Source organism: Furfurilactobacillus rossiae DSM 15814, from assembly GCF_000428925.1.
Taxonomy (GTDB): domain Bacteria; phylum Bacillota; class Bacilli; order Lactobacillales; family Lactobacillaceae; genus Furfurilactobacillus; species Furfurilactobacillus rossiae.
The window spans coordinates 1-47,975 of record NZ_AUAW01000020.1 but is presented as its reverse complement, the minus strand read 5'-3'; the positions used below and the strand labels follow the sequence as shown (position 1 = coordinate 47,975).

General features: G+C 45.2%; 47 protein-coding genes and 1 riboswitch. Of the genes, 21 read left to right on the top strand and 26 right to left on the bottom strand.

Going from position 1 to position 47,975, the window contains the following annotated elements:
* The 6 genes from G400_RS0111025 to G400_RS0111000 form a co-directional block, all read right to left on the bottom strand.
* Positions 1 to 258: hypothetical protein (locus G400_RS0111025; RefSeq protein ID WP_027827226.1), on the bottom strand; the 258-nt coding region annotated here is incomplete at its 3' end.
* A 142-nt stretch (positions 259 to 400) separates the two neighbouring features.
* Positions 401 to 1,378: a linear amide C-N hydrolase gene (locus G400_RS0111020; RefSeq protein ID WP_017261496.1), complete on the bottom strand. Its 978-nt coding sequence runs from the start codon at positions 1,376 to 1,378 to the stop codon at positions 401 to 403.
* A 6-nt stretch (positions 1,379 to 1,384) separates the two neighbouring features.
* Positions 1,385 to 2,014, bottom strand: a complete 630-nt coding sequence (locus G400_RS0111015; protein WP_017261497.1) for a TMEM175 family protein — start codon at positions 2,012 to 2,014, stop codon at positions 1,385 to 1,387.
* A 3-nt stretch (positions 2,015 to 2,017) separates the two neighbouring features.
* Positions 2,018 to 2,479 carry a MerR family transcriptional regulator gene (locus G400_RS0111010; protein WP_017261498.1) on the bottom strand — a complete coding sequence of 154 codons (462 nt, stop codon included), beginning with the start codon at positions 2,477 to 2,479 and terminating at the stop codon, positions 2,018 to 2,020.
* 66 nt (positions 2,480 to 2,545) lie between these two features.
* Positions 2,546 to 3,034, bottom strand: coding sequence for a GNAT family N-acetyltransferase (locus G400_RS0111005; RefSeq protein WP_017261499.1), 489 nt, complete (start codon positions 3,032 to 3,034; stop codon positions 2,546 to 2,548).
* Between the two features lie 343 nt (positions 3,035 to 3,377).
* A complete protein-coding gene (locus tag G400_RS0111000; RefSeq protein WP_017261500.1) occupies positions 3,378 to 4,037 on the bottom strand; it encodes a histidine phosphatase family protein in 660 nt (219 codons plus the stop codon).
* A 219-nt stretch (positions 4,038 to 4,256) separates the two neighbouring features.
* Between G400_RS0111000 and G400_RS0110995 the strand changes: the two genes are divergently transcribed.
* On the top strand, positions 4,257 to 6,344 hold the full coding sequence (locus tag G400_RS0110995) for an LTA synthase family protein (RefSeq protein ID WP_017261501.1): 2,088 nt from the start codon (positions 4,257 to 4,259) through the stop codon (positions 6,342 to 6,344).
* Between the two features lie 70 nt (positions 6,345 to 6,414).
* On the opposite strand, the gene G400_RS16565 is transcribed toward G400_RS0110995, so the two are convergent.
* From G400_RS16565 to G400_RS0110960, 8 genes are all read right to left on the bottom strand, one after another.
* Positions 6,415 to 6,549 (bottom strand): hypothetical protein, encoded by a 135-nt coding sequence (locus G400_RS16565; protein WP_263640342.1) that lies wholly within the window; start codon positions 6,547 to 6,549, stop codon positions 6,415 to 6,417.
* Between the two features lie 370 nt (positions 6,550 to 6,919).
* Positions 6,920 to 8,197 carry a CPBP family intramembrane glutamic endopeptidase gene (locus G400_RS0110990; protein ID WP_017261502.1) on the bottom strand — a complete coding sequence of 426 codons (1,278 nt, stop codon included), beginning with the start codon at positions 8,195 to 8,197 and terminating at the stop codon, positions 6,920 to 6,922.
* Between the two features lie 377 nt (positions 8,198 to 8,574).
* Positions 8,575 to 9,036 (bottom strand): MarR family winged helix-turn-helix transcriptional regulator, encoded by a 462-nt coding sequence (locus G400_RS0110985; protein ID WP_017261503.1) that lies wholly within the window; start codon positions 9,034 to 9,036, stop codon positions 8,575 to 8,577.
* 243 nt (positions 9,037 to 9,279) lie between these two features.
* A complete protein-coding gene (gene lepB / locus G400_RS0110980) occupies positions 9,280 to 9,873 on the bottom strand; it encodes a signal peptidase I (RefSeq protein ID WP_017261504.1) in 594 nt (197 codons plus the stop codon).
* 139 nt (positions 9,874 to 10,012) lie between these two features.
* A complete protein-coding gene (locus tag G400_RS0110975) occupies positions 10,013 to 11,008 on the bottom strand; it encodes an NAD(P)/FAD-dependent oxidoreductase (protein ID WP_017261505.1) in 996 nt (331 codons plus the stop codon).
* A gap of 12 nt (positions 11,009 to 11,020) precedes the next feature.
* Positions 11,021 to 12,484 carry an amidase gene (locus tag G400_RS0110970; protein WP_017261506.1) on the bottom strand — a complete coding sequence of 488 codons (1,464 nt, stop codon included), beginning with the start codon at positions 12,482 to 12,484 and terminating at the stop codon, positions 11,021 to 11,023.
* Between the two features lie 509 nt (positions 12,485 to 12,993).
* Positions 12,994 to 13,137 (bottom strand): hypothetical protein, encoded by a 144-nt coding sequence (locus G400_RS16400; RefSeq protein ID WP_017261507.1) that lies wholly within the window; start codon positions 13,135 to 13,137, stop codon positions 12,994 to 12,996.
* A 124-nt stretch (positions 13,138 to 13,261) separates the two neighbouring features.
* Positions 13,262 to 13,777, bottom strand: coding sequence for a GNAT family N-acetyltransferase (locus tag G400_RS0110960; RefSeq protein WP_017261508.1), 516 nt, complete (start codon positions 13,775 to 13,777; stop codon positions 13,262 to 13,264).
* 128 nt (positions 13,778 to 13,905) lie between these two features.
* Here G400_RS0110960 and G400_RS0110955 point away from each other — a divergent pair, with 128 nt between their 5' ends.
* Positions 13,906 to 14,562, top strand: coding sequence for a DUF805 domain-containing protein (locus G400_RS0110955; RefSeq protein ID WP_017261509.1), 657 nt, complete (start codon positions 13,906 to 13,908; stop codon positions 14,560 to 14,562).
* Positions 14,563 to 15,084: 522 nt separating this feature from the next.
* Here the strand turns inward: G400_RS0110955 and G400_RS0110950 are convergent.
* The 3 genes from G400_RS0110950 to G400_RS0110940 all read right to left on the bottom strand — a co-directional run bounded on the left by G400_RS0110950 (position 15,085) and on the right by G400_RS0110940 (position 18,910).
* Positions 15,085 to 15,768, bottom strand: a complete 684-nt coding sequence (locus tag G400_RS0110950) for a hypothetical protein (protein ID WP_017261510.1) — start codon at positions 15,766 to 15,768, stop codon at positions 15,085 to 15,087.
* Between the two features lie 483 nt (positions 15,769 to 16,251).
* Positions 16,252 to 18,294, bottom strand: coding sequence for a heavy metal translocating P-type ATPase (locus G400_RS0110945; RefSeq protein WP_017261511.1), 2,043 nt, complete (start codon positions 18,292 to 18,294; stop codon positions 16,252 to 16,254).
* Between the two features lie 169 nt (positions 18,295 to 18,463).
* Complete coding sequence (locus G400_RS0110940; protein ID WP_017261512.1) at positions 18,464 to 18,910, bottom strand: CopY/TcrY family copper transport repressor; 447 nt, start codon at positions 18,908 to 18,910, stop codon at positions 18,464 to 18,466.
* 215 nt (positions 18,911 to 19,125) lie between these two features.
* Here G400_RS0110940 and G400_RS0110935 point away from each other — a divergent pair, with 215 nt between their 5' ends.
* On the top strand, positions 19,126 to 20,328 hold the full coding sequence (locus G400_RS0110935; protein ID WP_017261513.1) for an aminotransferase-like domain-containing protein: 1,203 nt from the start codon (positions 19,126 to 19,128) through the stop codon (positions 20,326 to 20,328).
* Positions 20,329 to 20,992: 664 nt separating this feature from the next.
* Here the strand turns inward: G400_RS0110935 and G400_RS0110930 are convergent.
* Both G400_RS0110930 and G400_RS0110925 read right to left on the bottom strand, forming a co-directional pair.
* Positions 20,993 to 21,331: an iron chaperone gene (locus G400_RS0110930; RefSeq protein ID WP_017261514.1), complete on the bottom strand. Its 339-nt coding sequence runs from the start codon at positions 21,329 to 21,331 to the stop codon at positions 20,993 to 20,995.
* 19 nt (positions 21,332 to 21,350) lie between these two features.
* A complete protein-coding gene (locus G400_RS0110925) occupies positions 21,351 to 23,189 on the bottom strand; it encodes a heavy metal translocating P-type ATPase (protein WP_017261515.1) in 1,839 nt (612 codons plus the stop codon).
* A 474-nt stretch (positions 23,190 to 23,663) separates the two neighbouring features.
* Between G400_RS0110925 and G400_RS0110920 the strand changes: the two genes are divergently transcribed.
* Positions 23,664 to 24,314: a metal-dependent transcriptional regulator gene (locus G400_RS0110920; RefSeq protein ID WP_026017100.1), complete on the top strand. Its 651-nt coding sequence runs from the start codon at positions 23,664 to 23,666 to the stop codon at positions 24,312 to 24,314.
* A 68-nt stretch (positions 24,315 to 24,382) separates the two neighbouring features.
* On the opposite strand, the gene G400_RS0110915 is transcribed toward G400_RS0110920, so the two are convergent.
* The 3 genes from G400_RS0110915 to G400_RS15150 all read right to left on the bottom strand — a co-directional run bounded on the left by G400_RS0110915 (position 24,383) and on the right by G400_RS15150 (position 26,565).
* Positions 24,383 to 24,985 carry a cadmium resistance transporter gene (locus G400_RS0110915; RefSeq protein WP_162129498.1) on the bottom strand — a complete coding sequence of 201 codons (603 nt, stop codon included), beginning with the start codon at positions 24,983 to 24,985 and terminating at the stop codon, positions 24,383 to 24,385.
* A gap of 5 nt (positions 24,986 to 24,990) precedes the next feature.
* Positions 24,991 to 25,563: a hypothetical protein gene (locus G400_RS0110910; RefSeq protein WP_017261518.1), complete on the bottom strand. Its 573-nt coding sequence runs from the start codon at positions 25,561 to 25,563 to the stop codon at positions 24,991 to 24,993.
* A gap of 120 nt (positions 25,564 to 25,683) precedes the next feature.
* Positions 25,684 to 26,565 carry an alpha/beta fold hydrolase gene (locus tag G400_RS15150; protein ID WP_017261519.1) on the bottom strand — a complete coding sequence of 294 codons (882 nt, stop codon included), beginning with the start codon at positions 26,563 to 26,565 and terminating at the stop codon, positions 25,684 to 25,686.
* 168 nt (positions 26,566 to 26,733) lie between these two features.
* Between G400_RS15150 and G400_RS0110900 the strand changes: the two genes are divergently transcribed.
* From G400_RS0110900 to G400_RS0110865, 8 genes are all read left to right on the top strand, one after another.
* Positions 26,734 to 27,633: a LysR family transcriptional regulator gene (locus tag G400_RS0110900; protein ID WP_017261520.1), complete on the top strand. Its 900-nt coding sequence runs from the start codon at positions 26,734 to 26,736 to the stop codon at positions 27,631 to 27,633.
* A gap of 156 nt (positions 27,634 to 27,789) precedes the next feature.
* On the top strand, positions 27,790 to 28,761 hold the full coding sequence (locus tag G400_RS0110895) for a nucleoside hydrolase (RefSeq protein ID WP_017261521.1): 972 nt from the start codon (positions 27,790 to 27,792) through the stop codon (positions 28,759 to 28,761).
* Between the two features lie 592 nt (positions 28,762 to 29,353).
* A complete protein-coding gene (locus G400_RS0110890; RefSeq protein WP_017261522.1) occupies positions 29,354 to 29,671 on the top strand; it encodes a DUF4870 domain-containing protein in 318 nt (105 codons plus the stop codon).
* Between the two features lie 50 nt (positions 29,672 to 29,721).
* The gene (locus G400_RS0110885; RefSeq protein ID WP_017261523.1) at positions 29,722 to 30,330 is read left to right on the top strand and encodes an ECF transporter S component; all 609 of its coding nucleotides are present in this window, start codon (positions 29,722 to 29,724) and stop codon (positions 30,328 to 30,330) included.
* A 120-nt stretch (positions 30,331 to 30,450) separates the two neighbouring features.
* Positions 30,451 to 30,540: riboswitch (TPP riboswitch) on the top strand.
* Positions 30,541 to 30,674: 134 nt separating this feature from the next.
* The gene (locus G400_RS0110880) at positions 30,675 to 31,259 is read left to right on the top strand and encodes an ECF transporter S component (protein ID WP_017261524.1); all 585 of its coding nucleotides are present in this window, start codon (positions 30,675 to 30,677) and stop codon (positions 31,257 to 31,259) included.
* 38 nt (positions 31,260 to 31,297) lie between these two features.
* Positions 31,298 to 32,719, top strand: coding sequence for an ATP-binding cassette domain-containing protein (locus G400_RS0110875; RefSeq protein WP_017261525.1), 1,422 nt, complete (start codon positions 31,298 to 31,300; stop codon positions 32,717 to 32,719).
* Positions 32,716 to 33,372, top strand: coding sequence for an energy-coupling factor transporter transmembrane component T family protein (locus tag G400_RS0110870; RefSeq protein WP_017261526.1), 657 nt, complete (start codon positions 32,716 to 32,718; stop codon positions 33,370 to 33,372). Before G400_RS0110875 ends, G400_RS0110870 begins: the two co-directional genes overlap by 4 nt.
* Positions 33,373 to 33,425: 53 nt before the next feature.
* Positions 33,426 to 33,629, top strand: coding sequence for a hypothetical protein (locus G400_RS0110865; RefSeq protein WP_017261527.1), 204 nt, complete (start codon positions 33,426 to 33,428; stop codon positions 33,627 to 33,629).
* A gap of 137 nt (positions 33,630 to 33,766) precedes the next feature.
* Here the strand turns inward: G400_RS0110865 and G400_RS0110860 are convergent, their stop codons facing one another.
* On the bottom strand, positions 33,767 to 34,747 hold the full coding sequence (locus G400_RS0110860) for an alpha/beta hydrolase (RefSeq protein WP_017261528.1): 981 nt from the start codon (positions 34,745 to 34,747) through the stop codon (positions 33,767 to 33,769).
* Positions 34,748 to 34,866: 119 nt separating this feature from the next.
* Here G400_RS0110860 and G400_RS0110855 point away from each other — a divergent pair, with 119 nt between their 5' ends.
* From G400_RS0110855 to G400_RS0110825, 7 genes are all read left to right on the top strand, one after another.
* Positions 34,867 to 36,678 carry a M3 family oligoendopeptidase gene (locus G400_RS0110855; protein WP_017261529.1) on the top strand — a complete coding sequence of 604 codons (1,812 nt, stop codon included), beginning with the start codon at positions 34,867 to 34,869 and terminating at the stop codon, positions 36,676 to 36,678.
* A 509-nt stretch (positions 36,679 to 37,187) separates the two neighbouring features.
* Positions 37,188 to 38,123: an alpha/beta fold hydrolase gene (locus G400_RS15145; RefSeq protein WP_017261530.1), complete on the top strand. Its 936-nt coding sequence runs from the start codon at positions 37,188 to 37,190 to the stop codon at positions 38,121 to 38,123.
* A 4-nt stretch (positions 38,124 to 38,127) separates the two neighbouring features.
* Entirely contained in the window at positions 38,128 to 38,550 is a 423-nt protein-coding gene (locus G400_RS0110845; protein ID WP_017261531.1) for a helix-turn-helix domain-containing protein, read from the top strand.
* Between the two features lie 14 nt (positions 38,551 to 38,564).
* Positions 38,565 to 39,458 carry a hypothetical protein gene (locus tag G400_RS0110840; RefSeq protein WP_017261532.1) on the top strand — a complete coding sequence of 298 codons (894 nt, stop codon included), beginning with the start codon at positions 38,565 to 38,567 and terminating at the stop codon, positions 39,456 to 39,458.
* A 19-nt stretch (positions 39,459 to 39,477) separates the two neighbouring features.
* Positions 39,478 to 39,651, top strand: a complete 174-nt coding sequence (locus G400_RS16340) for a hypothetical protein (protein ID WP_017261533.1) — start codon at positions 39,478 to 39,480, stop codon at positions 39,649 to 39,651.
* A gap of 180 nt (positions 39,652 to 39,831) precedes the next feature.
* Positions 39,832 to 40,476, top strand: a complete 645-nt coding sequence (locus G400_RS0110830) for a hypothetical protein (protein ID WP_017261534.1) — start codon at positions 39,832 to 39,834, stop codon at positions 40,474 to 40,476.
* A gap of 26 nt (positions 40,477 to 40,502) precedes the next feature.
* Positions 40,503 to 40,727, top strand: coding sequence for a hypothetical protein (locus G400_RS0110825; RefSeq protein WP_017261535.1), 225 nt, complete (start codon positions 40,503 to 40,505; stop codon positions 40,725 to 40,727).
* Positions 40,728 to 40,874: 147 nt separating this feature from the next.
* Here G400_RS0110825 and G400_RS0110820 read toward each other — a convergent pair whose 3' ends face one another.
* Entirely contained in the window at positions 40,875 to 44,492 is a 3,618-nt protein-coding gene (locus G400_RS0110820) for a MucBP domain-containing protein (protein ID WP_017261536.1), read from the bottom strand.
* 148 nt (positions 44,493 to 44,640) lie between these two features.
* On the opposite strand from G400_RS0110820, the gene G400_RS0110815 reads away from it, so the two are divergent.
* On the top strand, positions 44,641 to 45,324 hold the full coding sequence (locus tag G400_RS0110815) for a hypothetical protein (RefSeq protein WP_017261537.1): 684 nt from the start codon (positions 44,641 to 44,643) through the stop codon (positions 45,322 to 45,324).
* Positions 45,325 to 45,451: 127 nt separating this feature from the next.
* On the opposite strand, the gene G400_RS0110810 is transcribed toward G400_RS0110815, so the two are convergent.
* Complete coding sequence (locus G400_RS0110810; protein ID WP_017261538.1) at positions 45,452 to 45,859, bottom strand: MarR family winged helix-turn-helix transcriptional regulator; 408 nt, start codon at positions 45,857 to 45,859, stop codon at positions 45,452 to 45,454.
* Between the two features lie 74 nt (positions 45,860 to 45,933).
* Between G400_RS0110810 and G400_RS0110805 the strand changes: the two genes are divergently transcribed.
* Positions 45,934 to 46,413 carry a GNAT family N-acetyltransferase gene (locus G400_RS0110805; protein WP_017261539.1) on the top strand — a complete coding sequence of 160 codons (480 nt, stop codon included), beginning with the start codon at positions 45,934 to 45,936 and terminating at the stop codon, positions 46,411 to 46,413.
* Here the strand turns inward: G400_RS0110805 and gloA2 are convergent.
* Positions 46,370 to 46,750 carry an SMU1112c/YaeR family gloxylase I-like metalloprotein gene (gene gloA2, locus G400_RS0110800; RefSeq protein WP_017261540.1) on the bottom strand — a complete coding sequence of 127 codons (381 nt, stop codon included), beginning with the start codon at positions 46,748 to 46,750 and terminating at the stop codon, positions 46,370 to 46,372. The genes G400_RS0110805 and gloA2 overlap by 44 nt on opposite strands.
* Positions 46,751 to 47,975: the final 1,225 nt, after the last annotated feature.

The window sequence follows — 47,975 nt, the reverse complement described above, 5'->3', positions numbered from 1 at the left end:
ATCTAGTTGAGACAGTCCATTGACTAAGCGATCATGAACTGCGGCATTCTTTGTATCTTGCGAATACCGTTTCCATTCATGACTTGGTTCAAGCGCTTTAAAATCTTCTAATTGTTCAAGGCCAAGCCACTTTTTAAGTGTTACAAATGCGATTCCAAAGTCCTTGGTGAACGCCCTCATGCTTTTGCCTGAGTGTTTGAACTGATAAAGAGTGTCTAGCTTTTGTTCAAGACTATACGAACGTCCTTGTTTTTCCATACAAAAATCCCCTTAGAAATAGATAGACGATTTATTATTTCGTCTGTCTACTCTAAGGGGACAATAACAGGATTACCAACATGAAGTCTTTTTTATAGTATCAAATTAATTATTTTTGAACGACAATCTACTTGCCGTCACATTATCGTACCGATGTCACTTGCAGTTCATCAGCCACATCGTAAAAGACTGGTTTCTGCCACGCCAACATGTCATCAGTTAGCTGCAGCTTTACAATGCTTTCTCGATTATATGGTTCAAAGTAGTACGTGCGACTCTCGCAAACTGCTGCTGCACGATAGACAGAATACGTTTGCTGATGGTCTGTGTTTCTCGGTACCGCGACACCATCCAATAAGTGCCAACTACTGATAATGGCATCGTCTTCATTAAATGGTTGATTGGCTCGTTCCTTGAAGTAAGCCGCACGAATAAAGCGTGACGACGGACTATACGAACCAGGTGGAATCGGCTTACCCGATAAGTTGCCGGTAGTGACCTTGGCGGTGTTTAACGGTACCTGCCCCGCCAGAAATTCAGGGGTAAATTCCATATAGTCAGTTAATCGGTCAATCTGTTTTTCGAAATTGGGTACGTTTGTCAAAATTCCCAGTGGATCATCGACAACGCGCATTGGCATAATCGTCGGTTCAATGGCTACCATTCGCCCAGTGCGGTCAGCCACTGCAAAATGCAGTTCCGACTGGCCATACTTGCGGTCACTGTATGTGTCAGCCATAAGCTCGACCTCGTCAATATGTGCTTCAATTTCCGCCACAGACCGAAAGTTACCCAACAGCCAGAAGGCAAACTCATAAGGCGCCAGTTGTACTTTGTCAGCACGTCGCTCAACAGCCCGTTTGGAACCATTGGCAAACGTCAATTTCTGCGCTGTCAGTCCCCATTCATTCACCCCATCTGACATATCGATGCGATGCGACAATTGAAAGGCGCTGCCGACAATCGCGTACTGATTTTTATGCACGCGATGATCAAAATCGCTTTGCCATTCGTAATTCCGTGGCACAAAAGCTGGTCTTACATCAAGCGTCGGCCAATCCATCGTCCGTGATAGGACGTGCGTACCATCACAGGCAATTTGAAAAATACTGGTACACATATAAAGTTAAACCTCCAGCTTACTAGTTTGACGTCGATTACGGCTCAGATGCAAGTACGCAATAAAGTGAAACGCAATGCCTGCCAACAGCAAAAGTCCGCCAACCCAATTGGACCAAATTGAGGTGACAATCGCTAGTCCATACAATGCGATTGATCGTAAAGGATCCATTTTAATACCGCGATCAAACACAAAGTGGTTCTTGTCCATCATTTGTTGATGAGTGTACAGATAGCGATACATCAAGTAGTAAACAGAGGAGATAAATAATGCCACTGTTGAATAAATCATAAACGATACGCGAATGTCCGCAGTATTTCGTTCCGCAATAGCGGTAGCTACCAAGCTCATTGGATAATCCAACAATGTGACACTAAACATCGATAACAAATTAATCAGGTTCAAATTTCGATCAATCACTTTCAAGCTTGCGAAGTAATCGTGGTGAAAGAGCCATAACGTCCCAACATAAAAATAGGAAACTGCATACGCCAAAAATTCAGGCCATTGCTTGGCAATTGCCGCTGCTAAATGACCCTGATGATAGTCTGGAACGTGAAATTCCAATACAAGAATCGTAATCAAAATGGCGAAAACACCATCACTAAATGCTTCCAAACGTGCTTTAGACATCATCGATCAATTCGCCCCGTTTTCTGGTTTTACAACATAATGGACACGATTATCTTCTGTCCTGCGAGCGTACAAACGTTGCGTATGATCTTCATCAAAATAGCCAAGATCAAGCATTGTGTTCCCGTCAATCGTGGCTTGACCATGATACGCATCCAGCAAAAAGCCACGAATATTGAACGCTTCCGCCATCAAGGCATCCGTGCGTTCAACAGAAGCAGCTAGGGTGTAACCCTCATCCAACATCAGTTTGATACCAGACACTTTCAAAAACGTGTCATAGCCATACAAGCGCGATGTATTACCATCTTCACGCTCTTTAGGCTTAATGTATCCCTTTGATTCCCAATAACGAAGTTGACGAGTCGAAACATCTGTCATTTTACTGATCTGGCCAATACCGAAAATCAAATTCGCCGTGCTAAAAATTTTACCATTACTGGTGTCGCGCAAACTTGTTCGCGCCATCCACCCACCTCCTGGTTACTGCGTGTTGCCAAAATTTATTATGGCGTCCGCAGCGACATTACTGTCTTATTCTTCCGGATATAATTCCTTAGTCATCTTACGGTGCCAAATGTTAGCTTCCAAAAATGGTTGACCGTAAGCTTCAAAACTCTGTTTGGCATAAAAACTGATGGCCGTTTCCTGTGCTTCTAGATATAACGTCTTGAAACCGTTTTCCTTGGCATCAGCAGTAATCTGATTAATCAGCGCGACGGCGTAACCACGATGCCGTGCCCAATCAATGGTTGCAACCCGTTGAATCTGAAGTAGATCATCATCTAAGGCTTTGACCCGCGCCGTCACGACCGGTGTGCCATGATCGTAACCAACATAGTGCGTGGCGTCTTCGTCATGACCGTCCAACTCTAATTCCTTATCAATGCCTTGTTCGTCGACAAAAACGGCTAAACGGACGGACACAGCATCTTCGTAAACTTTGCCATCTGTTCCCTTAAGTTGTTCAATATCAAGTTCTGGCTTTTCTTCTTTCTTCTTACCCCAGTGAAATAAACTCATTAATTGCTCCTTAGTTATTCTTTTATTTATATTGATGTCGTGGCTGCTTCATAGCCATAACGCGCTCTCAGCCCTAAAGCCTGTGCACAACCGAAACTGACGATTGCGCAGGCAAAACTACCATATAGCCAAAACGTGTCACTGTCGCCCAGAAGGCTGTGCATAACCCGAAGCTGATGAAAACCAAGCAAAGACCGCTTGATTCTCGGCTGCTACATAGCCATAACGCGCTCCCAGCCCTAAAGCCTGTGCACAACTGAAACTGACCATTGCACAGGCAAAAAGCACCTGCACAATCGTCAATTCCTGTTGTTGCTCGGCTTCAAACCCGGGCTTGTCACGCTCACTTCTCGTTATACCCCAACACTGTAATCTTCTGATCATCGAGGGCGAGGCGGGTCACACTGCCGTTTTCTGGACGGACGCTGAGATCGTACTTGCCGCCACCGTAACGCTCCATCAGACTGAGCAACGTATTGCCGTGACTGATAACGAGTACATTATCGCCATCAGAAAGATCATCGTTTTCACGAATTAAATCAAAACCACGATCGATTCGGTGCCAATATTCATCGTTACTTTCGGCATCATGAAAGGGATCGGCCTCTTTCATGAAGTCCTTCGCTTTGGCAATTGAATATTTTTCTTCAATTTCTTTAAACCCATTTAATCCATGTGGACGGCCAACTTGATCCCACACGTAATTCATGTTTTCGCCTTCGAAAGAACCATAAAACTGCTCGCGGAAAAATGGACTGCTAATCGGCTGTTTGACATTTGAAACATTATTTTCAGTCAAGATTGTTGCCGCCGTTTGTTGCGCCCGTGTTGTGTCAGAACAATAGGCCGCAGCAAACGACACATTAGCTAACCGTTCACCAGCTGACTTAGCATCTGCTAGACCCTTGTCGGTCAGCGGTGAATTGCTCCAACCCTGCAGTTTGTTGTAAATATTAAAATAAGTTTGTCCATGACGGACTAAATACAGTGTCACTGATGCCATGTTGATAACCCCCAAATTTTAATGTTTTCTAGACTCTATTATACACGACGGTACCGTTGTTAAGTAAAATTGACGGGCTTCTTTGCGGAACGTAAACATTCTTTAGCCGGTTAAAGTTTGCGTAAGGTCAATTTGCCAATAGTGAACAGCCATTGGCCGACGTGGTAAACTATGTCATATGCTTTTTGACGAGTAAATTTAAAAAGAGGACTTTGATTCATGCGTAAGCTGCAAGCAAAACTTAACACCCGAATCGGTTTGTTCTGGCTTCTGGTCTTTGTCTTTTGGGCCAAAACAATGTTGGCATACGCGATCGATTTTCACATTTCCATTAGTGATCCCGTTCAAGCCTTTATTGTCGCCATCAATCCGATTGGAACCAGCCTTCTATTATTCGGCCTCGCTTTCTATGCACGGCGGGCGCGGTTCTTTTATCCAATCTTGACGTTAACCTACATTTTAAATACTGTCTTACTTTATCTGAACGTGATTTACTTCCGTGAATTCACCGATTACATGACAGTTTCGACAATGACCGGTTACGACAAAGTCAATCAAGGCTTATCAGGCAGTTCGCTCGCCCTGACCATGCCCCATGATGTCCTTTATTGGCTGGACTTAGTCATTTTAATTCTGCTGTTTGCCTTTCGTTGGTTGAAGTTTGACAAACTAGCACTGCCGAAAAAGACCGGCTTCGCCGTGACGTCGTTTGCTCTTATGTTTATTACATTCAACTTAGCTGTCGCTGAAATGGACCGTTCTCAATTAATGACGCGGACGTTTGACCGGACATATGTGGTTAAGTACCTCGGACTAGACTTTTTCACCGCTTACGATGGTGCTAGTGAATGGCACACATCCTCAATGCGGGCCGCAGCCACCAAGTCAGAACTAAAGGATGTCACTGACTTTACGCAGAAACATTATGCCGCGCCAAATAAAACGATGTTTGGTGCCGCTAAGGGCCGCAACGTGATTGTGATTCACCTTGAAAGTTTCCAACAATTTTCGATTGACCAAAAAGTTAATGGTAAAGAAGTCACGCCATTTTTAAACAGCATTTATCACTCTAAGGACACCTATGCGTTTGATAATTTCTTTCATCAAGTGGGTCAAGGGAAAACGTCTGACGCAGAAAACATGCTAGAAGCTGGTACGTACGGTTTGCCACAGGGGTCGTTGTTTGCCCAACTGGGCAGCGACGAAACTTTCCAAGCCGCACCGGCGATTCTCGAACAGTCACCCGAAAAGTACACCACTGCCGTTTTCCATGGTAACGTGCCAACATTCTGGAACCGAAATAACGTATATCCAAATTTGGGCTATCAATACTTCTTCTCACAACCGTATTACAATCACAGCGGTGATCGTTCCATGGGTTATGGGTTGAAGGACAAACTGTTATTTGACGACTCTGTGAAGTACCTTCAACATCTGCAACAGCCGTTTTATGTTAAATATCTGACCGTTACGAACCACTTTCCGTTCGAATTAAACAAAGAGGATCAAGATCCCAACTTCAAAACGACTGATACCGATGACTCCGCGGTTAATAACTACTTTGTCACGAACCACTACTTGGACCAATCCGTTGAGGAACTGTTCAACTTCCTGAAGTCCTCGGGACTGTATAACAAGTCAATGATCGTCATCTATGGGGATCATTACGGGATTTCCAATTCAGAAAACAAGAATCTCGCCAGTGTCCTTGGGAAGGATCCAGACAACTGGACCAATTTTGACAACGCCCAACTACAACGTGTGCCATTTATGGTTCATATTCCGGGCAATGGTCATGGTAAGATCGAGCATCAATATGGTGGTGAAATTGACGTTGAACCAACACTGCTCCACTTATTGGGCATCAACTCCAAAAAGTACGTTCAGTTTGGTACCGACCTCTTCTCCAAACACCATGATCAAGTCGTGGCTTTCCGTAACCAAGACTTTGTGACGCCGACTTACACGTCTCTTTCCGGCACCATTTACAACAACAAAACTGGTCAACCTGCTAACCTAACAGCTGCACAGAAGAAACACACAGATGCCGAACAGGCCAAGGTGACCAAGGAACTAAGCCTGTCTGATTCATTGAATCAAAAGAACCTATTGCGATTCTACAAACCAGATGGTTTTACCCCAGTTGATCCTAGTAAATATAAGTATACGAAGGGGTTACAGAAAGCCGAGCAGATCGAACGCGATCGCGGTGTCGGTAGCACCTCGCTGTACAGTCAAAATGGCAATAAATCAATCGAAGGGTTATACCACACGGATGCCCCTGAGGTTGATGACAAGGGGCGTTGATCCATTTCAATACCACACAAATACCCATCGCAAACGGAAATTAACCATTGCGATGGGTATTTGTTTACTTCTAAATTGTCTGCGACATAACGTTCTTGATGACAACCGCTTCGCTGACCGAAAACGCTGTTCCGTGGGGACCGGTCTCAGCATCCTTAAACCCGGAGTCTTTAACCTTGATTATGAGCCGAAGCCCACGTCTCATAAGTCATCCCGCAACACTAAGCGGCCAAACCCCTGCCGCCAAGTGTTGCCGACACGGAACTATGTCTTCGGTCATCTTCACTCATGTAGTAGATTATTAATCAACAGCCCATTTACTGTTAGATAATGATTTCCGGTTATGTCAGCTGGAGGGCGCCAACATTGACACCGAGCCGTGAAGATAACGTTAATTCGGTGATTTGACCGAATTTAGGTTACGGACGGTCGGAAAGACTCGCGGTCTTCACGAGGCTTTACGGCGAGGTGAAAGACCGTGAACTTCGGGCTTGAACCGGTTCCACGGCGAGCGTGTCAATGTTGGCAACCGCAAGCGACGTCCAGCAATGACTCACATCAACCTAAATCGGTAACTAACGGGTCGGAAACGTTTGAAGGGCAACCGAACCGCCGAAAAACAACCCATTCCCAGTAAACTCTGGGAAATTCCGTTTGGCATTGCGGCCCCGCTCACCTGTCAGTAAGAAAATGGTGATGGCGATAAAGATAATGGCTAGGATAACAGTCATCCACCAGTCAAACATCCCCGGTTTCCCCATTGTCTGGGTGCCACTACTCATAAACGCAAAGCTATCAACGCTGAAATGGAATAGCATCGGCCACCACAAAGCACGTGTGTACAAATACAAAGCGGCTAACAAACAACCGATACTGGCTGCCGAAAGCGCCTGTTCAAATGTAGCCGACCAGCTTTGCCCCTGAAGTGCGTTTGGCAGATGAAATAAGCCAAACAAAATACTGGTAACGGCCACAGACCAACCAAACTGATGACGTGAAAACTCAAACGCACGCGTCATGAGACTAAGCGTAGCAAAGCGAAGTAGCCATTCTTCCACGACCCCAGGTTCCACTCCGTTTAACATCATCTTGAAGGTCGGTGACTTCATGTGAAAGTCGAATTTCCACAGCGTTCTAAACGATGTTCCTGCGTCAAAACTATTAAAAATGACGTAGCCAACACAAAACAATGCCAGTAAAACGACGATCCACCACTGCGCCGTTCTGGAAAACCCAAATCGAGGCAAACGGAATCCCCAAACTTTCATTGCAAAGCCCGTAATAATCACGAAACTAAAGGCACCAACAAAACCACTGGTTGCCAAGTCTTTTACTACTGGCGCCAATGCCTTTTCAAACGCCATGACCGCAATTTCTGGCGCAGCCACGATGACCTCAAACCCAACTGAGAAGAGGACCACAATCCGGCCAACCAATGATTCAATGCGGCCGTATGCAAACACACCGATAGGAATATAAACCAGCAATGACATGATAAAGACTACGATCGCAGCAGCATTAGCGTTAACGTGCAACCGCTTCACACAGATGCCCGCCAATACCATAAGTACCAATGAAACTGTAACCGTCTGAACAAATACTTGACCATAGTGATTGAAACGATACAAAAAACGTTTAAACCAATGACGATTTGCTAATGTTTCCTCGCTTGGAGCCAACAAAATCAATCCTAATAAATTTAATGCCAGCATCACATCCAGTAACACCGCCACCGCAGTTCGATTTTGATGGAGCACGACACGCCCCACAATCAAAATAAGCTCTTGAATGATTACCTGCACGAAAAACCAGCGTCGCAATCCTATGTTTGTCGTTAATCCCTGTCTCCCCATATCAGCTCACCTCCGCGTTCAGCAATTTAGTGTTATTCGATGACCGAAGTTCTCCATCATTTATTAAAGTTTTATCGGTCACTTTAATTTCGCTGGAATCTCTTATGATTTTATAATCATATCACTAAAAATATATCAACGTGCTGATGTGAGGCAATCATAATAAGCGATTAAAACCGTGATGATGAGAAGGAATCAGATTGCTTCTTTGTAAAACACATTATTTATCGCTAAAGAACTGGGTAACTGCCCTGTTATGACAGAAGTCAACATTTAAACGACGTGCAAGCTTGCAACCATAAGCGGTCAGATAATCACCATTTTCCGGCGCACAAAAAAACACCAACACGCTATAAATATCCGCATTGATGTCTTTTTTATTCGAAGGTCGGTAAGGATGCGCCAAGTTGTTCAATTAACTTGATTGCATCATCGATTTTTTCAATTGAAATGGTGTCGCCTAAACTTTCAACTGATTCACGAATTGACTTTTCAATCTTGTGATGCAAACGAACACCCTTATTGGTTAAGAAAACCAATTTGGTCCGGCGATCATCGGCTGTCGTTTTCATTTCAACCTGATCATCCTTTAATAGCTTACCAATTTGCGTCGACACAACACTCATTGAAAATGGTGTTTCCTTGGTAAGTTGCGAAACGGTGATCCCTTTGTTTGCAGCGATTCGTCTCAACAAAACGGCTGTTTGTAAATTAAGGCCGAAATGATTAACAAAATTAATTGCCGCACGGTTAGCAACATAAACTTCGTTAACGTAGTGATCACACAATACTGCAACCATTGCATCAACATTTTCCTGATTATTCATTGGTTCGGACATTACGAGAACCCCTTTTCTCAAAAATTACTGTAATAAACCCAGTTGTCTTTGATCCACTTATAGCTTTGCCCAAGTGATTAAAGTTAAACTTATGAAATGAATTGTACTTAATTGTAGTTGAGAAACCTAAAAAATACCATAAACTTATTAATATTATACCCATTTAACCAAATTTATTGCATAAAAAGAGGAACAATAATGCCTAAACTTGGCGTTATCGTCCCTTCTTCAACTAAAATAAATTCATTTTACGTTAATTTGCTCATGATGCTCTGACCACGGATAGGCCTTAACGACACCAACAACTTTGCTCTTAGGTACAAATCCATAGTACCGACTGTCGTTTGACACAGCACGATTATCCCCGAGAACAAAATAACTATCCTTGGGAACTTTAGTGACGCCAGCATTACGCGTCCAGTTTTCATCATAGCTAAGTGTTTTTAGATTAAAGCCTTTGTAGTCATTACCGTTATGTGGTAAAGCCGTTAGTGTACCAGCCTGTTGTTGCTTTTTAGTGATATAGCTCTGGGAAACAAACTTCCCGTTCACGTATAACTTCCCATCAGCGTGATAATCAATCGTATCCCCAGGCATTCCAATAATCCGCTTAACATACATAACTTTAGTATCAGTCGCCTGTGGGTCCACACCGTAAGCCTTAAACACGATGACCCGATCATGCTTTAATGGCGCCTGCTTAAAGGCCCACACCCGCTCGTCATTCTGAAGGTTAGGCAACATTGAGGGCCCATCGACACGTACGTGCGCAATCAGCAGCCATTTAACTAACATTGCAATGGCAAAACCAATTAAAATTGGCCACACCCAACTCATAACTTTTTTAATGTGAAGCACATCCTTTCACAGGGCTTTTACTATAGATTAAAAAGACATTAGTAGATATTATTATAGCCGTTTTTTGACCGACATAAAGTGATAAAAACAATAATTGTTAAAATATCGTTTTTATCGACTATTCGTTGGGTAAATGAACCGACGTACTGTGCACTGGACCACGATGGTGTGGATCGATAGCAAATGCAGCGGCGTGGACAGCCGTAGCCGCTTCACCAAATCCCGTCGCAATTAAGGCCACTTTACCATCGTAGCTGGCCGTATCACCAGCGGCGTAAATGCCGTCAACGCTAGTTTTCATGCTACCATCGACAGCCACTTGTTGCCTGTTTTGATCAAACTGCAGGTCCCAGTTTTCAAACACACTGTGATCTGAGATAAAGCCATAATTCACAACCAGATCATCCACAGTAACCGTTCGATGATTGTCTGTTTTCATTTCTTTTAAGTCAACTGTCACCTGCTTGCCATTTGCCGTCAGTCCACTCACGAGATAAGGCGTAACTGTTTCAACACCGGATTCATTTAGCCTAGTCACACTGTGTGGCAAGGCCCGAAATGAATCACGTCGGTGCATCAAATACACATGATGAGCTACCGGTTCTAACATCAATGCAATATCAATGGCCGCATCTCCACCACCGGCAATCATCACGTCATGATTCTTAAATTGAGCGACCTTCGGCACAAAGTACCAAAGATTACGCCCCTCAAAAGCCTCTGCGTTATCCACAGCCAGTTTGCGCGGCGTAAAAGCGCCATTACCTGTAGTCACTAAAACGGCCTTAGAATGCGTCACATCCTTGTTGGTCGTGATCGTGAAATCACCCAGTTGACCACTCACGTTCGTCACTGTTGTTTCCGTCTTTATCGTAACAGGAAATTCACTCGTTTGTGCCACTAATCTGTCGACTAATTCTTGGGCGGTTACGTGGCTAAAACCGGCCACATCCAAAATCCGTTTTTCCGGGTACAACGTGGTTAATTGGCCACCAACCTGGGGCAAGCTTTCAACAACTTGCGTTTTTAACTCCTGCAAACCTGCGTAAAAAGCGGCAAATAAGCCCACGGGACCACCGCCAATAATTGTTAAATCATACATTGCTTCATCCATTATTAAATCCTGTCATTCCTCTTCAAAAGTGGGTAATTTTAGCTGATGTTGTTGTTCAAACAAACGGCCAATGCGCAACACTGCCAATTCATCACCTTTACGGGCGGTAAACTGAATGCCGATTGGTAATCCTGCGTCAGTCACAAATGTTGGCAAACTGATAGCCGGTTGTCCTGTTAAATTAGCCTGTTGTGTAAATGGCGACAATGTCAGCGCCTGTTCAAAATAATCCCACAACAGTTGCAAACGCTCAGATGATTTCATCCGCGTCACATGATCGATCTGAGCATCTATATCTGGATCCACCAAAGGATTGTCCAAACGTGGTGCCGGGTAAGCAGTCGTTGGGGTGAGATACAGATCATACGTATCCAAAAAGTCATTCATCTGTGCACTGGCTTGATCCCATAGACCCATTGCCTGACTATACTGTGCGCCAGTGACACCTAGCCCTGCCTGATAGATCAGCCACGTCAACCGTTCCATATCATCTGGCCCAACCGAACGTCCTAAGGCCTGATTAACAGAATCAAACATTGCGGCGGTTTCAGCACCATTCATCATGTAGTAAGACCGCATGAGTGCCGCACCATCCAATGGATTGCTCTTTTCGACCACTTCGTAGCCCTGTTCCCGTAAGAATGTCACAGCGTCTTCAACCGCCTGCACAGCCGCCTTAGAAACAGGCGTGCCAACGGGTGATTTTGTACTGTAAGCAATTCTCAGATGAGCTGGCTGATCCCAGAGTTGCGCAGCGAACCCTTGTAGGTTAACCGGCGTACTAAATGGTGCCTCCGGTTGGTACGTTTGCAACCAGTCTAATAGGGCAGCTGTATCACGAATTGAATGCGTCAACGCAAAGTTAATGGACGCGCCGGCCCAGCCACGCCAGCCATCAGGACCGACAGGCACTCGCCCACGTGTGGGTTTCAATCCAATCAAGCCAGAAAACGAGGCTGGAATGCGGATTGATCCACCACCATCATTACCAGCTGCTAGTGGCACATAACCGGCTGCAACACTTGTCGCTGCGCCACCAGATGAACCACCAGGATAATAGTCGCGATCCCACGCATTTCGCGTTTTACCATACAGCACCGGATCAGTAATGTTTTTGAAGCCAAACTCTGGCGCATTCGTTTGACCGATTATAATAAAACCGGCATCCTGCAATGCGGCAACAAAGTTATCTGTTTTGCCCGCAATCTCATCTTTGAATAGGCGTGCACTCAGCGTGGCTGGCTCGCCTTTTAAATTTTGTCCGAGATCCTTCAGCAACAATGGTACGCCTAAAAAGGGCCGACCGAGATCCTGCAACTGGCGGGCCTCCGACAGCGCTTTTTCACGGCGCGTGTGAACGACTGCATTCAAGTCATCGTTGGTCGCTGCGATCCGTGCAAAAGCTGCTTCGACCAAGGCCTCACTGGTCACTTCGCCATTGCGAACCCGACGTGCTAATTCCAATGCATCTGCCATGACAATTCGCCTCCAAACGTTTGTTGATTGTTAGCTAAATTATACCGCATTCCATGTTTTGCATGCGATTTTTGAGTGACACATTGAGGATGTCTTAATATGTGGTGAGGTACTTTATCGTGCTTGGCCTGCGCTTACGGTTGGCAACAGTGACACGCTCGCCGTGGGACCGGATCGAGCACGAAGTTCACGGTCTCTCACCTCGTCGCATAGCCCCGTGAAAAACCGGGTCTCTGCGACCGTCCGTGATGTAAATTCGGAAAAACCATCTAATTAACATCACCATCACGGCTCGGTATCACTGTTACCGTCCTCCAGCTCATATCCTAACAAAATACAGACGCACATCAGTTAACAACAACTGATACTAGTCTGCACAGTCATGACATAAATAAAAATAAGGCCAAATGACACATTTAATATGCATCATTTAACCTTATTTTTATTAATAGCGACAACAATTGTTATCACTCGGCACGCTTACCTATGTAAGCAACCACGTTGGAAAACTAGTTTTCGCCTTCCAACTTCTTTGCATCTGCATCAATCGTGGCAAAACCAGATTCTTTTGATTCTGGCTTTGGGTTCTTAGCACGATCTTCTTCGGCCTTTTCGATCAAAGCCTTACGTTCTTCCTTACTCAATTTAGCCATGATATTCGCCTCTTTTAAATGGAAAAGAAACGGGCGCCATTAAGTCCCACGCATTGTGGGGACGGCTCGTTGGTTTCATTGTAGCGCTTTTATCAGATTTTGGTAAACTTTGTTTTATCCAAAATTACCGTTCGTCTTGTTTCAGTTCAAGCTGTAGCTCACCCGTCGTCTCGCGACCCAACATGAAGCCCTGCCCCTTCAAGAGCATGACGGCCTGAACATTGGCTGGTTGCACGGTTGCAATAACCTTTTGAAGATCGAGCTCATCAAATGCAAATGACAGCATATGACTCAGCACTTCACTCATGACACCCTGACGCTGAGCAGACGGCAATAGTTCAAACGTAATTGCTGCGTTTTTGCGATCCACTGTAAAAGAATCGAACCCAAACGTCCCTAAAAATTCACCCGTCCGCTTGTCACCAATGCCCCATACCAACGCGTCATTGTTCATAATCTTGCTCATGACACGGTTAACGTGAGCAGCCGTGTCCATGATGGTTGCATCAACATCTCGATTGACCAGCCTTGCTATATTAGAATCATGGCGCAATTCAAAGACTTCCTTCACCTTGAATGTGGTTAGCCAGTCTAACTCATAATGTTTGGTCATGATTGGATGATACTTTTCAAAAATCATGGTTCGCCTTCTTTCTCATGACGCTATTATACAAATTTAGGCTAGTAAAGTCAGAATTAAGGGTTGCTTTACTTTTTATTGCGGGGTCGCATGGTATAATTCTGCTAAGAAATGTGAGGGGAAACATCATGTTAGTCGCGTACAAAAAGTTTTGGCAACAATCATTTCATATTAAGGGTGTTGCGACCCGGGCCGAATTTTGGTGGGCTTTTCTGGTTAACTTCTTTTTTGAAATCCTGTTTCAGGCCATGCAATATCTGCGAGCCTTTGATTTCAATGACCATCCGTCAGCCCGGGTGGGGACTGGAAATCCTCACCTTACCCACTGGCTGTTTGCCGGTGGTGAGAACAGTGTATTCGCCAATACGTTTGTCATTCTTGCCATTATTTTCATGTTGGCAACGCTCATCCCCAAATTCACCATTGCGGTTCGTCGCTCCCACGACTTCAATTGGTCAGCACATTGGTTGATTGGCCTGTGGATAGTCCGTTTGCTACTCTTCTTAACTACCATGTACGAATTGATCTTGTTAGTCGTGAACTACCAGAATGGTCACGTGAACGCTGCCATGGCCAATTTTGAGTGGGGATTTCTGGCATTACTGATATTCTTCATCCTCGAACTCATTGAATGGGGATTGCTAGCCAAGAAGTCCAAACGACCTAACCGTTACTTAGCTGACCCAACGCCTACGACTAATCCCAACGATGATGGTGGCGACTCAAAGACGGTTAACAGTGAAACTGAAAGCACAACTATAACAAACGAAACAACGGGCAAATAAGCCCTTTAGTCCGCTGTTTGGCATGCCAACTTAAATTAACGGTATAAAGAGACCACAATTCTGAAACAAATCGGAATTGTGGTCTTTAAATTATTCAGCTTATTTTATTTACCCGCAGTGTCATCGCGTTAATCGCTACGATCACTGTACTCAAGGACATCAATACTGGCAGGCTTGTTAAACATTTCAATTTGCTGCAAATTATCTAAGGCGAAGATCAAAACATATCGGTATGTTTTAGAAGTAACCCCACAGAAAAATAACAACACTTAAATATGATGGTCACCGCTAACCGTTGTGCTGGTAATAATAATCAACAAAACGGCTTCACAGTGAATAAAAAATCCCCTCACGGGTGACACACGGGTGACAGATGAACTATCATAACTCATCTATCACTCGTGAGGTGATTATTGCCAGAATATGAGATTTATTTTTTATAGACCATGTACTCAAATAACTACATCTTCGTGTGGATTTAAATATCCCTAACTTCAAGCCCAGTGTGATGCCTTATCTACCTTATTTCATTTCGGCTGTCTTTAGTAAATCGTCACGGTGTCCCATCGTAGCGAGCTTACTTAATGCTGCTGATGGCGTGTGGTCAAAAGCCTTTGATCCATTCATTTCGGTACCCCAAACACCAGATGAAAATGGCGTTTTGTAATTGCCCTTAGACATGTTTTTGATAGTAACCGTATATTTGCCATCGTTTTCTTTAACAGTCGCCTTTAGGAACTTTGAAGTCTTTTTGTATTTCAGCTTACCGTCATTTGCTTTGACTGACTTCACCGTGCTTGCGTCCGGAGCCGCAAACAATCCGATTTTATTCGTAATATTTATACTCTTACCATCTTTAAAGTCTGCCTTACTTAATTTGATTCCATCTGCTGACATTGGGGCAAAATACCAACCCTTTGATCCAGATGCGGCGTGCATAAAGGCAAAATGCAAGTATGTTGAGTCTCCTTTCAACATAGAGACCTTGAATGACACAGACTTACCAGGCAAGGTTGCTCCAACAACCTTCTTGTCCTTACTATTATAGCTTCCAACGATGGCACCAGACGTCTTACTCATATCGTTTCTTTTCATTTCAAACGTCGTGGCATGTGTCGCATCAGCTTTTACATTTGTAGTACCGACAGTTGCTAAAGTCATTGGTAGCACTGCTAAAATTAGGCCCGTTGCAATCTTGTTTTTCATGATAAAAATATCTCCTTGCCTATTAATTATATTTAAATACTTTCAAAACTACTGATAGAAATACAATAGTATTCTCTACCTTCCAACCAGATTATCTTTTTTCGAAAATTAGGAATATTTAATTACCAATTATTTAATCCCTCCTTGAGTACATATGAGTATTCGCAGCGACTAAGTCCTATAAACGCAATCACCAAATTGATGAGACATTCACGACTTAGGGGCTCATTAAGACCCATAGCATCCCTCCCAAGTGATAAAAGCATATTAGTGAACCTGATTGATATTAAATCCACTAACATTTTTTGGCAAAGAAATGTACTCGATATTCACCTATTTGAACGAATTACAGCGAGTCCAAGATTTAAAGAAATTGGTTACACAAGGAAAAACTCATAATTCCATGAGGATGACAGAAAAAGAAGCATTTAGTCTCATAAAAAGACCACAATTCTGAAACAAATCGGAATTGTGGTCTTTAAATTATTCAGCTTGTTTATTTACCCGCAGTGTCATCGCGTTAATCGCTACGATCACTGTACTTAGAGACATCAACACTGCCCCGAGCATTGGGCTCAAGATAAAGCCCAACGGTGCCAGGACCCCTGCTGCCAATGGGATGGCTAAAATATTATAACCAGCCCCCCACCAGAGGTTCTCTGTCATCTTACCAGTTGTCTTACGAGCTAAATTCAAGAATTCAACAACATCGTTAGGGTCGCTGCGAACCAACACAACGTCGGCCGAATCAATCGCCACATCTGTGCCCGTGCCAATCGCCACACCAATATCTGCACGCGCTAAACTTGGCGCGTCGTTAACCCCATCACCAATCATCATGACGGAACCATCTTCCTGATACTGGCGAACAATTTTCTCCTTATCCTCTGGCATCAATTGCGCTCGCACTTCGTCGACACCCAATTGTTTGGCAACCACTTGAGCCGTTTGTTCGTTATCACCCGTTAACATAACGGGCACGATGTGTTGCTTTTTTAACATACTGATCATGTGTTTGGCAGCTGGTTTAATTTCATCCCCCTGCGCCACAAAACCAGTTAATCGATCATCTACAAGCAAATAACTAACAGAATTGCCTGAACTAGCAAGTTCATCAAACTGCTGGTGGTCGTAAGCTATTCCCTGCTGGTTCAGATATGTGGCCGAGACAATGGCCACCTTATGACCATCTGCACGGCCCTGCACGCCGACACCGGTAATCTGAGCAATGTCACTTACTTTTGCCGCTGTAATTTGGCGGTGTTTGGCCGCGTTCAAAATACCAACTGCTAATGGATGGCTAGACCCATTTTCCAGACCAGCCAACTGGGCCAATACCGCATCATCGCTCACGCCATCAATTAAACTGCCAACAGCATGCACCTCAAAGTTTCCTTCAGTTAGGGTCCCCGTCTTATCCATCAAGGCGTACTTTAATGTTTTAACACGCTCCATTGCGTCTCGATTGCGGATCAACAAACCATTACGGGCAGCAATAGAAGTGCTTCGGGCAACGACCAGCGGAATTGCTAAACCGAGCGCATGCGGGCAGGCAATCACGAGCACCGTCACTGCCACAGATAGTGCCAGCGCCAAATTACCGATGAATAGCCATGTCACAAAGGCTACGATGGCGACCAATAATGCTGCGTAAAACAGCGTCCCAGCAACTTTATCAGCCATGTTTTCCTGTTCTGACTTCGACTGTTGCGCATTGGCCACCAAATCCATAACTTGCGCTAAATAACCTGAATCGCCTGTTCCGGTAATCGTCATTTCAAACGTGCCATCACCGTTGACTGAGCCGCCAATAACTTTATCATCGGCCTTCTTCTCAATCCGTTTGGCCTCACCCGTAACCATGGCTTCGTTAACACTAGTGGTTCCACTTACCAACACACCGTCAGCCGGAATCTGTTCACCCGCTCTTACTGACACATGATCACCCGCGGCCAATTCGTTGACTTGAACATCCTGTGTCTGTCCATTGACGATCTTGTGTGCAGTGTTCGGTAAGAGTTTGGCCAGTGAATCAACCGCTGAACCGGCATTCATCACTGCGTTCATTTCAATCCAGTGACCTAGTAGCATGATGTCGATCAACGTTGCCAATTCCCAAAAGAAATTCATCACCATAGGCTTCACGTCGAACACATTGTTCGCGATTGTGGCATAAATACTGTAAATGTACGCAACGGAAATACCCATAGCAATCAGCGCCATCATCGCTGGCTTGCGCGTTTTCAATTCGTCAACGGCTCCGGAAAAGAATGGTGCCCCACCATAGAAGAACAAAATGGTCCCGATTAACGCCACCACCCAGTCAGAACCTGGAAACGACAATTGGAACGGCAAACGTGCACCCATCATTGGCGTTAATAAAATAATCGGAATCGTTAAGACTAAGGACACCCAAAACTTCCGTTTGAGATTACCCATATGCATCATGCCATGCCCAGCCATCTGCATATCATCCTGATTCATTTCGTCGTGCTTCATCTCATGACCCATCGACATGTTGTTCATCATGTGCCTCCCTTGACGCTTATATTTTTGCGTTTACATTTGTAATCGATAGGTACAGTTTACAATCGTAAACGAAAATCGTCAAGTCATAAGTTTCGTGATTTCATGAAAAAAAGAACTGGCTGGCCATTACGCCAAACAGTTCCCTTTCGTCAAGACAAATATTTAATTAGGCTTCCTGCTTCATGACATCGCAGCCGTCTGGCAAACAATCGCATGCTACCGTCTCTGGGGCCGTCTTCGCTTTTTCCGCCAATTGAGCTTGCAGGTCAGCAATGTTTGCCTTGCTGAGCGTCAGATCATCAATCAAGTCAGCTAACGTTTGACCGACTTTCATCTGACACAGGTGGCCAAACAAAGCGCGTGTTGCACTATCCATGGCATCTTGTTCAGCAACCAACGGCGTATAAATGAATGCGTTACCGTCCTTTCTCGTTGTGAGCGCCTGCTTCTTAACCAAACGCCCCAGTAGTGTCTTAACTGTGGCTGACTTCCAGCCCATCTTGTCAGCTAAAATTTCGGTAATCTGGCGGCTGTTCGATTCACCTAACGTCCACACAATTCGCATTACTTCCCATTCCGCATCACTAATTTCAAGTTTTACTGTGGCTTCCATGTTGATAACCACCTTTCGTCATCTTTAACTAGTTCCAATGAGTAAAGTTTACACTTGTAATCGTGTTTTTTCAACGATGTTGTTTTGTTGGTATGAACACATGGGTTTTAATTTTATGATGAATTAAATTCACTTTAAATTGAAAAAGTTGAGTTTTATTTATTCAATAATATCCTTTATACTTGGCAACAAGTAAAAGAGAGGAAGCGACAGTTATGAGTGAATTATTTGCAGATCGTGCCGCCATTGGCACAGAAAGTCGTTTGGCACAGTTATTTGGTGGGCAGTTAGGTCCAGACGGGATTAAATTTTCCGCTGGCAATCCCAATCCTGACCTGTTTCCAACCGCACAAATGCAAAACGCCTTTAACACCGCCATCGATACTGCGGGTAACCACTTATTTGAGTATCAAGAGGTCGCTGGCCCCGTTCACCTTCGTCAACAACTGGCCAATCGCGTTCACCAAACGGCCGGCATCAATGCCACGGCTGATAATGTATTGGTCACCCAAGGCGGCCAGCAAGCAATTGATTTAGTAGCCAAGTTGCTGCTCGACACTGGTGATGAAGTCGCTGTCGAAACGCCTACTTATGTTGGTGCCCTCGCTTCGTTTGATCAATATGGTCCTACTTACTTAGACGTGCCAATGGAAGACGACGGTATGGATGTTGATGCACTCACCTCATTGTTGAAAACCCATCCCAATATCAAACTGGTCTACACAGTGCCTGATTTTCATAATCCCACCGGTGTTACGATGTCCGTTGCCAAACGGAAGCGGTTGGTTGAACTAGCTGAAGAATATCACTTCTACATTCTTGAAGATACACCATACCGCGATTTGCGGTACCACGGTCACTCATTGCCAGCTATTAAATCCTTTGACCGCCATGGTCGTGTTATTTTCATCAGCAGCTTCTCAAAAATTTTAATGCCAGGTTTGCGTACCGGTTGGGTGGTCGCGGATGAAATGGTCATCAATAAACTGCGTCAACTGAAAGAAACCAGTGATCTTGAATCACCAGCCATTATGTTGCATGCTGTGTCTGCCTTTTTGGATAACAACGACTTAAACCAACATGTGGCTAACATGCTGACTACCTATCGCAATCGACTAGATGCGATGCTTAACGCACTGACCGAATTCATGCCAGACACAGTTAAATTCACACGCCCTGACGGTGGTTTCTTCGTTTGGTTGACACTGCCAGAAAATGTCGACACACAAGCATTGTTACAGGATGTTGTGATGCCGCAAGCACATATCAGTTACGTTCCCGGTCAAGTCTTCTTCGCTCATCAAAACGTACACAATGGCCTGCGGTTGAACTTTTCCGGTGTTGATGAACAACAAATCACTGCTGGCATTCAACGACTGGCAACCGCACTGACTGAAAATACTGTCAAAGTGCAGTAAGTTTTTCCGCCCTCTCTTTGATTCATTCAAAAAACAGCGTCCAGATTATCAACTTTTTGATAGTCTGGACGCTACTTTTTGTACATAATATTCGTCCGTTACGCCGACCTGCGACGCCGTTTCCGTGAGGACCGGTCTCAACCCGCAAAAGCCGCGGTTTTCAACCTCGATTCTGAGCCACAGTACGTCTCACAAGTCGTCCCACAATACTAAATGGCCAAGCCCCCGCCATTAAGTATTGTCGACACCGAAACTCTGTCGCCGGTCAGCTCCACTACATAACCAAAGCCCGCTCTAAAGATTTTTAACTATCTCACATATGGGAACAACTCTAGCGTTGTGAAAAATCACAGGAATTTCCACATCTAGACAGCATTACCAGAAATTAGACAATGTCTGAACGTGGTGTTGTCTAGTTTAGTGGTGACGTGGTGCCCACTGCTATGTGAGCGAGAGGACGGCAACATTGACACCAAGCCGTGCAGGTGATGTTAATCTGAGTGATTTTGCTCAGATTTACATCACGGACGGACGTCAAGACTCGCGGGCTTCACGAGGCTCGACGGCGAGGTGAAAGACTTCGGTTTTTGAAGGCTTGAACCGGTCCCACGGCGGCGTGTCAATGTTGCCAACCGGCAGCGAAAGCTGTCACGACAGCCACAATCTACCGTTGCTCACGTACCAAAGCCAACTGAGCAATTTTTTTGATTAGGTCAACCGGCAATGGCTTGTCTAGTGGCAGTTGAATAGCACCCTTGCTAGTATGAAAATCACTTAACTCCGTTTGCATCAACGCAATCGGTTCCGCGCCAGGATACAAACCGGTATGGTGCTTCATATTCGCAAAATGAATAATGTTACGTTGACCATAAAATGTTGGCATACCGTACGAGATTTTCTCTTGTGCATTAGGCAACTCTGCCTTCAACAATACGTATAATTCGTTCAATCGCGCCTGCCGTTCTGCTGGCTGATCCGCGATATATTGTTCGATCACCGTCATCTTTTCCTCGATTCCATGCCTAGGCATTAACGATGTCCGCTTTTAATCCGGCTAACTGACTTGCTGGTCGTTTCTTACCACGACGAGCCCGCAATGCAGAAAGGATCGACACAGTGTCCACGACTTCCTGCAACAAGGCACCGATTAATGCGGGCACAACTCCAGTAGCCGCAATCAACATCAGGCCGACACAAACGAAAATCCCGATCAGCACGGATTCTTTGGCAATTCGCATAGTATCCGCGGCAATGATACGGGCACTCACTACACGACTCAAATCATCCTTCACGATAACAGCATCAGCGGACTCGCTAGCCGCAGTCGATCCGTGGGCTCCCATTGCAATGCCGACATCAGCGGTTGCCAGCGATGGTGCGTCGTTCACGCCATCCCCGACCATAATGACTGGTCGTAAATTTTTCGGCACTTGTTTGAGCGCAGCAATCTTATCCGCTGGCAATAACTCAGCGTGAACGTCATCAACGCCAGCCTGCTGTGCAATGGTCATGGCGCCTTGTCGTTGATCACCCGTCAACATCATAATATGATCCACACCCAAGCGACGCAAGCAATTCATGGTTGCCGGCGCTTCGTCTCGCATGGTATCCATAAACGTAATGGCACCCAAATATTTACCATCGCATGAGACATATACGGCAGTTTGCTGCTGTGGTGATAACTTTTCTTCGGTCACAAAGCTAAGTTTGCCGACCTTAATAAGATGATCATCAACCTGTGCGCTCACGCCGTTTGCTGTAGATTCCGCCACATCGCTAACGGGTACCAAATGTTGTGCACCAACATGTTCAACCAATGATCGGGCCAGAATGTGGCTCGAGCCCTGTTCTACACTAGCCGCTAACTGCAACAACTGATCATTTGTAGTTGAGCCTTCCGGTATCACTTGATCAACGCTTAGAACACCATTCGTGATCGTCCCAGTTTTATCAAACGAAATACTACGCGCATCAGCTAGTTTTTCAAGAGTTGTCCCAGTTTTAACGATGATCCCGTTGCGTGATGCCCGTGACATCCCAGAAATTAGCGCAGTCGGTGCCGCCAAAATCAATGGACATGGCGACGCAACCACTAACACTTGCGCAAAACGAACTGGGTCTTTAGAAATGAACCAAGCAATTCCCGCAATCACATAAGCAATCAATGTAAATGGCACAGCGTAGCGATCCGCCATGCGCACGAAATGCGCCGGCCGTGCTTCCGCTTCACGAACTAATTGAATAATCTTTTGGTATTGGCTATCAGCCGCCAGTTTGTCAACCTGAACTGTGATGATTTGATCTCCATTCACTGCACCAGACATCACTTCATCTCCAACGCCCTTTTCAACTGGCCGTGCCTCACCGGTCAAAGAAGATTCGTCAAACGTAGACGTCCCAATAACGACATGTGCGTCAGCCCCAACCATTTCGCCGGGCTTGATTAGCAAGCGATCGCCAACCTTTAATGAATCAACGTCGACATCAGTGATGGTGTCATCTGTCACGCGGTGCGCAACTTCGGGTGTTTTATCCAGTAATGCCTGCAACTCACTGTTCGCACGCCGTGATGCAAAATCTTCCAACGCATCGCCGCCAGTTAGCATAACTAAAACAACCAACGCGGCCCAGTACTCACCAACGGCAAGTGTGGCAACCACCGCTGTAATTGCAAGGAGGTCGACGCCATATTTACCACTGCGTAGCGTTCGAATCATCCCCATCAACATTCCAAACGCCATTACCGCCCCTACGATTGTAATCAACCACTGAGCAGCAGGCGCTTGATGTGCGATAAATTGCAACACTAATGCAATGACGGCGACCGAAATGATCAAACTCAGTTTTTGCCGGTTTTTCATGGGTACCCTCTCCTTCGTTATGTGTTGTTTGTTAAACTTATTATATTAGAATCATTCTAAGCAATCAATAAATAGTTTATTTTTCCACCCTATTTATTCAAAAAATACTTTTCCTTTAAATTGGTCTCAATAACTATTAAGGATACGTTTAATTCGACACTGTTGTTTTCAAAAAAAGACAGCTCAAGAGTGAGTCAAATGAAACTTATGAGCACCTATGCTGCAAGACAAGGGCACGCCGCTTGTCTTATGAAGCGATAATCATCTGCAACATAATAATTATCAAGCAATCATTAATAAGAGACAATTTAAATGCTTATACTGTGACAATCACTCAACAATATAAAAATCGCTTAAAACCAATTGTGACGCCACTTACTTTTTCTCTATCTTCGCCGTCATTTACTTGTTATTTATGCGTAAATGGGCTATAAATGTTGTAACGCACAAAATTAAATTAACGGGTGGAATAAAATGACTCCTATGAAGGAAGACTACCTAAAAATGATTTTTGAATTAGGTGGCGTTTCTGGAAAAGTTTCAAATAAACAATTATCGTTGAGTCTCGACATTGCGGCGGCGTCAGTTACTGAAATGATCAATAAATTAGTGGAAGAACGGTTGGTGTCACACACACCTTATGCTGGGATCTCACTAACTAAGTCTGGTCGTAAGGCAGCTGAGGAACTGGTTCGTAAACACCGTTTATGGGAGTGTTTCCTATTTCAAAAATTAGGCTACACTTTGGCAACAGTGCATCAAGAGGCGGAAAAACTGGAACACAGCTCAAGTGATCATATGATTGACGCACTTGACGCCTTTCTAGATCACCCTGGTCACTGCCCACACGGCGGTGCCATTCCTGATCAGGCCGGTAACTACGAAGTCGGCAGTCGGACAACGCTGGACGAAGTTGCAGATGGCACAAAGATTCGTTTGGCACGGTTCGTGGATAACCACGACTTGCTGGACTACTTGGAAAGCCTCAACTTCTCTATCGAACAAACGTACACGATCAAAAGTCACGCACCGTTTGAAGGCCCATTGACGTTAGCGAAAGCCGATGGTTCTACTGTTGATGTCAGTTTTAAGGCCGCCAACAATATTTTCGTTGATAAATTATAATTGAATAGTTTTCCAAAAAGGCGATTTCAGCACGCAAAAACGTGGTGAAATCGCCTTTTGAGTTTTGTTTAAAATAAACCGCTACTTAAAATAATAAATAGACCAATGATGATGAACAGACATGGAATCAACCATGTACCAAACCGTTCAATGCCATGAGCGATAGCCTTCGTTTGGACCAAACGGTTACTTAACCATAGCCAAAAAGCCGTCATCACAATAAAGACGAAAACAATTGTGACCATTCGCCACAACGGTTGATGTACAAAAAACGGGATGTAGACGCTTAGATTGTCCCCACCATCACCGACGGTCACACTCCAAACCAATGCCACGGAGAGTTTGCCAGATATTGCGGAAACAGTACTGGCTTCCTCCGCCGTGGCTTCGGTTACGGCTTGTGGCCGTTTGACCCATTTCCAAAGATTGACAACCCCAACAGTCAACGGTAGCAGTCCCAATAAACCGACCCACTTTGTTGGGACTGTCATGAAACCTAAACTAAGTAGCCAACTGGCCGCAACCAGTGACAGAATCCCGGCATACTGACCAACAATGACGATCGTCCGGTCACGGACCGTGCGCACGATTCCCCAAAACAACATTAACAGAATTAAATCATCTGTATTCGTGACCAAAAAAGCCACGACTGCTGACCATATCAACGCCATGCTCATCACATCCGTTTCCGGTCAGCACGGCGTTCGTCACGTCGCGCATGTCGTTTAATCGTTGCCCAGAAGGCCGGTGAACGACGACCCAAAGTTAAGGTGTAACTCAGGCTGGAACTTGCAGACAAGGCCCATAGAACCCACCAACCACCGCCGTGAATTCGTCGAAGTGGAAATAGTTCCTCGATGACGCCCTGAAAAGCTTCCTTAGACACCGCCACAATGGCAAGTTCCTCGTGTTTCAGAGTCGCTTCAGCGACCACTTGAATCGCTAAAATCAACGCCCACCCGATGAGGTAGTGAAGCCCACCACGTACTTCCACGCGATCTTCTAAATTTGACTTTTTTATCGGACGAATCGTGGCAAATTGGCCTTGATACACACCTATTACGGTACCAAGTATCAACATCCCCAACGCGATGATAACGTTGACGCCGCTATATTTAAACGTCACGCCAAACATAATTAATGAAAAAATCGGAATTAACCAGTATCGCCAGCGTTTAGGGCGTTCAAACCCAAACTGACCACGGATAAAATAAATTAATAATAGTAAACTCAAAATCACTGTCATCATGATGAATGTCCCACCTTGTCAATTGCCTCTCCATTATTATGGTTTTCGACAAGCGCGTCCATCTTTTTTATTGACTATGATTATTTTGTTATTTTGTCACAGCGCCATTTTCTAGTTACGTTATTTAGTATGTTCAAACCACTGAATGGCTTCATTGGCGACTCGTGTTGATTGTTCTCGTTGGAGAAAGTGTCCTGCTTGCGGCCACAATTCCTGTTTGAACGGTCCATCCATAAACGAGGCCATTGAACTAGCCTGGTGATAATCAGTACAACCATCGGCCCGACCAATTATGTTTAGCGTTGGCACTGCAATTCGATCATTTCGTTGTACCCGTTCAGCTAACGGTGCGTAATTCCCATCCGTCGGTGCATACCCCCAGCGAGACCGATACATATCGAGCGTCACCGCTGCCCAATCTGGATTGGCAAATGTTTCTTCAAAATCAGCGTGATCCGCATCAGTTAGTTCATATTGTGGACTCCACGATTGCCACATGTGTTCGGCAAATGTTAATGGATGATTGCGCACGTAACGCTCACCCTGTTCCGTTGTCATGAACCACTGATACCAGAAATTTTGAATTTGATCTAAGGATAGGTTTCCAAACGTTTGCCACCCCTCTGCGAGGACTACACTACTGCGAACAATGGCCGTCCCCCATAGGTTGCTCATCATTAACGCTGTAAACGCGCCCCAGTCTTGACCAATCAACCGCACTTGCCCCAATTGCAGTACATCGATCAAATCCTTAATATCTTGAGCCAATGCGAAAAAGCTACCGGTCCGGCGCGTTTGTTCATGTCGGAAGCAAGTGTGGCCAAATCCCCGCAGTGACGGAACAAACGTCTTGTAACCCGCTTGGTGTAATATCGGTAGCATTGCATCCCAAGTGTGCCAACTATCCGGCCAGCCGTGGAGTAATATCAATGGCTGGCCATCACTAGGACCACTGATGTTAACGGCCATGTGCAGATTCTGTGTATCAATTATTTTTTCCATTCTAAATTGCCTCCAGCTTGTGCAACGTTCTCTTTTTATTTAGTATAAGAACAAATTGGCATTCATAAAAATTGAACTTTTTAAACTAAACTATTGAAAATATTGAACCACGTTAAAAAGACAAAAAAGTGATAGTTCTCTTTCAAATCACCGATGGAGGCAATACTTATGGATATTCAGTACTTTCGAACATTTAAAATCATTTTGGCGACCGGAAGTTATTCGGCTGCCGCTACCGAACTTAATTACACGCAATCAACAATTACTGCGCAAATGAAACGACTGGCGAGTGTCATCGGCGAACCACCCTTTCTTTTTCGTGGTAAGACACTACGTTTATCCCCAGCTGGCAAACGACTGGTTCCCCTTGCCGACGCTATTTTAGCGAGCTATCAACAAGTCACCGACTTGGCAACACCACATCAACTGAGTGGCTCACTGCGTTTGTCGGTCCCGGAATCGTTAATGTTGTACGGTTTGAATCCGATCCTGCAAAGTTTTGCCGCACACAATCCCCTCGTTAATCTCACCATTAACAATGCAACCTGTGTTCAAAACCGCAAACTGTTACTATCCGACCAGGCCGACGTTGCCATAATGCTGTGGCCATTATTTAAGCCAGATCCACAATTATCAGTCATCGACTTAGGCGAACAACGCTGTTCGCTCGTTGCGGCCAGAGATGCGCCGACCACACTGGAAGCTATATTGGCACAACCGCAAGCTCACTTCGTTATCAATGAAAAACAGTGTGGCTACCGACAGGCCTTTGAACAGTATCGCCATCAACAATATTCCGAGACGCATATGCAAACGATGGAAGTCTGGAGTTTGGCAGCCATCAAGCAAACCGTAAGCGCTGGTCTGGGATTCAGTTTTCTACCAGATTTCGTAATCCAGGACGAATTAGCAAATGGACTGCTAAAACGTTTAACTCCGAACATTCCCACGAAACTGCACATTCAGCTATTGTTCCGCAAAAATTGGCACCCTGCCACTGTTGAGCAAATGGTTCAGACCATCAAAAGCCAGCTACCAACCGCTATCCCTGCTACTGATATTGATTAACCTTGTCACTGGTCTATTCGCATTTGGCCTGGACTAACTTAATAAGAAAATGAGAAATGAACGGTAGGACTTGAGTAAGGGCTTTCATTCGTCTATTATTGAGAGTGTAAATAGACACTTTCACAGTGTTAAATCTTATTTTTCGGGGGTTACAAGATGGCTACAAAGAAAATGATTCTTGATTTGGACACTGGTGTTGACGATGCCCTGGCTATTGCTTATGCGGTTGCTTCACCAGAAGTTGATCTGATTGGGATCGTTTCATCATACGGAAACGTACTGGTTGATAAATCAGCTGAAAATTCACTGGACCTATTGGAATTATTGGGTGCCACTGATGTGCCTGTCTTCTTGGGTGAATCACACTCAAGCACCACGGATCACTTTGACGTGATGGAAATCAGTCAAAAGATTCACGGTGTCAACGGAATCGGTGAAGTTAAGGTGCCAAAGGCCAAACGTGCCGTTGAATCTGAAGGCGCGGTTGATTTCATCATCGATGCTGCTCATAAATACGGTGACAACTTAATTTTGGTTCCAACTGGCCCACAAACCAACTTGGATGCAGCCATCACTAAAGACCCTGAAATCGCTAAGTTAATTGGTAACATGACCTTTATGGGTGGTGCTTTGACGGTTCCTGGTAATGTTACAGCCTTCACAGAAGCCAACATTAACCAAGATCCAGCCGCTGCTGACCGTGTCTTCCGTTCACCATTGAAGTCCACAATGGTTGGCTTGGATGTTACCCTGCGGACATTGTTAACAAAGAAAGAAACACAACAATGGCGTGACTTAGGCACGGTTGCCGGTGAAAAGTATGCCGACATCACCGACTACTACATCGACGCCTACTACAACTTGGACATCGACAAAAACGGTTGTGCCATTCATGACCCATTGGCCGTTGGTGTTGCCATCGATCCTAGCTATGCTAAGTTGATCGATTTGAACATGAAAGTTACCCATGATGACCCAGCTAACCCTGCCGATGTTGGCCGTACAATCGGTGACACTGCACGTTTGAACGACCCAACAACCAACATGAAGGTTGCTGTGGATGTCGACAAGGACCGTTACCTCGCCCACTTCATGGACTTGTTAACCAACTTGTTCGCCAAACACTAAAATTAACTAACATCGTCTTGTGCGATATTAAATATCCAAAACGACTCCCCCCTCAATTGGCGGAGTCGTTTTTTATCAACATAAAAGTTTCAAGAGATCACTGCCGTTACGCCGATTGGAATCGCCGTTCCATGGGACCAGGTTCAACCTGCAAAACCAGCAGTTTTCACCTTCGATTCTGAGCCACAGTTCGTCTCAGAAGTCGTCCCACAACACTAAGCGGCCCAAGTTCATGCCGCTAAGTGTTGTCGACACGGAACTCTGTTTTCAATCAGCTTCACTCCACTAATGAATCGCTAACACACCAGTGAACTACTGCAGTTAAAATATCGCTTGGAATTAAATGCCGTTCATGCGGAAACTTCGATCACGTTAGACATAGGCGTTAATATTGATACCGAGCCGTGAAAGTAACGTTAATTCGGGAGTGTGCCCGAATTTAGGTTGCGGACGGTCCCACGGCGGAGCGTATCAATATCGACAACCGTTCACACTATCTCGTAGACGGCCGATTCTGAACAAAACTTTTGGCGTGATCAAACGGGATAGCGTAAAATAAAAGTATTAATTTTATCAATACAGGAGAGGTATCATGACACATAAAATTTTAAGTGCCCTCAGTTACCTAAGCATTCTATTTCTACCCGTTTTATTTCCACTAGTCGTTTGGATTGCAGCCGCTGGACAACGCGATGTAACAACACATGCCGCACGTGCCTTCTGGACACAGTTATTGCCAACATTGATGGCTTTCGGAATTTTCTTCTTCGTGGCTGTTTACGGACTAACCATCGGACCAAACGCTGGGATGGGTTGGTTAACACTCCTTTTTATCGGAGCATTTGGTCTTGCGTCATTAGTATTGTGGTTTTATAACATCGTCATGGGCATTCGTGTCCTGCTCGACTAGACTGTTCATCCACGATTGAGGACTAAACTTTTATCCGAGAGGCTAACCATATGAAATCAAGTTCAAGCACAAATACCCGCAACCTTGTGTTGGCTGCGTTGTTTATTGCGATTATCATTGTTCAGGTTTTGGTACCCTTTTTAGGTTACATTCCCTTGGGACTCACTGCACTGGGCATTCAAATTTCAATCATTCAATTTACCGTCGCGATTGCCGCAATTGTCATGGGCCCATGGTGGGGCGGCCTTATCGGTGGCGTCTGGGGCCTAGCGTCACTCATTCAGGCTTGGACGACAGTCTACAACCTTGGTGCCTTCCTATTTCGTAATCCTGTCACCGCGATTTTGCCACGAGTAATGATTGGAATCGTCGTTGGGTACATTTTTCAAGAATTGGCGGTCAAACGACAACATCGTGGTTGGGCATTAACTTTGTCAGGCTTCATGGCTTCATTTACCAACACGGCGTTAGTTGTTATTTTCTCATGGATTACCATCGTAATGTTCCACATCTACTTTCCTGGCATTCCGCACAGTGGCACCTTCACGTGGATTTTATTATCACTGGTTGGCGTCAATGGAATTGCGGAAATGATTGCCGGCATCATTATTGTGCCAATCATCGGTGGAGCCATTTTAGCCGTTCGCCGGTCACGCTAATTAAGCGCTACGTTTGTTTGCTGACTAAACTTAAGCGTATTTTTAAACGTCGGTCGCCGACTTCTCACTAAGGTTTCATTTGAAATATGAACCGGTTTCAGCTAAGATAATTGCGTAATAACATTATATCTGGGGTGCCATTTGGCTGAGATAAAACCCATTGAACCTGATCCGGTTAATACCGGCGAAGGGAGATACGTAACCGGAATCCGTGTAAAAACGGGTTATTTACAATACGGAAATACGACCTCTCACATCAGGCTCGACGATTGTGAGAGGTCTTTTTTTGCAATCATCGGGTTATTTTGCGGGCAAGCAGCATCCTCAACACGGAGGGAAAGACAATGCAACAAAAAGCAGCACATTCTAACCGGTGGCATTTACGCGATGTCATTTTGATCACCATTACATCCATTTTTATGGGGATTATTTTCTTTGTCACAGGCTTTCTGTACAACGGACTGACACTAGCCCTAACGCCACTTGGTATGGCGCCGTTTGCAAACGACATTCTGTTGGGCCTGTGGACGATGGCCGGTCCGCTGGCAGCATTCATGTTGCAAAAGGTTGGTGCAGCAACGATTGGCGAGCTTCTCGCCTCAGCCGTTGAAGCCATTATCGGGGGTCAATGGGGCCCAAGTACACTGATTTCTGGTTTTGTTCAAGGTTTCGGGTCGGAACTTGGATTTACGTTCACCCTGTACCGCCGTTATGACATGGCGAGTTTATCGCTATCTGTCCTGACGACCGCGATCGTGACGTTTGCTTGGGACTTGGTCCGTTCCGGTTACGCCGCTTATCACCCGTGGATGATTGTCGCCTTGTTCATCACCCGCTTCATTTCCATGTGGGTCTTCGGCGCCCTGCTGGTTTCTGCAGTCACAAAGTTGCTTGACCGGTCACATTTATTGGACCGTCGTCACGCTTAATAAGCACCGCTAATTCTTAAGAAAAAGAGCTTGTCTGCATGTCAAAGATTAATTTGAACGATGTTACATTTCACTATGAACCCACATTACCGCCTGTCATCGAGCACCAAAACTTAGCGTTTGATGGCGGTACCTTTAACCTGTTGACGGGGCCGTCTGGCACTGGGAAATCCACGCTGCTCAAACTGATTGCCGGATTATATCCCGCATTTATGGGCGAAGCGACCGGAACTATCACGGTTAATGATCAGCCGGTAGTAGATTTGCCAGCTTCCAAACGTGCTCAACTCGTAGCGATGATGTTTCAAAATCCCAGTCAACAATTTGCGATGGAAACGCCACGCAATGAGTTAATTTTTACACTCGAGAATTTGCAAGTTCCCGCTGATAAAATGGACGCTCAGGTTAATGACGCACTGGATTTTGCTGGCGTCACGGATTTCGCTGACCGAAAGTTCACCTCATTATCCGGTGGAGAGCAACAAAAGGTCTCCCTAGCTGTGATTGTTGCGCTGAACGCTGAGGTCATCTTACTAGATGAGCCGTTTGCTAACATTGACCCAGATGCCCGTTTATTTCTGTTAACGCAACTGACCACATTAGTGAAAAAATACCACAAAACAATCATTGTCGCAGATCACGATTTATCCGATTATGAACCACTCATTGATCAACTGTATATTTTTGACGGTGAACGTCACCAAGTCCATCAAGCTGACTCCGGTGAGGCACAGACAAGATTCGCCGCTTTTGAACAACGCCAACATCAGCCTGCGCCCATTGCCCTACCAGCCGCTGAACTATCGCCTGAGTTCACACTAGATGGCTTCACAGTGGGCCACCAAGCACCACTCATTAACGATGCCAGCCTGAACATCCCCCAAGGCAAATTCGTTGTGCTCACTGGCGCAAACGGCACGGGCAAGTCAACACTGTTTGATGCACTGGTAAAATTGCAAACTTACACCGGTTCTCTCCAATGGCAAGGACAGGAAATCAGCAAATTGCGCGCTCGAAAATACGCACAATACGTTGCCCTCGTCTTTCAACAAGCCGCAAGTCAGTTTCTAACCATTACTGTAGCGGAAGAAATTGCGCTCAGCCTTAAATATCAGCAAACCACAGCTTGGACACAAAGTCGTATTGACGCGACATTGGCTTCACTAGATTTGGCTGGTCGCGATGATCAAGTCGTGTACTCGCTAAGTGAAGGTCAAAAAAAGAAACTGCAAGTGCTGTTAATGCTGATTATGGATGTGCCGACATTGTTGCTAGATGAGCCGTTGACCGGACTCGACCTCGTTTCAGCTCACACGGTGCTTAAGTTACTGCGTCATGCCGTTTTAGAAGAGCATCATACCGTATTAATGATTACGCACCAACTGACCGACGTCAGTCAATATGCGGATTACCACTTGCATCTAAGTCATCATCAATTGAGTTATGAGGCCAGCCTATGAATCCAACAATTTTATTGATTTTAGTCCTATTCGTAGGTGTTGAAATCTCGTTTACGTCTGTGATCTGGGCAAACGTTATTATTATCGCCATCTCCGTTTTAATCATGTTATGGCATCGTGCACCGATCTTATCGTACGTGCGATTACTGCTCGTGCCGCTTATCCCCGCCGTCGGTATCTGGTTTTCTATCCGCTACTTTTCGACTGCACAAAGCGTGCACTTTGCGTGGGTTATGGCTACGCGGATTTATGCCTACGCATTTCTCGGCGGCTTGTTTACGTTCTCAACAACAACCGAGAAAACCCTGGCTTCTCTCGAACAAAATGCCCATATTCCCAGTACGTTTGTGTACGGAATGTTAGGTGCCTTTAACTTCGTGCCTAAAATTCGTAGCGAGGTTAAGATCATTCGGGCTAGCGCTCAAATGCGCGGTATCAACCTGCATTTTTGGTCACCACAATTGCTGTTTAAAGCGATTGTCGCCGCCCTTAACTGGTCGGAAAATCTCGCTGAAGCGATGACTTCACACGGTTTCACCGAGAATGCGCCACGGACTCACCGGACGGTTATTAGGATTCCGTGGTGGAACTACTTATTATCTGTAGTCAGTTTAGTTGGCTTACAACTTCTTTTACTTTCCGGATTACAGTAAATAACGAAATTAAGAATAACCTTTCACTTCTTTGCATTAGAAAGGAAAACATTATGTATTTAAAGATAGCCGCAAACAAAAATAATCAGGTTACTGCACTTCAAAAATCACTTGGTTCACCTTCCAAAACTTTCATCAAGATGAACGATGATGGCACTCCTGCTCAACGCAATGGAAAAACATTGCTAGCCATCATGGACGAAAGTGCACTCAAAAATAGTCTTGCATCTGGAGAATTTACTCATGTTGAATGCTAATATCTGCCTTTAACGTTGGATAAAAAAAGTAGGGACAACCTCAAAAGATGTTGTCCCTACTTTTTTATCCAAATAGACAATTCGTCGAAAATTCAAATATTACTTTGAATTTCAATAATAGCTAAAACAATTCATCTTCACTTAAAATATTGATTCAAAAATGCTTCTACATGCTGTTGATAAACCGCCGGATCATGTTTAAACGACGCTGCGTGTTTAGCACCCTTAACGACCCACAATTCCTTTGGACCGGCGGCAGCCTTGTAGTTTTGGTAGACCATTCTCGTTGGCACAAATGTATCTTTGCTACCATGAATGAATAGCATCGGTCGCTGATTGCGTTTGACGGCGTTCACTGAACTGGCTTCCGAGTAATTATATCCGGCGCGCACCTGACTGATTGCACTCACGATAGGCACCAGCGGCCATGACGGGATGCCGTACATCGACTTCGCCTGATAGTTAATTTCATCCTTCACGGAAGTGTAACCACAGTCTTCGATATAGGCCTTTACCTGCTTAGGCACGTCGTGTTCGCCACTGACCATCATGGTTGTCGCACCGCCCATAGAAACACCGTCCATCAGTATCTGGCTGTCTTGTCCGTTCTTTTCAATAACTAAATTAATCCACTTCAAATAATCTTTTCGATCCAGCCAACCGTAGCCAATGTATTTACCCTGTGATTGTCCAGCGGCCCGATCATCAGGAATTAAGACATTGAAGCCGAGGTCGTGAAACATCGTACCATAGGCGGACATCTTTTCTTTGTTGCCACCGAATCCGTGGGCAATAACTACCGTTTTGTTGGTCTTCTGAGCCGCCGGTAAGTAGTTAGCGACTAATTTAAGGTTGCCTGGTTGACCAGTGATGGTCCACCGCTGTTTCTTCTGTTGACGGAACCACTGATCTTTTTGATACAGTGGTTCCGTCTTTTTCATGGGCGCATTATTGATAAAGGCCTTGTGACTGCGCACTTCGGCGACTTGAAAGAAGTATGAGCCAGCGCCAAGTAACCCACCAACAAGCAATAAAACGACTACGATTAGTGTGATCCACAACGCTCGGTGATGTTTTTTAACTGGCTGACCGCTATGACGCATCTGATGTTTAGTCATTAGTTAACCCCCTGCTCTAATTGTCTAACTTTAACACGATTCCCCACCTGACACAACGGGCGTTTGTGCACCAGGACTGGTATAATAGCGGTAACATTGTTGGTAAACGGAGGGATTTCATGAAGTACAAACAGAACTGGAATTTGGAAAACATTTTCCCTGGTGGCTACGATTCACCGCAGGCAAACGCACGTTTAAAGGAATTAAACCAAGATCTTGGCACGCTGGCAACTGAATTGGCCGCCCTTGACCTTGCAAAGGATGTACCAGCATACCACGGTCTGTCCGATTATTTGAAGCACCGGGAGACAGATATCAACGGTTTAATGGAACTCAACGTGTTCTGGACCGCCCACCAGTCCGCGGATTTCAACAATACCGCGATTGGTCCCAAATTGGCACAAGTCAGCGAAGCATTCAGTACGTTTAAGGATCTGGAAATTTCGTTTGGTAAAAAATTGGCCGAGATTAATGACGATGACTTTAAGACACTGATTGCTCTGCCAGACTTCAAGGAGATTGCCTTTAACCTCACCGAGGACCGCAAGTTAGCAGCTGAACAACTGGACGAAAAATCCGAAAGTATTATTAATAAACTGGCAATCGATGGTTTTACTGGTTGGAGCACACATTACGACACCATCGCCTCACAAATCAGCGTACCGTACACCGATGACAATGGTAAAACGCAGACCCTTTCAGCAGGCCAAGCGCTAAATCAGCTGACTGGTGCGCCGGACAACAACACACGTAAGAACATCATGTCTGCTTATGAAAAGGCGTGGGGCAGCCAAGAAGCCGTTGTCGGCGACACCTTGAACCATTTAGCTGGCTTCCGTTTGCAAAACTACAAGCTGCACGGTACCGATGATTTCTTGAAACACCCATTGGAATTGAACCGCATGAGCCGCCAAACATTGAGGGCAATGTGGAATGTTGTTGAAGCTAACAAGGGCATGTTCATCCCCTACATGGATCGTAAGGCAGCCCTATTAGGCAAACAAACATATGACTGGCAGGATCAAACCGCACCAATCATGGTCGACGGTTATGAAAGCAAAGCGATTGACTACGATCATGCGGCTGACTTCATCGTCGCTAACTTCCGTAAGTTCAGTCCTAAGATGGCGGACCTTGCCCAAACCGCGTTTGACAACCAATGGATTGAAGTCGAAGACCGCCCTGGCAAGCAACCTGGTGGTTACATGGAAGAAATCCCTGAACGCCAAGAATCACGCATTTTCTTAACCTACACCGGCACACCCGACGATGCTTCATCGGTCGCCCACGAAATTGGCCACGCTTTCCATTACAGTGTCGTCAAAGACCTGCCAGAAATGCGCCGCAGTTACGCAATGAACGTTGCCGAAACGGCTTCAACGTTCGCTGAACTGGTTGTGGCCGACGCTAACGTTAAATCTGCCACCAGTGTTGGTGAAAAGATCAACCTGTTAGACACCAAAATGAATAATCCTGTCGCTATGTTCATGAACATCCGCGCCCGCTACCTGTTTGAAACAAACTTCTATAAGGAACGGTTAAACGGACAAGTGACCCCTGAACGGATGGATGCTTTGATGTTAGCCGCTCAAAAGTGGGCCTTCTCCAACCATCTTGGCACTTACCACCCACACTTCTGGGCCAGCAAGTTGCATTTCTACATCGATGAAGTCCCATTCTACAACTTCCCTTACACGTTCGGTTACCTCTTCAGTCTTGGTATTTACGCGAAGGCTCAGGCAAGCGGTGGAAACTTTGAGGACCAGTACATCGCCCTCTTACGTGACACGGCCAACATGTCGACGGAAGACCTCGCTAAGAAGCACCTCGGTGTTGATCTTACCAAGCCGGACTTCTGGCAGTCGGGAGCGGATCTGGTTAAGAAAGACATTGACGAGTTCCTCAAACTCTCCGATGATTTGGTTCACTAAATTCAAACAGTTTTATATGCCGTTACGATGTGCTGAGACGCCGTTCCATGTGGACCGGTCTCAACCCCGCTGGGTTTTCGACCTCGATTCTGAGCCACAAGCCGTCTCAGAACTCGTCCCACAGTACTAAATGGCCAAAATTTCGCCATTTAGTACTGTTTACACGGAACTCTGTCTCCGCCCATCTCCACTTAAATAACAGTTAACCAGATCGTCGACAGACCATTAACAACCATTGCGAATTCGATTTAATCAAATCAAGGTTGTAGTTGCAATCTTAGCTGGAAGGCGTCAACAGTGACTCCGAGCCGTGAAGGTAACGTTAATTCGGTGGTTTGTCCGAATTTAGGTTACGGACGGTCGCCAAGACTCGGATTCTCACGAGGCTTGACGGCGAGGTGAAAGACCGTGAACTTGCGGGCTTGAACCGGTCCCACGGCGAGCGTGTCATTGTTGACAACCGTAAGCGGAATTTCAATTCAAAATCCACATGACTCAAGGAGGTTATCATGTCAGTCACTGCGTTTTCGTTTCCATCCACAGACCGCCGGCACGAACTGGAAGCCCGCATCTGGACGCCAGATGATCGGCAGCCCGTCGGCACCATTCAGATCGTGCACGGTATGGCAGAGCACATCGACCGCTACCAACCGTTTGCGGAATTTCTCAATGCTCACGGTTGGGTCGTGGCTGGCGATAACCATCTGGGTCATGGTCATTCGGTCGGCCATTCACCACTCGGATATTTTGGCAAACAACAGCCGATTGAACATCTCATTAATGATGAGTTTACCCTGACTAAACGGCTGCGCCACGACTATCCTGGTCTCCCGCATGTCATCATCGGTCATTCCATGGGTGCCATGATGGTCCAATTATTCTTAACTCAGTATGGAAGTTGGGTAGACGCAGCCGTTGTGATTGGCTCGGCCGTTTCCCATCCGATTCTAGCCGTCATCAGGCCCATAGTGGCCGTTCTCAACAACTTTGCGCCCCGCCAACCTAATCACACGTTGGACAGACTGGCCTTCGGTGCTTATGCCAAACGGTTTCCTGAGAATTCACCCTTTCAGTGGCTGTCGGAAAATCCTGTCAACGTTCATCGTTACAACAATGATCCATTGTCCGGTTTCACCTTCACCAATAACGGCTTCTCCGTGCTGTTTCGAATGACAACTTTGTCAACCAAACGGCAATGGCATCAGGGCATCCCCAAACAACTACCAATTCTATTCACCAGTGGTAAAGAAGATCCCGTTGGTGGCTTCAGTTTGGGACCACGCCGACATGTCCGTTCGCTAAAACGAGCTGGTTTTACCGACGTGACACTCAAATTATGGCCGCACATGCGTCACGAAATTCTCAACGAACGCGACCATGAGCGGGTCTATGCGGTACTATTAAAGTGGATCGAAGATCATACAATCTCTGTAGAAAGGAAGTGAGAATATGTTCCCTGAACGTTTACGTGCTATCCGCCGTGGTCGTCACATCACACTGGACCAGTTGGCGGACGCACTGAGTCAGAACCTCTCACCAAACGAAAAGCCGAACACTGCTTCACAAATTGGTAATTGGGAGCGTGGCATTCGGACCCCTTCCTACATTGAAGTGCGCAAACTTTCCGAATTCTTTGACGTCTCGCTGGATTACCTGACTGGAAAAACGGAACTGGATGAATATGATTTAGGCCGCTTATTTCTCTCCGGGAAACGGCTGACGTTTAACGGTGAAACACTTAGCAGCCAAGACCGTTATGAAGTGTACCAATTGATTGAAGGCTATCTTCACGGTCGGCAAACACGCCGTCCAGATGTCCCAATTGATCACCAAGAAGAACTTGATCTTGGTTATGACGACGAAAAAGAATAGAAAGGCAACCGCGTATGAATCCAAAACAACTTCGCAAACTTAAGCGCCAGGTTCAACAGCAACCCAAACGTAAAGCAGCTCCTTCAACGGATGCAAATGGCTTACGACCCGACGCTGGTGCGCACAACGATTATATTGTCGAAATGAACCAATTTCGGGACCAATTTAACGGTTTGGGTGAAGCTGTCTTTCTGATTAATCAGGTGTTGGAAGCTGACCGGTTGTTGTCGCGCGGACTGTTACCGCAGCCGCTTCCAGAACTATTGTTGCCAGACAATTTCCAGGACACCGTTTATCAGCATGTCCTGAAGCAATATCCGATTGGTGACAAACGTGGCGACAAGGTGTGGAATGCATTTTCCAACGCCCTGCCACGTTTGGACGCTGCCCTTCGGAACTTCCGCGACTACCTCGAAGATACGTATGGCATGTGGGCTTACATCTCCGCGCCGTTTGTTAACGACCTGAGTCAACATCTGAACGGTCGCCCAACGCTCGAACTCATGGCCGGTAACGGCTATATTTCAAAGGGACTGCGAGACAAGCAACCTTCACAACAGATTTTCACTACCGACTCCAAGGACTGGACCAAAGAAAACGAAACCGGTAAGCACCCCGTGACCGAGATTGAACAACTCGATGCGCTCAGTGCCATCGAAAAGTACGGTGATCAAGTCGGTGCCATTGTCATGTCTTGGTCGCCAGATGGACAAGATATCGACTGGCAAGTCCTTCAGAAAATTCGTCAGCTGAAAAAACAACCTGAATTCATTGTCATTGGCGAACAAAATGGTGCCACCGACTCTAAGACATTTTGGCAAAACGCTGATCTGACGGAAAGTGAACCTTTGAATCGCAATTTTAGCCGATTCGACCTCATTCACGATCGGGTATACATCGTCAAATAAGCCATTAAACGAGGTATTTATGAGTAAAACATTACGTGACGCATTGTCCTTTTTGGCTGGTGGTATCTTCCTGTTAGCCTTTGGCATCTGGGATAAGCAATTAGCCAGTGGTGCGTTTGGGTTCGTGTTATTGCTGATTGGTCTGTATAATCTGTACAACTATTGGCATGACAAACAAAACGAAAATAAGTAGCTAAATAATCAGCAGAACTCATTCAAAATTGATATGAGTTCTGCTGATTATTTTTGTTGTCGAGTGTCTGTTTATTGTATTTCACTACTATAAAATCGAAAAAATCCTCTATTGAAAAATAAAGCTTAGTTCGTTTGCGTATGTTGGAAGTAATGACATGTTTAAAACGGAGAATTGCCTGTGAAAAAACAAAAACATACTAAACTATTTAACAGAATAAGAAGAATGACAACTAAAGACATATTAGAAACAATCATTTCTTTAACCGGGGGTATACTCGTTGATGAATTGGTTTTTAAACATTTTAACGTAGGACACACTTTTGATCTGCTGAATATCCTTTTGCGTCCATTAGTTTCATTAGTTACCATCGTCGGTATCATGATTGCTCTCACCCAACTCAACATCACAAAAAGTTCGTACCAAGACTCACTCAAAAATTCCCAACTAATGCTTAAAGATAAAGAAAACGTGTATACATTGGAAGCCTCGAAATACTACAATCAAAAGCTAAGGGATAGTCTCCTATTTACAATTTCACGATACAAAAGAATTCTCAAAGAATTGCAGTATGATGATGCGAGAGTTAGCGACTCCAAACAGGCGATACGGGAATTTGCAAGTATTAATTCAAATATGAATCTAACGCTTCTCAAGATGAATCACTTTGCATTTTACTTTAAAGCGAATATGATTAATAAGGATTATGTACGAACCGAATGTACTGTAACGTTAACAACATTTTACCAGCTACCAGACATTGAAAAGGTGCTCATTGCTTACAGCGAAGGACTAAAAGAATTTAGGCATATACTAGCTGATTAGGAATGGTGAACGTGGAGGTCACGATTATGACTCATCAAGAAGAACAAAAACAACTCGATATTAAGAGAATCCTTGAATCTCCAACTGCGCCAAAAGAGTTTAAAGAACAGCTCATAAAACGTGGATTAGACGGCACACTTAAATATTATCAAGAGGAAAATTGGCGACAATTCGAAACAGCTGACATTTTCTCAAATCGCAATGGACGCATTGACGCGTTAATTCATGCACTTAATCGATCCTCTAAATAGTCATTCTTAAATCAAACTCATTAAACCGACCGATGTTTTAAAAACAGTCGAATACTTCCAGAAAATCAAAGACGATGTCAGAAATTGAAGTTACTCACCTTCAATTTCTGACATCGTCTTTTTCGATCATGATTTCTAACTTTTTAACTAATTTTGACGGTACTTTCGGACGCCAATAAAGATAAAGCCGCTTACCATCAAACTAATTCCCGCAATCGCCATCAACATTGAGTCTCGCTCACCAGTGTGTGGTAATGTCACTGGTTTGTCAGTTTCAGAAGCCGATTGAGACTTTTGAACTAGCTGAGTCACTTTAGTTACTGCGTGAACAACAGTTGGTGCAGTCTTTTGCGGCGTTATCGTCTCCGGCATCGCTACTTTAATCGGTGTTGCCACTGACTGTGGTGCACTTGGTTGTTGCGGTTCTGCTGGCTTCGGCTTTTCAGTCGGTACAGCAACTGGTACATAGGTCACCTCAACTTGTGCTGGCTTCCCGGGTATCGTCACCACGGTCACTACTGGCGTATAACCAGGCACTTGTGGCAATTCGCTGACTGGTACCTGCTGTCCCGGCACACCTGTGACTTGCTTCACTGGTACATTCGGAAGCGTGTGTCCATGCTGATCAACTGGCACTACAGTCGCGTCCTCAACGTAGTAGTAATTGACCGCACCATTCGTCACACCGTAAGTCCCACTGGCATTATTTGGTGTCGCAACCAGCGTATACCCCGCCACATTAGCAGGTGCAGCTTGATAGTTGCTTCCAAACGGACCACTTAACGTCACCGAACTCGTAATCGGTGTCGTCGTCCCTTGCAAGTAGTAGTTCACCACGACCGTTTCAGTCTGCGGTGTATACACGACGTTCACATTACCCGGTTTATCCGGCACATTTGGTGTCTTCGTAACGGTGTAACCAGGAATAGTCGGTAGCCCACCATGTGGCGATACCGGTTCACCCGGCGTCCCCGTGCCTGTCGGCGGTGTGACGCCCGTAATTGGCGTACCGGCTGGCGTAACAGGTACGGTCTTGTAATCCACGGTGTAATAGTAATCCACGGTTGAACCACCTGTCGCATAAGTACCACTGGCATTAGTTGGGGTTGCCACTAAGGTATAACCAGTTACGGTTGCGGCCTGACTGGTATAACTGTCGCCAACATTTCCGTTGAGGGTTTTACTGTCGGTAATCTTAGTCGTGGTCCCTTTCACGTAGTAGTTAACCGTTACCGTGCTTGTATCTGCCTTGTAGTAGAAGATCACATCTGTTGGTGTGCTCCCATAGGTGCCCGAAACCGTCTTGGCACTGGTCAACGTATAACCGCTGATCGTTGGCGCGGTCTCAGAATACTTATCGCCCACGGAACCCGTGGCAGACTGTTTCAACGTGCTTGATCCTGGTACAACCGTTGTCGTGCCTTCAAGATAATACTTAATTGCGATTCCAGACTTGAAGTTGAGATCCAAAGTTAGACTAGAAGCCGCCTTTTTATCATCCTCGTTGTTTAAGACATCTCCATCAGTCTGCGGATCATCCGTAATAAAGGACAGTGGCAAGGCCCTATTTACGGTGCCCGCCTTCGCATCCGTCTTCAACTTCACCACAATCGATCCGTCAGCCTTAACCGTGATCGAATCAAAACCATCAGGCAAGTCAACTTGCGTACTGGTAAAGGTACGGTCACTCCCATTGGCAAACGTCTTTAACTGATCAACCGTAATGCCTTGATTGTTGCCTTCCTGGACCTGCGTTTTAATGTCAGCAGTTGTGATTGTAAACGACTGAGTCTTGATGCCCAAGACATCCGCCAAGTTAACTGTTTGTTTCACGGTTTGCCGATTGGCCAATTGTTTGTTGATGGTCAGATGCATGAGGTCCCCATACTGATCTTTCAAGCTGGTGACCTTTCCCAGCTCATCACTCGTCCAGTTGGGATCAAATCCATTCCCATACAACTGTTGTTGCAGGTCATGTTGTTTTGCCGGGTCGGTTGGGTCATACGTCAATTGCTGGGTCTTGGTGTCGTACGTCCAACCATTATCATTCAATGTCTTAGCGTTGGCAGCGTACCAACCGTCCCAATCAAAGATAGCTGAACCCACATTTGTTGCCGGATCAACCTTTGTCTGATCACTGACGGAAGTGGACTGAGCTTTACTCAAGTCAATCACCACCTGCGCATTGCCGCTTTTATCGTAACCTGCGACTGCTGTTACACCGGTCTTGTCATTTTCAACGTTGCTGGCAACGTATTGTACCGTTGTCGTGGTATTCAAAGGTGTCCCTAAATAAGCATCTGGCGCTTGCGTATCATCCGGTGTCTTATTGTCTGCTTTCAATGGATTCGGTGTTGTCCCTTGGAAGTTTAAACCATCTGCATTTGTCTTTTGAGTAGCGTTGTAAACGCTGCTGACACCATCTTTACCAGTCTTAGTATCAGGACTAAAGACAACCCCTTTATGATTCAAATCACTCAAGGCTACTAATGTCTCAGAAATATAGTCTGGTTCGACTGTCGTATTCCCCTTGCCGACTTCCGCGGTAGCCGTCATCGTCTTCGTATTGTTAGTTTCAACCAACATATTCAAATTCGTTGCATGTGCCGTTGACGTTGAATCACTGGTTGGCGTCGTGTCAGTTGTGGCACTGCCATCGTTATCGACTTCAATACTATTCTGCATGACCGTCTGAAGCCCAGTCTCACTGACGTTCACGGAACCATCCTTAGCATAAGTAATCACTACTATGGAATTCTTATATCCCGGTTTCAACTGGTCATTTGGGGTTTCTTGGTTATCAATAGTCACCGTATCGCCAGCGGTCATAACACCAGTATAGTTAGATGCGGTTTGCTTACCATTGATATCCGTGACGGTGTACGTCAACTTACCCGCGGCATCAATCTGAATCTCTGCAGTGGACTTACCTAGCAACGTAATTGTCTGTGAAACAGTGTTGTAGTCCTTGCCGTACACCGCATTCGGCTTCACTTGCAGGAAACTCTGATTGCCACCAACGATCCCATTACCAAAGAAGCCCGCATAGGTCTGGTCAGGTACAACCCGATTCGTCGTATTGTCTGTCGTGTCTTTCACACCGTTGTAGTCAGTCTTTGCGACTCGTTGAACGAGTGTGATCTCACTGACATAAGATTTACGGTAATCCCAACCGGCTTGATACACATCACCGGCACTGGTGCCATCTTTCGTTGTTTGGTCCCCTGTGACAGCAGTCGTAATCACACTTTGTGCATCGCGGATAAACTGATAGTTAAAGGAACCGTCGCCGTTGTCAATGACGACTAACTTCGTAAACTTTGATGCATCCTTGGCATTATTATTGATCTGCATACTTGGATAGGTGACTAAAACACCATTACCTAAAGCTGTGGCGCCTGACAGTTTAGTCGCGTAATCAACTTGACCACTACTATCCTGACCAATGGCAGCCATTGATCCGCCGTCATTAGCGACTTGATTACCGGTCCGGGCATCATCGATTTCGATCTGAACGCTGGTAATCTGTCCCAAATCAGGGGCTTGGGGATTGGCATTTCGTTTAATGGTAATGACCGCATTGGTTGCATCGGCATTACTGTAATGAACTGTCCAAACGGTTGAACCATCCGGATTCGTCGTTGTTAAGACTGGCGTTAGCTTGTCGGTTACAGTGCTCGTATTTTCATAACGATACGTATCGCTAGTAGGATCGCCTACCGGACTCTCACCAGCTTTAACAATTGGATGTAAGTCTTTTTGCACGGCCGCGTAACCGGCTTCATAAGCTGGGCTGGCAAAGAGAATTACAACTCAAGCAACAATTAGTAAACTTGAAAATGACAGTGTCGCTCCTAACAGTGAAATTATGACAAAGCTCGTTCACCGATTACATCTGTCCATGGACGACATTATGATTGAAGACGAGCAGACACCAGAACAGCTATTAACGCAGGCCGATCAGCTAACAGAAGTATTTGATTATCAAGGTACGGCAGACCTGCTCAATAAGATCGACCGTGAGTCGTTCTTTACTAATGAAGACAAATTTCACTATAGTTTTTTGAAAATCAACGCCACAATGTGGTTAACACATGACTTTGACACTAGTATTTTTGACTTTAATCGAATCTTGGATGAGATCACAGATAAAAAGCAGAGCATTTATGCATTGCTAGCTGTATGTCAGCTCGGTACTGCCTATCTTTCTAAAGAACAGCCAAAGCAGGCTGCTTATTATTTTGATCAAGTGGCATCTTTACTCGACGGAATAGATACAGAGAAATACCTTTACTGGACATTATTTATGTTGGATAACCTGACGAACTTTTGGTCAAAACAACGTCAGTTTGATAAAAGTAATAGTTACGGTCACCAAGCCTTAGCACTGGCTCGAGACCATCAAACCGTCTTGTTTATGGAAACCCTGAATTTTACCCTGGGTGAAAACATAGCCTACACAAAGGGATGGGACGATAAAGAAGCCCGTCAGTATCTCATTCAGGGTTGGTCATTTGCACACTTTGCCGGCAACCAGGTTGCTTTAAACATTATGAGTCAGCTAATGCGAGAACATCATATTACTGGTGACTGGTAGCTTCCTTATAGTAGAGTTTGATTTATGTAAACTAATTCAATGATAGATAAAACGGCGTTACGATTTTGCATATCAGGAATGCAAAATCGTAACGCCGTTCGTTTAGTCTATATTTGGTTCTAGAAATTTAAAGTTGTGCATTAATTTTAGTTAGTAGCTCCGCTAATAGTTGCTGCTCCCCGGGGGTTAACGACCCAATTGTCCGGTCAGCTACCCCTGCTTCAAATTGATGAATGGTTGGATATAGTGCTGTGGCCTTCTCTGTTGGAAATAACCGCCGAACTTTTTTGTTAACCGCGTCCGGCCGTTTCTCGACGTAACCTTCCGCGATCAATTTTTGAACCGCCCGAAAGCTCGTTGTGCGATCTACTGCCATATCGGCTGCCAAAGCATCAAAAAAGAGCCCAGGCCGTTCACAAATCCGTAGTAGATATTGAAAACGATTATTGTTCAGTCCTTGAGATGCGAATTCGTGATTGGCACTCGCCGTAGCACGCCGTGAAAAGGTACCGATTTGTCTTAATTCATCAATCATTTTTAAACCCCTTGTTGCATTTGCAATAAAATAAAACTATACTAAATGCCATTAATAACGAAAGAAGTAACACTATGTGGCAATTAAAACGGTTTCCAGAACTCACTCCAAATGAATTATACGACATCTTCTATGCACGAATCCAGACCTTTGTGGTCGATCAAAACCGAATTTATCAAGAAGTCGATGAGCATGACAAAGCAGCACTACATTTAATGGATTACGAAAATGGTCGTCTTGTTGCATACGCACGAATTTTCACAGAAGAAAAGCACGTGACGTTTGGCCGCGTGCTGTCGATTCCCGAAGTTCGTGGACAAGGTTACGGACGGTTGCTACTCGAACAGATCATGCAAGTATTGAATGATCACTTCAGCAATCTCCCCGTCGAAATTGAAGCCCAAGAACAGGTTCAGGGTTTATATACAAAATTTGATTTTCACGCTGTGGGCGATGTGTTCTTATTCAACCACACACCACACATCAAGATGGTTCACGAACCATTGGCAACTACTCATGCAACTCAATTGGCTGCCCATCAGGGTCGTGAATAAACGTCATTGCCTTCCCAGTGAACTCGTCATGACGAATCGGTTCAGACTTTACACCCAGTTCAGCTAACTCAATCACCGTTTGCGACACATCTTTCACCATAAAAGCGATGTGGCGTAATCCCAGCGCCTCTGGATACGTTAACCGTGCCGGACTATTTGGGCGCACAAAGAGTTCCAATTGAACGTTGCCGGCACAAAGCATGATCACGGTATCATGTTTAATTGGACGGTCATATTCACTGACCATCTGAAAACCAAGCTTCGTGATGTAAAAATCCTTGGCCTTCGTGTAGTTTGAAACGACGATTGCGATGTGATGCAATGTGCTTAATTCCATGTGTGCCCTCCTCTGTGTGCGGCTTAGCGATTACTTAGTGCTCAGGCCGCACTCCTTACCTATTAGTGTAGCATACTCGCCAACTTCTCCCTTTTTGAATGCTTAACTCAAGCACTCAAAAAATGGGCAAAAAAAAGCTTCTATCATAAATGATAGAAGTTAGTTTGGCGTGTCTGGTATACCTCCCAGACTTGAGGGGTTCTTCAATCACGAAGAACTGAGTACCGGCACCCAATTAGTAGTCGGTGGGTGGGCCGCCGTGTTCCACAACACGAACGATCAAGCACTCCTTATACGAAGGAAAAACGTGCCCCCGGCTTCGATAGCCACTAGCCTCCGCAGAGGAACGACATTACTGCCGTCTGGCTGATCTCGACTCATCGCATGTAAATACACTAACATCTTATTGAGATGAATGCAAATGTGGGATGCGCAGAAGTCAGAATTTTATGGCTGAAAGTGCATATTTAATATCTGTGTGGATTGAGGCTGGCTCATTGAGCTAGCAGCATGTCCGTTACGCCGACCGGCAACGCCGTTCCGTGAGGACCGTTTCAGCCTGCTGAAAATCGCAGTCTTCAACTCGACTTCGAGCCAAAATACGTCTCGAAGCTCGTCCCACACACCTTGATGGGCTAAGACCGCGCCCATTGAGGTGTGTCGACACGGAACTCTGTTGCCGGTCGACTCCACTCATCTAAAAAGTGAGTAGGTGTGTTGATACCAGCAGTCATTATGGCCTGCTGTTAACGTAAAAAACGAGCAGTCGTCGTATACTTTGGGAAGTTGACGAGTGCTCGTTAACGCAACACACCACCGCTTTTGCGGATCGGTAGGATGTCATCTCCAGTGGCATCCTTTTTACGTTGTCATTATAACATGTTCATCCTAAAAAGAGTCAGTACAATTGGATGATTCATGTAAAAACAAATCGTTCAATCGACTGATATAACAACATTTATAGATGCTATCATCTTACTGACTTTCTCATGAAAGCGGCATGGAAACCTCATCTAAATCGAGGGAACCGTCGTGCCTGATTTGCTATAATTTTTGTTACCGAGAAGTGAAGACGGTGGTGACTCTGGCGTATTTATACGTCTGAAAGAAGATGGTGCTAATGGGGTAAGAATTTTTTACCGTATTGCCGCAGAATCTGATGGAAAGGAGTTACCTCGTGTCCGTAAAGGATGCACTGCACCTAGTGCTGGAGTTTGCCATGTTC

Excerpts from the sequence above, each read along its gene's own strand:
- G400_RS15145 (WP_017261530.1), top strand. The coding sequence starts at position 37,188 with ATGTCAGTCACTGCGTTTTCGTTTCCATCCACAGACCGCCGGCACGAA.
- G400_RS0110960 (WP_017261508.1), bottom strand. The coding sequence starts at position 13,777 with ATGATTTTTGAAAAGTATCATCCAATCATGACCAAACATTATGAGTTA.
- G400_RS0110970 (WP_017261506.1), bottom strand. The coding sequence starts at position 12,484 with ATGGCAGATGCATTGGAATTAGCACGTCGGGTTCGCAATGGCGAAGTG.
- G400_RS0111000 (WP_017261500.1), bottom strand. The coding sequence starts at position 4,037 with ATGGCATCAGTGACACTGTATTTAGTCCGTCATGGACAAACTTATTTT.
- G400_RS0110890 (WP_017261522.1), top strand. The coding sequence starts at position 29,354 with ATGACACATAAAATTTTAAGTGCCCTCAGTTACCTAAGCATTCTATTT.
- G400_RS0110975 (WP_017261505.1), bottom strand. The coding sequence starts at position 11,008 with ATGGATGAAGCAATGTATGATTTAACAATTATTGGCGGTGGTCCCGTG.
- G400_RS0110840 (WP_017261532.1), top strand. The coding sequence starts at position 38,565 with ATGAATCCAAAACAACTTCGCAAACTTAAGCGCCAGGTTCAACAGCAA.
- G400_RS0110945 (WP_017261511.1), bottom strand. The coding sequence starts at position 18,294 with ATGAACAACATGTCGATGGGTCATGAGATGAAGCACGACGAAATGAAT.
- G400_RS0110915 (WP_162129498.1), bottom strand. The coding sequence starts at position 24,985 with ATGGCGTTGATATGGTCAGCAGTCGTGGCTTTTTTGGTCACGAATACA.
- G400_RS0110950 (WP_017261510.1), bottom strand. The coding sequence starts at position 15,768 with ATGAAAAACAAGATTGCAACGGGCCTAATTTTAGCAGTGCTACCAATG.
- G400_RS0110885 (WP_017261523.1), top strand. The coding sequence starts at position 29,722 with ATGAAATCAAGTTCAAGCACAAATACCCGCAACCTTGTGTTGGCTGCG.
- G400_RS0111010 (WP_017261498.1), bottom strand. The coding sequence starts at position 2,479 with ATGGCGCGAACAAGTTTGCGCGACACCAGTAATGGTAAAATTTTTAGC.
- G400_RS0110860 (WP_017261528.1), bottom strand. The coding sequence starts at position 34,747 with ATGACTAAACATCAGATGCGTCATAGCGGTCAGCCAGTTAAAAAACAT.
- G400_RS0110920 (WP_026017100.1), top strand. The coding sequence starts at position 23,664 with ATGACTCCTATGAAGGAAGACTACCTAAAAATGATTTTTGAATTAGGT.
- G400_RS16400 (WP_017261507.1), bottom strand. The coding sequence starts at position 13,137 with ATGGCTAAATTGAGTAAGGAAGAACGTAAGGCTTTGATCGAAAAGGCC.
- G400_RS0110910 (WP_017261518.1), bottom strand. The coding sequence starts at position 25,563 with ATGATGACAGTGATTTTGAGTTTACTATTATTAATTTATTTTATCCGT.
- G400_RS0110985 (WP_017261503.1), bottom strand. The coding sequence starts at position 9,036 with ATGTCCGAACCAATGAATAATCAGGAAAATGTTGATGCAATGGTTGCA.
- G400_RS0110900 (WP_017261520.1), top strand. The coding sequence starts at position 26,734 with ATGGATATTCAGTACTTTCGAACATTTAAAATCATTTTGGCGACCGGA.
- G400_RS16340 (WP_017261533.1), top strand. The coding sequence starts at position 39,478 with ATGAGTAAAACATTACGTGACGCATTGTCCTTTTTGGCTGGTGGTATC.
- G400_RS0110930 (WP_017261514.1), bottom strand. The coding sequence starts at position 21,331 with ATGACGGTGATCGAACAATATATCGCGGATCAGCCAGCAGAACGGCAG.
- G400_RS0110875 (WP_017261525.1), top strand. The coding sequence starts at position 31,298 with ATGTCAAAGATTAATTTGAACGATGTTACATTTCACTATGAACCCACA.
- G400_RS0110940 (WP_017261512.1), bottom strand. The coding sequence starts at position 18,910 with ATGGAAGCCACAGTAAAACTTGAAATTAGTGATGCGGAATGGGAAGTA.
- G400_RS16565 (WP_263640342.1), bottom strand. The coding sequence starts at position 6,549 with ATGAGACGTGGGCTTCGGCTCATAATCAAGGTTAAAGACTCCGGGTTT.
- G400_RS0111005 (WP_017261499.1), bottom strand. The coding sequence starts at position 3,034 with ATGAGTTTATTTCACTGGGGTAAGAAGAAAGAAGAAAAGCCAGAACTT.
- G400_RS0110855 (WP_017261529.1), top strand. The coding sequence starts at position 34,867 with ATGAAGTACAAACAGAACTGGAATTTGGAAAACATTTTCCCTGGTGGC.
- G400_RS0110990 (WP_017261502.1), bottom strand. The coding sequence starts at position 8,197 with ATGGGGAGACAGGGATTAACGACAAACATAGGATTGCGACGCTGGTTT.
- lepB (WP_017261504.1), bottom strand. The coding sequence starts at position 9,873 with ATGAGTTGGGTGTGGCCAATTTTAATTGGTTTTGCCATTGCAATGTTA.
- G400_RS0110810 (WP_017261538.1), bottom strand. The coding sequence starts at position 45,859 with ATGATTGATGAATTAAGACAAATCGGTACCTTTTCACGGCGTGCTACG.
- gloA2 (WP_017261540.1), bottom strand. The coding sequence starts at position 46,750 with ATGGAATTAAGCACATTGCATCACATCGCAATCGTCGTTTCAAACTAC.
- G400_RS0110935 (WP_017261513.1), top strand. The coding sequence starts at position 19,126 with ATGAGTGAATTATTTGCAGATCGTGCCGCCATTGGCACAGAAAGTCGT.
- G400_RS0110845 (WP_017261531.1), top strand. The coding sequence starts at position 38,128 with ATGTTCCCTGAACGTTTACGTGCTATCCGCCGTGGTCGTCACATCACA.
- G400_RS0110865 (WP_017261527.1), top strand. The coding sequence starts at position 33,426 with ATGTATTTAAAGATAGCCGCAAACAAAAATAATCAGGTTACTGCACTT.
- G400_RS0110895 (WP_017261521.1), top strand. The coding sequence starts at position 27,790 with ATGGCTACAAAGAAAATGATTCTTGATTTGGACACTGGTGTTGACGAT.
- G400_RS15150 (WP_017261519.1), bottom strand. The coding sequence starts at position 26,565 with ATGGAAAAAATAATTGATACACAGAATCTGCACATGGCCGTTAACATC.
- G400_RS0111015 (WP_017261497.1), bottom strand. The coding sequence starts at position 2,014 with ATGATGTCTAAAGCACGTTTGGAAGCATTTAGTGATGGTGTTTTCGCC.
- G400_RS0110805 (WP_017261539.1), top strand. The coding sequence starts at position 45,934 with ATGTGGCAATTAAAACGGTTTCCAGAACTCACTCCAAATGAATTATAC.
- G400_RS0110870 (WP_017261526.1), top strand. The coding sequence starts at position 32,716 with ATGAATCCAACAATTTTATTGATTTTAGTCCTATTCGTAGGTGTTGAA.
- G400_RS0110880 (WP_017261524.1), top strand. The coding sequence starts at position 30,675 with ATGCAACAAAAAGCAGCACATTCTAACCGGTGGCATTTACGCGATGTC.
- G400_RS0110925 (WP_017261515.1), bottom strand. The coding sequence starts at position 23,189 with ATGAAAAACCGGCAAAAACTGAGTTTGATCATTTCGGTCGCCGTCATT.
- G400_RS0111020 (WP_017261496.1), bottom strand. The coding sequence starts at position 1,378 with ATGTGTACCAGTATTTTTCAAATTGCCTGTGATGGTACGCACGTCCTA.
- G400_RS0110955 (WP_017261509.1), top strand. The coding sequence starts at position 13,906 with ATGTTAGTCGCGTACAAAAAGTTTTGGCAACAATCATTTCATATTAAG.
- G400_RS0110815 (WP_017261537.1), top strand. The coding sequence starts at position 44,641 with ATGATTGAAGACGAGCAGACACCAGAACAGCTATTAACGCAGGCCGAT.
- G400_RS0110995 (WP_017261501.1), top strand. The coding sequence starts at position 4,257 with ATGCGTAAGCTGCAAGCAAAACTTAACACCCGAATCGGTTTGTTCTGG.
- G400_RS0110825 (WP_017261535.1), top strand. The coding sequence starts at position 40,503 with ATGACTCATCAAGAAGAACAAAAACAACTCGATATTAAGAGAATCCTT.